The sequence below is a fragment of the Myxococcus sp. CA023 genome, assembly GCF_010998615.1.
In the GTDB taxonomy this organism is placed as follows: Bacteria; Myxococcota; Myxococcia; order Myxococcales; family Myxococcaceae; genus Myxococcus.
Map to the genome: position 1 here is coordinate 54,988 of NZ_JAAEAH010000014.1, position 54,819 is coordinate 109,806.

54 protein-coding genes and 1 pseudogene (2 of these 55 cut by a window edge) are annotated in these 54,819 nt (G+C 69.4%); 32 read left to right on the plus strand and 23 right to left on the minus strand.

Translation table 11 applies throughout. The features are described 5' to 3' along the window. Positions 1–289: the 3' portion of a GreA/GreB family elongation factor gene (locus F8M74_RS08375; RefSeq protein ID WP_141253257.1), read on the plus strand. 215 nt of this gene lie to the left of the window's left edge; 289 of the gene's 504 nt are visible here — the last part of the coding sequence; its start codon lies off the left edge, out of view; the stop codon is at positions 287–289. Positions 290–296: 7 nt separating this feature from the next. On the opposite strand, the gene F8M74_RS08380 is transcribed toward F8M74_RS08375, so the two are convergent. After that, the gene (locus F8M74_RS08380; protein ID WP_141253256.1) at positions 297–1,013 is read right to left on the minus strand and encodes a class I SAM-dependent methyltransferase; all 717 of its coding nucleotides are present in this window, start codon (positions 1,011–1,013) and stop codon (positions 297–299) included. 126 nt (positions 1,014–1,139) lie between these two features. Here F8M74_RS08380 and F8M74_RS08385 point away from each other — a divergent pair, with 126 nt between their 5' ends. The 5 genes from F8M74_RS08385 to F8M74_RS08405 all read left to right on the plus strand — a co-directional run bounded on the left by F8M74_RS08385 (position 1,140) and on the right by F8M74_RS08405 (position 4,854). Next, positions 1,140–1,571: a hypothetical protein gene (locus F8M74_RS08385; RefSeq protein WP_228559186.1), complete on the plus strand. Its 432-nt coding sequence runs from the start codon at positions 1,140–1,142 to the stop codon at positions 1,569–1,571. 121 nt (positions 1,572–1,692) lie between these two features. Then, positions 1,693–2,418, plus strand: a complete 726-nt coding sequence (locus F8M74_RS08390; RefSeq protein ID WP_140795766.1) for an SDR family oxidoreductase — start codon at positions 1,693–1,695, stop codon at positions 2,416–2,418. After that, the gene (locus tag F8M74_RS08395) at positions 2,415–3,254 is read left to right on the plus strand and encodes a dihydroneopterin aldolase (RefSeq protein ID WP_141253254.1); all 840 of its coding nucleotides are present in this window, start codon (positions 2,415–2,417) and stop codon (positions 3,252–3,254) included. Before F8M74_RS08390 ends, F8M74_RS08395 begins: the two co-directional genes overlap by 4 nt. A gap of 30 nt (positions 3,255–3,284) precedes the next feature. Continuing rightward, positions 3,285–4,064 (plus strand): SDR family NAD(P)-dependent oxidoreductase, encoded by a 780-nt coding sequence (locus tag F8M74_RS08400; RefSeq protein ID WP_141253253.1) that lies wholly within the window; start codon positions 3,285–3,287, stop codon positions 4,062–4,064. Positions 4,065–4,104: 40 nt separating this feature from the next. Beyond that, on the plus strand, positions 4,105–4,854 hold the full coding sequence (locus F8M74_RS08405) for a queuosine precursor transporter (RefSeq protein ID WP_163884352.1): 750 nt from the start codon (positions 4,105–4,107) through the stop codon (positions 4,852–4,854). Between the two features lie 19 nt (positions 4,855–4,873). Here F8M74_RS08405 and F8M74_RS08410 read toward each other — a convergent pair whose 3' ends face one another. The 6 genes from F8M74_RS08410 to queD all read right to left on the minus strand — a co-directional run bounded on the left by F8M74_RS08410 (position 4,874) and on the right by queD (position 9,255). Next, positions 4,874–5,782, minus strand: coding sequence for an alpha/beta fold hydrolase (locus F8M74_RS08410; RefSeq protein WP_141253251.1), 909 nt, complete (start codon positions 5,780–5,782; stop codon positions 4,874–4,876). After that, complete coding sequence (locus tag F8M74_RS08415) at positions 5,779–6,903, minus strand: alpha/beta fold hydrolase (RefSeq protein ID WP_141253250.1); 1,125 nt, start codon at positions 6,901–6,903, stop codon at positions 5,779–5,781. The genes F8M74_RS08410 and F8M74_RS08415 overlap by 4 nt, the downstream gene beginning before the upstream one ends. A 1-nt stretch (position 6,904) precedes the next feature. Further along, the gene (locus F8M74_RS08420; protein WP_141253249.1) at positions 6,905–7,348 is read right to left on the minus strand and encodes a hypothetical protein; all 444 of its coding nucleotides are present in this window, start codon (positions 7,346–7,348) and stop codon (positions 6,905–6,907) included. 50 nt (positions 7,349–7,398) lie between these two features. Continuing rightward, positions 7,399–7,962 (minus strand): Uma2 family endonuclease, encoded by a 564-nt coding sequence (locus tag F8M74_RS08425; protein WP_141253248.1) that lies wholly within the window; start codon positions 7,960–7,962, stop codon positions 7,399–7,401. Between the two features lie 138 nt (positions 7,963–8,100). Continuing rightward, positions 8,101–8,850: a bifunctional NADP-dependent 3-hydroxy acid dehydrogenase/3-hydroxypropionate dehydrogenase YdfG gene (ydfG, locus tag F8M74_RS08430; RefSeq protein WP_141253247.1), complete on the minus strand. Its 750-nt coding sequence runs from the start codon at positions 8,848–8,850 to the stop codon at positions 8,101–8,103. A 42-nt stretch (positions 8,851–8,892) separates the two neighbouring features. Continuing rightward, the gene (gene queD / locus F8M74_RS08435) at positions 8,893–9,255 is read right to left on the minus strand and encodes a 6-carboxytetrahydropterin synthase QueD (RefSeq protein WP_011556793.1); all 363 of its coding nucleotides are present in this window, start codon (positions 9,253–9,255) and stop codon (positions 8,893–8,895) included. 401 nt (positions 9,256–9,656) lie between these two features. Here queD and F8M74_RS08440 point away from each other — a divergent pair, with 401 nt between their 5' ends. The 3 genes from F8M74_RS08440 to F8M74_RS08450 are packed head-to-tail and all read left to right on the plus strand — an operon-like array spanning position 9,657 to position 15,272. Then, a complete protein-coding gene (locus F8M74_RS08440) occupies positions 9,657–11,327 on the plus strand; it encodes a nitrous oxide reductase family maturation protein NosD (RefSeq protein WP_228559189.1) in 1,671 nt (556 codons plus the stop codon). A 56-nt stretch (positions 11,328–11,383) separates the two neighbouring features. Further along, positions 11,384–13,366 (plus strand): PAS domain S-box protein, encoded by a 1,983-nt coding sequence (locus F8M74_RS08445; protein ID WP_171410190.1) that lies wholly within the window; start codon positions 11,384–11,386, stop codon positions 13,364–13,366. Next, complete coding sequence (locus tag F8M74_RS08450) at positions 13,356–15,272, plus strand: ATP-binding protein (RefSeq protein WP_163884353.1); 1,917 nt, start codon at positions 13,356–13,358, stop codon at positions 15,270–15,272. The genes F8M74_RS08445 and F8M74_RS08450 overlap by 11 nt, the downstream gene beginning before the upstream one ends. Positions 15,273–15,280: 8 nt before the next feature. On the opposite strand, the pseudogene F8M74_RS08455 reads toward F8M74_RS08450, so the two are convergent. Beyond that, positions 15,281–16,240: pseudogene (locus F8M74_RS08455) on the minus strand (bifunctional methionine sulfoxide reductase B/A protein); the annotation flags it as partial. 341 nt (positions 16,241–16,581) lie between these two features. Next, positions 16,582–17,475 carry a general secretion pathway protein GspE gene (locus tag F8M74_RS08460; protein WP_141253244.1) on the minus strand — a complete coding sequence of 298 codons (894 nt, stop codon included), beginning with the start codon at positions 17,473–17,475 and terminating at the stop codon, positions 16,582–16,584. Positions 17,476–17,800: 325 nt separating this feature from the next. Between F8M74_RS08460 and F8M74_RS08465 the strand changes: the two genes are divergently transcribed. The 6 genes from F8M74_RS08465 to F8M74_RS08490 all read left to right on the plus strand — a co-directional run bounded on the left by F8M74_RS08465 (position 17,801) and on the right by F8M74_RS08490 (position 22,986). Beyond that, positions 17,801–18,538, plus strand: a complete 738-nt coding sequence (locus tag F8M74_RS08465; RefSeq protein ID WP_011556787.1) for a MotA/TolQ/ExbB proton channel family protein — start codon at positions 17,801–17,803, stop codon at positions 18,536–18,538. A gap of 122 nt (positions 18,539–18,660) precedes the next feature. Beyond that, entirely contained in the window at positions 18,661–19,149 is a 489-nt protein-coding gene (locus F8M74_RS08470) for a biopolymer transporter ExbD (protein WP_141253243.1), read from the plus strand. A gap of 25 nt (positions 19,150–19,174) precedes the next feature. Continuing rightward, positions 19,175–19,759 (plus strand): biopolymer transporter ExbD, encoded by a 585-nt coding sequence (locus tag F8M74_RS08475; RefSeq protein WP_141253242.1) that lies wholly within the window; start codon positions 19,175–19,177, stop codon positions 19,757–19,759. An 86-nt stretch (positions 19,760–19,845) separates the two neighbouring features. Continuing rightward, complete coding sequence (locus F8M74_RS08480; protein ID WP_141253241.1) at positions 19,846–20,505, plus strand: HAD family hydrolase; 660 nt, start codon at positions 19,846–19,848, stop codon at positions 20,503–20,505. A gap of 142 nt (positions 20,506–20,647) precedes the next feature. Further along, positions 20,648–21,868 (plus strand): hypothetical protein, encoded by a 1,221-nt coding sequence (locus F8M74_RS08485; protein ID WP_141253240.1) that lies wholly within the window; start codon positions 20,648–20,650, stop codon positions 21,866–21,868. Further along, positions 21,865–22,986: a HupE/UreJ family protein gene (locus tag F8M74_RS08490; RefSeq protein WP_141253239.1), complete on the plus strand. Its 1,122-nt coding sequence runs from the start codon at positions 21,865–21,867 to the stop codon at positions 22,984–22,986. The genes F8M74_RS08485 and F8M74_RS08490 overlap by 4 nt, the downstream gene beginning before the upstream one ends. A 57-nt stretch (positions 22,987–23,043) precedes the next feature. On the opposite strand, the gene F8M74_RS08495 is transcribed toward F8M74_RS08490, so the two are convergent. Further along, on the minus strand, positions 23,044–23,265 hold the full coding sequence (locus F8M74_RS08495; protein ID WP_026114050.1) for a hypothetical protein: 222 nt from the start codon (positions 23,263–23,265) through the stop codon (positions 23,044–23,046). A 131-nt stretch (positions 23,266–23,396) separates the two neighbouring features. Here F8M74_RS08495 and F8M74_RS08500 point away from each other — a divergent pair, with 131 nt between their 5' ends. Then, positions 23,397–25,925, plus strand: coding sequence for an MASE1 domain-containing protein (locus F8M74_RS08500; protein WP_141253238.1), 2,529 nt, complete (start codon positions 23,397–23,399; stop codon positions 25,923–25,925). A gap of 27 nt (positions 25,926–25,952) precedes the next feature. On the opposite strand, the gene F8M74_RS08505 is transcribed toward F8M74_RS08500, so the two are convergent. Beyond that, on the minus strand, positions 25,953–26,942 hold the full coding sequence (locus tag F8M74_RS08505; RefSeq protein WP_141253237.1) for an alpha/beta hydrolase family protein: 990 nt from the start codon (positions 26,940–26,942) through the stop codon (positions 25,953–25,955). Positions 26,943–26,994: 52 nt separating this feature from the next. Here F8M74_RS08505 and F8M74_RS08510 point away from each other — a divergent pair, with 52 nt between their 5' ends. The 7 genes from F8M74_RS08510 (at position 26,995) to F8M74_RS08540 (ending at position 33,916) form a co-directional block, all read left to right on the plus strand. Then, positions 26,995–27,606, plus strand: coding sequence for a hypothetical protein (locus F8M74_RS08510; RefSeq protein ID WP_141253236.1), 612 nt, complete (start codon positions 26,995–26,997; stop codon positions 27,604–27,606). A gap of 46 nt (positions 27,607–27,652) precedes the next feature. Next, a complete protein-coding gene (locus tag F8M74_RS08515) occupies positions 27,653–28,309 on the plus strand; it encodes an LON peptidase substrate-binding domain-containing protein (protein ID WP_141253235.1) in 657 nt (218 codons plus the stop codon). A gap of 78 nt (positions 28,310–28,387) precedes the next feature. Continuing rightward, positions 28,388–30,280: an NAD(+) synthase gene (gene nadE / locus F8M74_RS08520; RefSeq protein WP_141253234.1), complete on the plus strand. Its 1,893-nt coding sequence runs from the start codon at positions 28,388–28,390 to the stop codon at positions 30,278–30,280. Positions 30,281–30,370: 90 nt separating this feature from the next. Then, positions 30,371–31,621 (plus strand): hypothetical protein, encoded by a 1,251-nt coding sequence (locus F8M74_RS08525; RefSeq protein WP_141253233.1) that lies wholly within the window; start codon positions 30,371–30,373, stop codon positions 31,619–31,621. A 150-nt stretch (positions 31,622–31,771) separates the two neighbouring features. Beyond that, entirely contained in the window at positions 31,772–32,095 is a 324-nt protein-coding gene (locus tag F8M74_RS08530; RefSeq protein WP_011556774.1) for an FKBP-type peptidyl-prolyl cis-trans isomerase, read from the plus strand. Positions 32,096–32,108: 13 nt separating this feature from the next. After that, the gene (gene trxA, locus F8M74_RS08535; protein WP_140868686.1) at positions 32,109–32,486 is read left to right on the plus strand and encodes a thioredoxin; all 378 of its coding nucleotides are present in this window, start codon (positions 32,109–32,111) and stop codon (positions 32,484–32,486) included. 194 nt (positions 32,487–32,680) lie between these two features. Beyond that, positions 32,681–33,916 carry a hybrid sensor histidine kinase/response regulator gene (locus tag F8M74_RS08540; protein ID WP_141253232.1) on the plus strand — a complete coding sequence of 412 codons (1,236 nt, stop codon included), beginning with the start codon at positions 32,681–32,683 and terminating at the stop codon, positions 33,914–33,916. A 7-nt stretch (positions 33,917–33,923) separates the two neighbouring features. On the opposite strand, the gene F8M74_RS08545 is transcribed toward F8M74_RS08540, so the two are convergent. Beyond that, entirely contained in the window at positions 33,924–34,811 is an 888-nt protein-coding gene (locus tag F8M74_RS08545; protein WP_141253231.1) for a hypothetical protein, read from the minus strand. Between the two features lie 131 nt (positions 34,812–34,942). Here F8M74_RS08545 and F8M74_RS08550 point away from each other — a divergent pair, with 131 nt between their 5' ends. Both F8M74_RS08550 and F8M74_RS08555 read left to right on the plus strand, forming a co-directional pair. Then, on the plus strand, positions 34,943–37,369 hold the full coding sequence (locus F8M74_RS08550) for a TonB family protein (protein WP_171410191.1): 2,427 nt from the start codon (positions 34,943–34,945) through the stop codon (positions 37,367–37,369). Further along, positions 37,366–38,205, plus strand: a complete 840-nt coding sequence (locus F8M74_RS08555; RefSeq protein WP_141253229.1) for a hypothetical protein — start codon at positions 37,366–37,368, stop codon at positions 38,203–38,205. Before F8M74_RS08550 ends, F8M74_RS08555 begins: the two co-directional genes overlap by 4 nt. Positions 38,206–38,212: 7 nt before the next feature. Here F8M74_RS08555 and F8M74_RS08560 read toward each other — a convergent pair whose 3' ends face one another. Continuing rightward, positions 38,213–39,460 (minus strand): sterol desaturase family protein, encoded by a 1,248-nt coding sequence (locus tag F8M74_RS08560; protein ID WP_141253228.1) that lies wholly within the window; start codon positions 39,458–39,460, stop codon positions 38,213–38,215. Between the two features lie 65 nt (positions 39,461–39,525). Here F8M74_RS08560 and F8M74_RS08565 point away from each other — a divergent pair, with 65 nt between their 5' ends. Together F8M74_RS08565 and F8M74_RS08570 are read left to right on the plus strand one after the other, a co-directional pair. Further along, complete coding sequence (locus F8M74_RS08565) at positions 39,526–40,113, plus strand: Crp/Fnr family transcriptional regulator (protein WP_141253227.1); 588 nt, start codon at positions 39,526–39,528, stop codon at positions 40,111–40,113. A gap of 43 nt (positions 40,114–40,156) precedes the next feature. Further along, positions 40,157–41,476, plus strand: a complete 1,320-nt coding sequence (locus tag F8M74_RS08570; RefSeq protein ID WP_141253226.1) for an MFS transporter — start codon at positions 40,157–40,159, stop codon at positions 41,474–41,476. A 1-nt stretch (position 41,477) separates the two neighbouring features. Here the strand turns inward: F8M74_RS08570 and F8M74_RS08575 are convergent, their stop codons facing one another. The 5 genes from F8M74_RS08575 to F8M74_RS08595 form a co-directional block, all read right to left on the minus strand. Then, positions 41,478–42,461: an Ig-like domain-containing protein gene (locus F8M74_RS08575; protein WP_141253225.1), complete on the minus strand. Its 984-nt coding sequence runs from the start codon at positions 42,459–42,461 to the stop codon at positions 41,478–41,480. A 113-nt stretch (positions 42,462–42,574) separates the two neighbouring features. Then, the gene (locus tag F8M74_RS08580; RefSeq protein ID WP_228559193.1) at positions 42,575–43,276 is read right to left on the minus strand and encodes a hypothetical protein; all 702 of its coding nucleotides are present in this window, start codon (positions 43,274–43,276) and stop codon (positions 42,575–42,577) included. 118 nt (positions 43,277–43,394) lie between these two features. Next, complete coding sequence (locus F8M74_RS08585; protein ID WP_141253224.1) at positions 43,395–44,030, minus strand: hypothetical protein; 636 nt, start codon at positions 44,028–44,030, stop codon at positions 43,395–43,397. A gap of 134 nt (positions 44,031–44,164) precedes the next feature. Beyond that, entirely contained in the window at positions 44,165–44,770 is a 606-nt protein-coding gene (locus tag F8M74_RS08590) for a hypothetical protein (RefSeq protein ID WP_163884354.1), read from the minus strand. A gap of 45 nt (positions 44,771–44,815) precedes the next feature. After that, complete coding sequence (locus tag F8M74_RS08595) at positions 44,816–45,139, minus strand: hypothetical protein (protein WP_228559195.1); 324 nt, start codon at positions 45,137–45,139, stop codon at positions 44,816–44,818. Positions 45,140–45,450: 311 nt separating this feature from the next. On the opposite strand from F8M74_RS08595, the gene F8M74_RS08600 reads away from it, so the two are divergent. Beyond that, on the plus strand, positions 45,451–46,314 hold the full coding sequence (locus tag F8M74_RS08600) for a deoxyribonuclease I (protein ID WP_141253222.1): 864 nt from the start codon (positions 45,451–45,453) through the stop codon (positions 46,312–46,314). A 4-nt stretch (positions 46,315–46,318) separates the two neighbouring features. Next, complete coding sequence (locus F8M74_RS08605; RefSeq protein WP_141253221.1) at positions 46,319–48,031, plus strand: carboxypeptidase regulatory-like domain-containing protein; 1,713 nt, start codon at positions 46,319–46,321, stop codon at positions 48,029–48,031. Between the two features lie 51 nt (positions 48,032–48,082). On the opposite strand, the gene F8M74_RS08610 is transcribed toward F8M74_RS08605, so the two are convergent. The 5 genes from F8M74_RS08610 to F8M74_RS08630 form a co-directional block, all read right to left on the minus strand. Then, on the minus strand, positions 48,083–48,667 hold the full coding sequence (locus F8M74_RS08610; RefSeq protein WP_171410192.1) for a MarR family winged helix-turn-helix transcriptional regulator: 585 nt from the start codon (positions 48,665–48,667) through the stop codon (positions 48,083–48,085). Between the two features lie 159 nt (positions 48,668–48,826). Beyond that, complete coding sequence (locus F8M74_RS08615) at positions 48,827–49,459, minus strand: EcsC family protein (protein ID WP_141253219.1); 633 nt, start codon at positions 49,457–49,459, stop codon at positions 48,827–48,829. Between the two features lie 3 nt (positions 49,460–49,462). Continuing rightward, positions 49,463–49,906, minus strand: coding sequence for a hypothetical protein (locus F8M74_RS08620; protein ID WP_141253218.1), 444 nt, complete (start codon positions 49,904–49,906; stop codon positions 49,463–49,465). Positions 49,907–50,015: 109 nt separating this feature from the next. Next, positions 50,016–50,408, minus strand: a complete 393-nt coding sequence (panD, locus tag F8M74_RS08625; RefSeq protein WP_011556755.1) for an aspartate 1-decarboxylase — start codon at positions 50,406–50,408, stop codon at positions 50,016–50,018. A 105-nt stretch (positions 50,409–50,513) separates the two neighbouring features. Beyond that, positions 50,514–51,356 carry an LEA type 2 family protein gene (locus F8M74_RS08630; RefSeq protein WP_141253217.1) on the minus strand — a complete coding sequence of 281 codons (843 nt, stop codon included), beginning with the start codon at positions 51,354–51,356 and terminating at the stop codon, positions 50,514–50,516. 85 nt (positions 51,357–51,441) lie between these two features. On the opposite strand from F8M74_RS08630, the gene F8M74_RS08635 reads away from it, so the two are divergent. The 3 genes in view from F8M74_RS08635 to F8M74_RS08645 are tightly spaced (at most 13 nt apart) and all read left to right on the plus strand, a layout consistent with a single transcriptional unit that may run on beyond the window. Further along, the gene (locus F8M74_RS08635; RefSeq protein ID WP_141253216.1) at positions 51,442–52,959 is read left to right on the plus strand and encodes an alpha/beta hydrolase; all 1,518 of its coding nucleotides are present in this window, start codon (positions 51,442–51,444) and stop codon (positions 52,957–52,959) included. A 13-nt stretch (positions 52,960–52,972) separates the two neighbouring features. Then, a complete protein-coding gene (locus tag F8M74_RS08640) occupies positions 52,973–53,710 on the plus strand; it encodes an ATP-binding cassette domain-containing protein (RefSeq protein ID WP_141253215.1) in 738 nt (245 codons plus the stop codon). Next, a protein-coding gene (locus F8M74_RS08645) for an ABC transporter permease (protein ID WP_141253214.1) crosses the window boundary here: on the plus strand, positions 53,707–54,819 show its 5' portion. It continues 60 nt past the right edge of the window; only the first 1,113 of its 1,173 coding nucleotides appear in the window; its start codon is at positions 53,707–53,709; its stop codon lies off the right edge, out of view. The genes F8M74_RS08640 and F8M74_RS08645 overlap by 4 nt, the downstream gene beginning before the upstream one ends.

Here is a 54,819-nt window from a genome sequence, read left to right on the forward strand (position 1 = left end):
AGAGCTCGCGGCGGTGCTGGAGGAGGTGCGCGTGGTGGCGCCCGACACCGCGCAGGCCGGCCGCGTCTTCTTCGGTGCCTGGGTGGAGCTGGAGGACGAGGACGGCCGCCCGGTGCGCTACCGCATCGTCGGGCCGGACGAGTCCGACGTGAAGGCGGGGCGGCTGAGCGTGGAGTCGCCCCTGGCCCGGGCCCTGCTGGGCAAGGAAGTGGGCGAGTCCGTGGTGGTGGAGCGCCCCCGCGGCCCCGTGGAGTACACGGTGACGGCCGTGGACTACGCCGCGTCCTGAGCCGGGCTCAGCGCCTGGTGGCGATGACGGTGCTCAGCACGGAGAAGGGCTCCGGCATCAGGCCGTCGCGCACCTCGACGGTGAAGCCTTCCGCTTCGAGCAGCGCGCGGGCCCGGGGCACCAGGAACGTCAGGTAGTACATGACGAAGGGCGGCTTCCACAGCGCGTTGCGCGCGCGCATGGCGGCGTTGAAGCCCTTGGCCATCCAGTAGACCGGGCGGAGCTTCGACGGCGGGTGCGCGGTGACGAAGAGGAAGCGGCCCCCGGGGCGCAGCGCGCGGGCGATGCCTTTCACGAGCTTTGGCTCGTCCTCTTCGAGGATGTGACCGAAGGCGCCGAAGCTGGTGACGACGTCGAACGCGCCGTCGAAGGGGAGCGCCAGTGCGTCGCCCTGGATGAAGTCCAGCGCCGCGGTGCCCGGCGCCTGCGCGAGCTGTTGGCGCGCCTCGTCGAGCATGCCTTGGCTGAGGTCGAAGCCCACCACGCGCTCCCGCGCGAGCGGGCGCAAGAAGCGCATGGCCGCGCCGGTGCCGCAGCACACGTCCAGCGCGCTGCTCACGCTGCCGGGCGCGCCCAACTGGGCAATGGCGGCCTCGAGCACCGCGTCTGGCGTGCGAAAGGGCGTGTACTCGAACTTGGGCGCGAGCAAGTCGTAGCCGTGCTCGACGGACGTGAGGGCCTGCGAGGCCAGCTCCCGGAGGGTGGGGCCCTTGCGGTGGAACATGGTGTCTCGGGGTGTATCGCACCCACACCGGCCCCTCCCTCTGAAAATGCGGCCGGTATTGGGCATTGAATGTTCCGCGGGGTGCCCCGTCAGAAGGTTCAAGCAGGACGATGGAGGAGGACGACAATGGCGCTCAAGACGGGTTTCGCGGTGCTGGCTTTCGGAATGATGTTCCTCGGCTCCACGGCCGCGCATGCGAAGGACGACAACGAGAAGTCGCGGTTCTCCCAGCAGCACCGGCATGACGGCCGCGGCGGCAACTTCGGTGTCCACGTCGACGCCCGCCGCCACCCGGGACCCGCGCCGCTGCCGCCGCCGCACGCTCGGGGCCGCTACGAACTGCAGACGGTGAACCGCTGGGTGCAGGGCCGCTACGAGCAAGTGTGGGTCCCTGAGGTGTGCCGCGAGCGTAACCACCGCCGCTCGCGGGTGACCCGGTGCACCGGGGGCTTCTACGAGCAGCGCTGGGTGCCGGCCCGCTACGAGCCGGTCCAGGAGTGGGTGTGGGTGACCTACGCTCCGGGCCGGGTGCACATGGCCAGCGCCGGCCGCCGCTAGACGATTCGAGTCACGGGGGACCGCGCCGCGGGCGCGCCGGGATACGGGGGTAAACCGGCGCGCCTCGCGGCAGCAGGTCCGCAGTGCCTTTCCCCGCCGGGCCTGTTACTGAATGCGCCGCATGGCGACCGCATTCATCACTGGGGCTGGCATCCGCATCGGCAGCGCGGTGGCTCGGGCGCTCGGGCGCGCGGGTTATGACCTGGCGCTCCATGCGAACCGCTCCCTTGAGCCGCTGGAAGCGCTGGCGGACGAACTCCGAGGCCTCGGCCGCCGCGTCACCCTGCACGCCGCCGACCTGAGCCGCCCGGAGGCAGTGGATTCCCTGGCCGCGCAAGTGCGTGAGGCGTGGCCCGCGCTGGACGTGGTGGTCCACAACGCGGGCCTCTTCGAGCGCACCGACTTCGCCGCCATCTCCCGCGACCAGTACCGCACCATGATGGCGGTGAACCTGGACGCGCCCTTCTTCCTCACCCAGGCCCTGCTCCCCGCGTTGCGCGCCGGCAAGGACCCGTTGGTGGTGCACCTCACCGACGTCGGTGGGGAGCGGCCGGTGAGCCACTACGCGCACTATTCGGTGAGCAAGGCGGGCCTCATCATGCTCACCCGCGCGCTGGCGGTGGAGCTGGCCCCGCACATCCGGGTCAACGCCGTGTCGCCCGGCACGGTGGCCTTCCCCGAGGACTTCGACGCCGAGGCCCGCGACGCGGTGCTGCGCCGCATCCCCATGGGGCGCGAGGGCAACGTCGAGGACATTGCCCGCACCGTCGTCTTCCTCGCCCGCGAGGCGCCGTACATCACCGGGCAGGTCATCGCCGTCGATGGCGGCAGGAGCGCACAGCTATGAGCGCCGAACACGCATTCCTTCCCCCCGTCATCACGACGCCGGACGGCCGCCCGCTGGACGTCATCGAGATTCGGGGCCTCACGGTGGACTGCATCGTGGGCATCTTCAACAGGGAGCGCATCGCGGCCCAGCCGCTGCGACTGGACGTGGCCCTGTTCCTGGACACCCGCGCCGCCGCGGTGGGAGGCAGGCTGGCGCATACGGTGAACTACGGCCGGCTCGCGGGGGAGCTGCGCTTCCTGCTGGAGGCCTGCCGCTTCGAACTGCTGGAGTCCGCCGTCGAGACGGTGTGCCGCTACGTGCTGGCGCCGCCCACCGACGACGTCCCGCGCGCGCAGGTCCACGCGGCCACGGTGCGGGTGACGAAGCCGCTGGCGCTGGGCGGGTTGGCGGTGCCGTCGCTCCAGATTCACCGGACGGCCGCGGAGATGGTGTACGGCCGGGAGGAGAAGGGCTTTGGCCGCGTGGACATCATCCACGAGGGCGCGGGCTATGGCGTCTACCGGCTGCGGGTGAAGCCGGGAGGCTGCATCCCCACGCACGTGCACCAGCAGATGGAGGAGAGCGAGCTGGTGCTGGGCTCGGGGCTGCTGCTGCAGTTCAAGCCGGTGGCCCGGGGCATGGCCTTCCACTGGCCGCGCGGCTTCCTGCACCGCTACGACAACCCTTCATCCACGGAGCAGACGGTGCTCTGTGTGGACAGGCCGGGCTTCATGCCGTCGGACGAGGTGGAGACCGAGCCGCCGCCGGAGGGGCTGCTGCCCGTCACCGGCCACTCCTATTACCCGCTGGATGAGCCCGCGGCGCCGGGCTCTCTCGCGGAGCACCAACCGTGAGCGGGGCGGTGTCTTCAAGGAGCGCCTTCCATGAGTGAGGTGGGCACGCGCAAGGTGCTCGTCACTGGCGGTGGGACGGGCATTGGTCGCGCGGTGGCGGAGGCCCTGCTGCGCGCGGGGGGGCAGGTGGTGGTGTCGGGCCGGCGCGCGGAGGTGCTGGAATCGCTGACGACAGCATGGCCGGGGCAGGCCTTCGCGCTGCCGTGTGACCTGGCCTCGCTGGAAGCCCGCGAGGGTCTGCTTCGCCGTGCCGCGGGGTTGCTGGGAGGGCTGGACGGTTTCGTCCACAGCGCGGGGCAGGTGGTGCACCAGCCGCCGGGCCACATCGGCGAGGACGCGCTTCGCGCGCAGTTCGAGGTCAACCTCATCGCGCCGCTGCGGCTGGGCGAGCAGGCACTGGAGGTGCTGGAGCCGGGTGGGGCGCAGGTGTTCATCGCGTCCACGCTGGCCACGAGGCCCGTCGTCACCAGCGCGGTGTACAGCGCGGCGAAGGCAGGACTCCTTCAGGTGATGAAGGTGCTGGCGTTGGCGGGTGCGGCGCGAGGCGTGCGTGCCAGCGCGGTGCTGCCGGGCGTGGTGGAGACGGACATGGTGCGCGAGGTGCGCCTGGCTCCCGGCGAGGGGCCGCTGTCCGAGCCCGAGTCCACGCGGCGGCAGGAGGCCCAGCTTGCGGGCTTGCGGGCGCTGCATCCGCTTGGACGGTTGGGGCGCCCCGAGGACGTCGCCGAGGCGGTGCGCTACCTGCTGGGCGCGTCGTGGATTTCCGGTTCCGAGCTGGTGCTGGATGGAGGGCTACTGCTGCGGGAGTGAGGCGCGGTATGAGGTGGCCTCGGCTCACGAGAACGACGGGATGCTCCTCGACAGACGGCTTCAGCTCTTCGTGGTGTTGGTGGGGGTGTTCGTCACCTCGCTGGTGGTGGGTGACATCATCAGCGTGAAGCTGTTCGAGGCGAAGGTGGGGCCGGTGGTGGCGGTGATGTCCATCGGCATCCTGCCCTTCCCGGTGACGTTCCTCCTCACGGACATCCTCAACGAGTTCTACGGGAAGAAGGCAGCCCGCTTCGTGACGTGGGTGGGCTTCTTCATGGCCATCTTCGCGGTCGTGGTGATTGCCATGGCCGTGCAGGTGCCGTGGGCGCCGCTGACGCGTGCGCCGGACTTCACGGGTACGGTGGAAGGCTCGTTCAACAACGTCTTCGCCGGCTCACAGCGCTTCCTCGTCGCGTCGATGATGGCGTACCTGGTGGGCCAGTTCTGCGACATCGCCATCTTCAACGGGCTCAAGCGACTGACGCGCAACCGGTTCTTGTGGGTGCGGGCGACGGGCTCCACGCTGGTGTCGCAGCTCCTCGACACGGTGGTGGTGCAGTATGTGGCGTGGACGGGTGTGCTGCCCAACGCCACCATCCTCAGCATCATCTACACGTCCTACGTGGTGAAGTTGCTGGTCGCGGTGGGCCTGACGCCCTTCATCTACCTGGGCCACGCCTTCGTCGAGCGCAAGCTGGGCATCGCCCCCTTGGTGTTGGGGGAGAACGGCGAACCCATTGCCCCGCCCGCGCCGTCCGTCACCCAGGAGGAGCAGCCCCGCGCCGCCTGAGCGCGTGGGGCTCAGCGGCTCAGCTTCCCTGCTGCACCAGCGGCGTGAGGATGTCCGTCCAGTGGGAGAAGATGGAGAAGTGCCCGCCGCCAGGGAAGAAGCGGGGCACCGCGCGCGGAATCCGGTTCGCGAGGTATTGCCCCATCTGCGTCGGGACGATGCTGTCTCCCTCCCAGTACCAGAGGTCCACCTCCGTCCGAATCTCCTCCAGGGGGACGTTCCACGGCTGCGCGAGGATGTGCGCCTCGCGCCGCATGCCCGCCACGCCCTTTCGCGTGGCCTCATACCGCCAGCCCTGCACCTGCGCGGCGATGCGCGGGTCCGCGAGCACCGCGCGGTCATCCGCCGACGCCTGGGAGCGCAGGCCCGCCAGCGCTCGCGCGGGATTGGCGCGCACCTGCCGGTCATGCATGGCCATCAATGGATGCAGTAGCCACTCCGGCCACGCGGCCATTGTGTACGCGTTGCGGTAGTCCCGGTTCACCCCCGCCATGGCGCCCGGCCGGGCCAGGGGCGCCGCGCCGGACACGAGCGCCGCGCGGGTGATGCGCTCGCCCAGCTTCCACGCGGACGCGGCGACGTAGGGGCCACCGGCGGACACACCGAAGAGCGCGAAGCGGTCAACCCTCAGCGCGTTGGCCAGTTGCTCCAAATCATTCGGGAAGTCGAGCAGCGTGCGCCCGGGCTGGTAGTCCGACAGGCCATAGCCTGGCCGGTCCGGAGTGATGAGGCGCACTCCCAACGCGTGAGTGAGCCGGTCATCCGGGTGACGCATGTGGCGCGAGCCCGGGTTGCCGTGAATGAAGAACACGGGCAGGCCGCTCAAGTCTCCAGACTCGACGTACGCGAGCCGCCGGCCATCCCGCAGGTGGACGGTGCCTTCGCGGACCTGCACGCCCATGGCTTCGGTGTCGGACGAGACGTTCATGGTTCCATCGGCTTCGAGCGCGCGCCAATCCACGCGGAAATAGAGGGCCACACCTTCGTCGCGCCCTTGCTGGAGGCGGACAGGCCAATGTGGCCCACGGGGTAGCGCCGCGTCTCACAGTCCTTCGAGCTGACCAGGGAGGGCAGCGGCTCGCTCATCGCCGGCAGCGCGATGGTGTCGTGCTCGGCGATGACGTTGAGGATGGCGCACTGGATGCGGCGCAGGTCCACGCGCTCGCCGCCCACTTCCATGAGGCCCTGGGGGAAGAGGTTCTGCTGGTAGCAGTCCTTGATGTACTGCCGGTACACCTCACCCGGGAAGGGCACGGGGTCCGCGCCCCAGCGCTCCATGGCCAGGAACGTGGTGACGAACTCCGGGTCGTCGATGCGGCGGCACACCTCCAGCCATCGGGTGAGGCGCTGCACCGGCGCGGCCATGAGGAAGCCGCTCTCCAGCACCGGCGTGGGCACGTTGCCGTAGGCGTCCACCAGCGAGTCCACGTCGAAGTGGTTGGCGGACGTCCACAGCGTGTAGAGGCCACCCTTGCTGAAGTCCACCGGCGTGGCCTGGGCCACGAGGTTTCGGACGCCCTCGGGGTAGAGGGACGTGTACGCCAGGGCCATGGTGCCGCCCATGCAGTAGCCGTAGAGCGTCAGCTCCCGGCTCTTGCTCACGCGCAGCGTCCACCGCACCGCCGTCTGGATGAGCCCGCCGAGCAGGTCATCCCACGTGAGCCGCTCCTCGTCCTGTCCCGGTACGCCCCAGTCGATGGCGTAGACGTCATAGCCCTCGCGGGTGAGGTGCTCGATGAGGCTGCGCCCTGGAAGGAAGTCGAGGATGTACCAGCGATTGATGAGCGAATAGACGAAGAGGATGGGCGTGCGGTGGCGCCGGCGCGGGGCCGCGTAGCGCAGCAGCCGCATGCTGCCGCGCGTGTACACGACGGTGTGCGGCGTGGCGCTGATGGGCGGCTCGCGCACGCCCGAGGCCCTTTCGATGAAGGGCTTGAGGTACGGGTACGGATTGAAGGGCCGCGACTTGAGCGCGAGGGCGACGGCGCGGGTCAGCTCGACCTGCCCGGTGACGAAGGAGCGAAGACGCTGGGGCGTGGACGCGGTCATGTCAACGGCGGCGCTTGGAGGGCGCGCGCTCCTTGGGCGTGGGCTCTGGGGACTCAGGCTCGGGCTCCACGCCTTCCTGACGGTGGAGCAGGTCCACCACCAGTTCCAACTGGGTGCCGAGCGCCTCCACCTGGTCATTCATCCGGCGGAGTTGGTCGCGCAGGTTCTCCACCTCGGAGGTGGTGGGCAGGCGCAGGGTGCGCAGCGCGCCTTCCACCAGGCCATTGCGGCGGATGCGGGCGTTGAAGCTCTGGCGCATGAGGGAGCCGCTCACGCGCAGGTACGCGGGGCTCTCGGTGACCTTGGCGGCCGCGCGGGTGAGGCCCTCCTCGGCGCGGGTGAAGACCTTGCCAGTGCGGGTGTCCGGGTGCGTGAGGTGGCCCAGCAGCTTCAGGCCGCGGGCGAGGAGCCCCTGGGACGGCGGCGGTCGTTCCGGATGACTCATGGCCGGCAGGTTATCTCAAGGCGCGGCGCAGGGGACGCCGCAGCCCGGCTCTATCGCTCCCAAAGTGAACCAAGATTCAACTTGCGTGCCTCGAAGGGCTCGGCATGGACATGGGCGCTACCGGTGTACGCGCCCAGGCGCTGCCAGTGGTTGCCTTCCTGACGATAGACCTCGAGCAACTGAATGCGCGGGTCCACGAACCACAGATGGTTCACGCCCTCGCGGGCGTAGAGCGTCATCTTCCTCGAACGGTCCAGGGCTTCGGTGGAAGGGGACAGGACTTCGCAGAGCCAGTCGGGGACGAGTTCCACGCCCGTCACGTCTGGAATCTCCGGCATGCGTTCGCGCCGCCACCCGGCGAGGTCTGGCACGAGCACGTTGCCGCCCAGGTGGAGCTCAGGCTCCGGGAGGGTGACCCAGCCGCCCGGGCCTTCCGCTCCGAGCTCCGGGTCGAACGGCGCCAGTTGCTGGCTGAGCCGGATGGCGGCCCTGCCGTGAAGCATCCTCGGACGGGGGCTGACATGCAGCTCACCCTCGATGATTTCCCCGACGACGTGCGGGGGGAGGCGCTCCAACGCCTCGTACACCTGCTCCGGCGGTGGCTTGTCACCCATGCCCCCAGGATGCGGCCATGCCTGGGGCCTCGCAAGTCGCGCCGCTTCTCGTTCGTGGATGGCTTCGCTCATGTGTCGAGCATGCGCCATACCTCTGACATCCTCCGGGATGTAGGCAATCCCGGGGGTCCTCCTGGCTCAGCCCTGTCGCTTCACCGGCAGGGGCCCGAAGGACTGTGACACCGGCATCAGCGACATGACGTTGATGTTCACGTGCGCGGGCCGCGTGGCCACCCAGTGCACCGCGTCCGCGATGTCCTCGGGCGTCAGCGCCTGGGTGTTGGCGTAGACGGACGCCGCGCGTGTGTCGTCGCCCTTGAAGCGTACGTTGGAGAACTCCGTGCCGCCCACCAGGCCGGGCTCGATGTCCGTCACGCGCACGGCGGTGCCGTGCAGGTCCGCGCGGAGGTTGAGGCTGAACTGGTGCACGAAGGCCTTGGTGGCGCCGTACACGTTGCCGCCCGGGTAGGGCCACTCCGCCGCCACCGAGCCCATGTTGACGACGTGGCCCCGGTTGCGCGCCACCATGCCGGGCAGCACCGCGTGCGTGCAGTACATGAGGCCCTTCACGTTGGTGTCCACCATCGTGTCCCAGTCCTCTACGCGCGCCGACTGCGCCAGGTCCAACCCCAGCGCCAGGCCCGCGTTGTTGACCAGCACGTCCACCTCGGCGAACTCCGCCGGCAGCGAGCGGATGGCCCGCTCCACGGCCTCACGGTCCGTGATGTCGAGCGTCAGGGGGAGCACCCGCTCGCCCAACTCCGCGCGCAGGGCCTCCAGCCGCTCGGTGCGCCGCCCGGAGGCGATGACGCGCGCGCCGTCCTGGATGAAGCGGCGGGCAATGGCCAGACCGAATCCCGCGGTGGCCCCGGTAATCAGAACGTTCATGGCAGTCCCCTCGTGGAGCCAGCCCCGCGAGGGCCCGGCTTGTCAGTCGTCTTCGCCTTGATAGATGCAGCCACTGGTGCACGTCTCGCGGACCACCACCCGGCTGAGCAGGGGCAGGCCCGGACGCAGGCGCTTCCAGATCCACCGCGACAGGTTCTCGCTGGTGGGGTTCTCCAGGCCTTCCACCTCATTGAGGTAGTAGTGGTCCAACTTCAGCCGCAGGGGCTCGAAGGCCTCCTTGATGTCGGAGAAGTCCATCACCCACCCGGACTGTGAGCCCACGGGGCCACGCACGTGGATTTCCACCCGGTAGCTGTGGCCGTGAAGCCGGCTGCACTTGTGCCCAGGCGGCACGTTGGGAAGCCGGTGCGCGGCCTCGAAGGTGAATTCCTTGAAGATGTCCAAGGTGTCTCCTGACAGCGGGTGGAAGGCGGCTCATATCCCGCGCGTTCCTCCTGGCGTCAAGGTACGCCCTGCCTCCCTGAAACTCCGGCATGTCTCGCCCCGCCGCGCGCCCACGCGCCCGGGGACGCCCGGCTCGGCTCTTCGCTCTGTGTGAAAAATCCCCGGGAATATTCCCGCGCGCGTTGCACACATCACGCTTCAGCTCCCCGCGAAGGCCCACCTGTCGGTGAAGCGGAGCATCCGTCCCAACCCCGCGAAACCACGTTTCCTGTCTCCTCCCTCTACGTCCCGGCAGGCAGGGGTTGCCGCGCTCGGAGGGAATGAACAGCGCGGGGCTCGGAATTGGCGGCCGTCCTCGCGAGCGCCCCCCGCGCCGCGACCCACACCAGGAGTCCGCCAGGATGCGCAACCGCTCGCCGTGGTCCACGGCCCTCTGCTCCGCTGCCCTGCTGTCCTTGTTGGCCTGCAATGGGAAGGGGGAGCTCGCCCAGGAAAGTGGCTCACCTCCGGGCTCCAGCGAGACGCCGTCGACGGGCAACCCGTCCGTTCCTGGCACACCTCCCACCAACGATGACGACGACACGACGAACCCTGGAACGTCGGAGCCTCCGCCCGTCATCGTCGACATCCCGGATCCGACCCCTCAGCCCGAGCCCGGGCCCCAACCCCAGCCAGAGCCGGAGCCTCAGCCTGAACCCGAGCCCCAGTACTCGCGCATCCTCTGGGTGGCGTCCAACGGCAGTGACAGTGCTCCCGCCACGGAGTCGGCGCCGCTGCGAACGGTGACGCGCGCGCTGGCGTTGGTGCGGCCGGGCGAGGCCATCTACCTGAAGACGGGCACCTACGCCGAGCGCCTCAAGTTGGAGGAGAAGGGTGGCTCGGCGTCCAACCTGCTCACGCTGCGGGCCGCGCCGGGCGCGAAGCCGGTGCTGAAGCCGTCCGGCAGCGGCTCCGCCATGGTGGACGTGCGCGGTGCGTACTGGAGCATCGAGGGGCTCACCATCGACGCGGCGGGCAATGCCTCCTTCGCGGTGCTGTTCCGCGGCGTGGGTTCCCACCACGGCGTGCTGCGCGGCTCCACGCTGAAGAACGGCACCGCGGGCGCGGGCATCAACGTGTGTGAGAGGGCCAGTGATGTCCTCATCGAGGGCAACACCATCTCCCACTTCAACCGCAACGGAGATGACAGCCACGGCGTCATCGTCCAGACGACGGCGCGCAACGTGGTGGTGCGTGGCAACGACATCCACCACAACTCCGGGGACGCGGTGCAGTGCATTGGCCCCGAGGGCGGCGCCACCATCTCCGGCACGCCCTTCGAAAACCTCCTGGTGGAGGACAACGAGCTGCACGAGAACCGGGAGAATGGCGTCGACGTGAAGACGTGCACCCGCGTCACGCTGCGCGGCAACATCATCTGGGGCCACAAGACGTCATCCACTTCGCGCGGCGAGGGCGTGGTGGTGCACCTGTCCGCGAAGGACGTCACCCTGGAGGACAACGTCTTCTACAACAACGGCCGCGCCATCAGCATCGGCGGGGTGCGCCAGGGCTCGCCGCCCACCAACATCGTCATCCGCCGCAACCTGGTGCGGGACGGCCTGGGCGGCGGTGAGGAGGGCAGCGGCATCCGCGTGGACACGACGTCGAACGTGAAGGTTCATCACAACACCGTCTGGAACATGCCCGGGCCGTGCCTCACCTTCGGCCATGGTGACACCGGGGCCAGCGCCAGCCTGGATGTGCGCAACAACGTCTTCTCCGGCTGTGGGGTGGCGGTGCGCGGCGGCCCCGGGCGCTCGGGGGCGGTGGTGGACGCCAACCTCTACTTCCGCAATTCGGGCTCGGCCCTCTTCCGGCTGAACGGCGTGGACATGGGCTTCTCGCAGTGGCGCTCGCAGAGCGGGCTGGACGGCCGCTCCCAGGAGAAGGCCCCTGGCTTCGTCAACATCGACACCGGGGACTTCCGCCTGGGGTCGGGTTCGCCCGCCCTCAACGCGGGGCTGTCGCTGGGGTTGACCTGGTGCGGGCCAGGCCCGGACCAGGGCGCTTTCGAGTCGGACTGCCCCTGAGCCCTCAGGGCGTGTAGAGTGGGGTCCCCCCTTCTGCCCTGGACCCCACTCTCCACGTGCCGTCCTCGCTGGAATTCGTATCAGGCATCTCCCTGGTGCCCTCGGACTCACCCGCGCGGGAGCTGCTGGCCGCGGCCGCCGCGCGTGCGGGTCTACGGGTGGTGGGCGGTCTCGAAGAGGCCTCCCTGGCGCTGGTGGACCTCACCGCGCCGGGAGGGCTCGCCGCGGGGCAGGCCCTGGTGGACGCTGCCCTCGCCGCCCACCTCACGTTGGTGGTGCTGGTGGCACCGGGCGAAAGCCACTTCGCCGCGGCGCAGTCCCTCGAGCCGGCTGACGTCCTCACCGCGCCGGTGGCCATGCACGAGCTGGCCTGGCGGCTCCAGTGCGCCGCCGAGCGCCACGTGGAGCGCGAGGAACAGGCGCGCAGCCAGGAGGACCTGGCGCTCCTGCTGGAACTTACGGCGGACTACGCGGAGACGTCGGACGTGGAGGCGCTGATGCACGGCGTCACCCGGCGGCTGGCGGAGAAGCTGGACATCGCGCGCGCCACGCTGGTGATGCTGGGGCGCAGCGCGGATGAGGGCATCATCGTCGCCGCCAGCGACGACCCCACGCTCAAGGACCTGCGCATCGACCTGTCGCGCTACCCGGAGATTCGCGAGGTGATGCGAACGGGCAAGCCGGTGGTGATGCAGGAGGCCTCCACCCACCCGCTGCTGGGGGACGTGGAGCGGCGCGCGGTGGCCGCCCGGGGCATCCACGCCATCGCCGCGCTGCCGCTGCCCATCCGCGGGCAGGTGCGCGGCGTGCTGCTGCTGCGCGCGGCGGGACGGCGGCGCACCTTCACGCCACGGGAAATCGACTTCCTCACCACCGTGGCGCACGCCACCGCGGTGGCCCTGCGCAACGCGTCCGTGCTCCAGTCCGTGCGCGGGCAGACGGAGGCTGAGAAGACGGCCCGCCTGGCCGCGGAGGAGCAGGCGGCCTCGTTCAAGCCGTACCAGCTCTTCTTCGCGCACGTCAGTGAAGGCGTGGCCATCCTCGACGACAAGGCCTGCGTGCTGTCGCTGAATCCGTCCGGCGCGGCCATGCTGGATGTGGATGCGCCGGACGCGCGGGGCCGCCACCTGCACCAGGTGACTCAGCCGGTGGATGAGAATGTGCTGATGGAGTTGGTGACCACCGCCGCGCGCGGCGAGGCCCGCTCCGGCGCGGACGTGCAGGTGTGCACCCGCACGGGTCGCCGCCTGACGCTGTCCATGTCCGCGGCGCCGCTACGCGACGAGGAGGCGGCCACCATCCTCTCCTTCCGCGACGTCACGGACGCGCGAAGGCTGGAGGACGAGCTGCTCCAGACGAAGGACTTCCTGGAGCGGCTCATCGACTCGTCGGTGGACGCCATCATCGCGACCGACCTGAAGGGGCGCATCATCCTCTTCAACAAAGGCGCGGAGGCGCTGTGCGGCTACACCGCGCAGGAGGCCCTGGGCGGCGGCCTCACCGTGCACCAGCTCTATCCGCCGGGCGTGGCGAAGCGGGTGATGGCCATGATTCGGGCACCCGAGCACGGCGGCAAGGGCCGACTGTCCCTCATCCGGGAGGAGCTGGTGCACCGCTCCGGTGAGAGGGTGCCGGTGAACATGACGGCCTCCATCGTCTACGAAGGGGGCCGTGAGGTGTTCAGCGTGGGCATCTTCACGGACATGCGCGCGCGCATGCAGTTGGAGCGCAAGCTGTCCGACGTGGAGACGCGGCTGGAGGAGAGCGAGAAGAGCGCGGTCATCGTCGCGCTCGCTGGCACCGCCGCGCACGAGCTGAACCAGCCGCTCACCTCGGTGATGGGCTACGCCGAGCTGCTGAAGCGGAAGCTGAAGGAAGACGACTTCGCCTGGAAGCCGGTGGACATCATCTACCGCGAGGCGGAGCGCATGGCGGAAATCGTCCGGAAGATTGGCAAGATTACCCGCTACGAGACGAAGTCCTACATGGGGGCGCAACAGATTCTCGACCTGGACAAGGCCACCTCCCATGAAGACTGAGACCCGAGCCGTGCGCATCGCCGGCGGCCCTGCCCCCGAGTCCTTCCAGGCCCTGTTCGAGGCGCTCGACGCCCCCGCGGCCATGTGTGACCCGGCCCTGCGCCTGGTCGCCGTCAACGACGCCTTCCGCCGCTTCTGCGCCGACCACCACGTGTCCGTGGAGGAAGTGGCGCGCACCCTGTCCGGCGCCCGCGTGCCGGCGGATGGCGCCAGCTGCGACGTGGAGCTCTTGCCCGACCTGCCCGGCGTGGTGCTGACGCTGTCCCGCCGGGGCGACGTGGTGGCCGTCCGCGCGCGCAACGAGCCGGAGCTGTCTCGCAACCGGCTGGTGGTGGCGGAGCGGGCCCTTCTGGAGCAGGCGCGCACCGAAGGCGTGCTGTTGGACCTGGGCCGCAGCGTGGCCGAGGCCGGCGGCGAGGAGGAGCTAGTCGCCGCGGTGGCTCGTGGCGTGAAGGAGCTATTCCCCGGGCGTTCGTTCTGCATCCGCATCACCGATTCGCGGACGGGCGGCCTCACGTCGCTCTACGCGGAGGGGCGGCTGAAGGAAGGCGCGCACGAGCCGCTGGTGCTGATGGAGCGCGCGGTGGAGAAGACGAGCCTGGACCGCGCGTCCCTGCCCGTGGACCGCGTGGTGGTGCTGGGCGAAGTCCCGCTGCTGTTCCAGGACAGCACCCATGGCGTGAGCGCGCCGCTGGTTGCCAGCGGGCAACTCTTCGGCGCCATCAACATGGAGTACCCGGCGGACTTCGTCTCCGACGTGCCGCATGACGAGCGCGTGCTGCTCCAGCTGGCCAACCAGGTGGCGGTGGCGGTGAAGAACGCGAAGCTCATCGATGAGCTGACGTTCGTCCGCAAGTACCTGGAGGACCTGCTGGAGAAGGCCAACGCCCTCATCCTGGTGGCGAACCGGGACAAGCAGGTCGTCGTCTTCAACCAGGCGCTCAGCGCGCTCACCGGCTTCGGCAAGGAAGAGGTGCTGGGCCGGGACTTCTTCTCGCTCATCCCGGAGAGCGAGCACCTGCGGCTCAACCAGCTCATCGCCGCGGCGATTCGCGGCGAGCCGGTGAACAGCTTCGAGACGCAGCTGCTGACGAGCAGCGGCGCGGAGGTGCGGGTCTCCTTCGCGACCTCCTCCAAGCTTTCCCAGCACGGGGAAGTGGAAGGCGTCATCGCCATCGGTCAGGACATCACGGTGGTGAAGGAGCTGGAGAAGCGCATCATCCACGCGGAGAAGCTGGCCTCCATCGGTCAGCTCGCCGCCAGCGTGGTGCACGAAATCAACAACCCGATGACGGCGGTGGCCACGTACGCGGACGCGCTGCTTCAGCGCTCGCGGATGACGCCGGGGGCCAATCCGGCGGACCAGGAGAAGCTGCGCAAAATCCTGGAGAGCAGCCACCGCATCCTCCGCTTCACGCGAGATTTGGTCAGCTACGCGCGCCCGGCGCAGGACCGGCCGGAGCGGGTGCAACTCAACGCCGTCGTGGACATGGCGGTGGGCTTCTGCGAGCACGTGGTGGCCCAGGCGCGCGTCAGCATCCAGCGCGAGTACATCGAACTGCCACCCCTGTCCGCCGTGCGCGCCAACCTGGTGCAGGTGTTCGTCAACCTCATCACCAACGCGTGCCACGCGATGCCGCCGGGAGGCTCCGTCATCCTGGCCACGGGCCGTGACGGGCAGGACGCGGTGGTGAAGGTGCGCGACACGGGCACGGGCATTGAGCCCAAGCACCTGCAGCGCATCTTCGAGCCCTTCTTCACCACCAAGCCGGAAGGGAGGGGCACCGGCTTGGGGCTCTCCATCTGCCAGGGCATCGTGGAGAACCACGGTGGCCGGCTGACGGTGGAGAGCACCATGGGCGAGGGCACCACCTTCATCGTGCGCCTGCCGCTCCAGCAGGGCTGAGCCCGCGCTCAGTCCCGCATGTAGTGGCAGGTGTAGCCGCCCGGGTTCTTCACCAGGTAGTCCTGGTGGTAGTCCTCGGCGGGGGTGAAGGCGCCCGCGGGCACAATCTGCGTGACGACGGGCCGGGGCCACTTCTTGGCGGCATCCACCCGCGCCTTCACTTCCTCGGCGACGCGCTTCTGGGCGTCGGACAGGTAGAAGATGGCGGAGCGGTACTGCGTGCCCACGTCATTGCCCTGACGGTTGAGCGTCGTCGGGTCGTGCATGCGGAAGAACCACCGCTCCAGCAGCGTCTCGTACGTCAGCCGGGTGGGGTCGAACACGACGCGCACGGATTCGGCGTGCCCCGTCTTGCCCGAGCTCACGTCGAGATACGTGGGATTGCGGAAGGCGCTGGAGCCGCCCGTGTAGCCCACCTCCGTCTGGACGACGCCGGGAATCTTGCGCAGCAGGTCCTCCATGCCCCAGAAGCACCCGCCCGCCAGCAGCGCCGTCTCCGTGAAGGGCGAGGCGTCCTGGCGCTTCGTGGCGGCGGCCGGAGCGGGGCGGCCGAAGAGTGGCAGCCAGGCTCCATAACCCTCCTTCGCCAGGTCATTCACCGCGACGAAGCGCAGGGCCGCGGAGTTGATGCAGTAGCGCGTCTTCGCGGGCGCGGGCCCGTCCCCGAAGACGTGGCCCAGGTGTGAGCCCGCGGCCTTCGAGCGCACCTCCACGCGCTCCGTGCCCTGTGTGCTGTCCCGCTTCTCGACGACGCGAGCGCTGTCCACCGGGCGAGTGAAACTGGGCCAGCCGGTGCCGGAGTCGAACTTGTCGCGCGAGGAGAAGAGGGGCTCGCCGCTCACCACGTCGACGTAGAGGCCCTCTTCGTGGTGGTTCCACAGGGGATTGCGGAAGGCGGGCTCCGTGGCTCCCTTCTGCGTCACCTCGTAGGCCAGCGGGGACAAAGTGCGCCGCAGCTCGGCGTCCGAGGGCTTCTCGTAGCGGCGGGTGTCCTGGATGGTGGGGCCTGGCGCGGTGGGCGCGGCCCCGCGGGCCTCGGTGCACGCGGACAGCACGGCGAGCGCGGCAAGGGCCAGGGGCATGAGCCGACGGGCCAGGGACGAGGAGGTGGAGGCGGTGGGCATGGACGCGGTCTCCGGAAGTTCCCGCGAGTGCGGGTGCTTCTGTGTGTACGCGCGAGGCCCCGAGGTGGTTTCCGAGGCGGTGTCACCGGACTGCGGCTCGCCGGGCATGCAGGCGGGCGCCCCGCGGAGATACCCCGTGCCATACGAACCGCCACGAGCCGATTCCTTCCGGCCCCGGCGCATCGTCACGACTCGCCGCTGGCCTTGTCCTCGTCGTCCAGCTCGCGGGTGAACTCCTCGTTCGTGAGCAGGCCCTTGCGCGCCATGATGCGCATCAGCGCCCAGAACTTCCGCTCCAGCTCCTCGACGCGGTCCGGGTCTTCCCGCGCTTGTCCGAAGAGGTAGTCCAGATCGTCCAGCACGCCGCCCGCGTTCGCCACGGCGGCCTTGGGCTTCGCGGCGGCGCCGCCCTGTCCGCGCTTCTGCTTGCTCTGCTCCTCGCGGGCGCGAATCAGCTCCGCCAGGGACGTGCGCTGCGTCGCCTCGCCGGGCGGCAGCTCCTCGCCGATGATGACCTCCTCGTCGTCATCCTCTGCGGACGGCGGCGCCGTGGGGCGTGTCACCGGCGGCGCGGCCTTCACCGGCTTCGCTGCGGGCCTCGCGGGCGCGGGGCGGCTGGCGGAGGGCGAGGCCACCGGCACCTTGTGGTAGTAGCGGAGGATGGCGCCGCGCACGGTGGACAGCGGCGCCACGCGCGGGCTGACCTTGAGGCCGGTGGTGAACTCAATCTCCTCCACCGCCGTCACGTTGAGCGGATCACTCATCGCCACCACGAGCTGTTTGCGCCCGCCCGTGCTCTCCAGTGCGACGGGGAACAAGTCGTGTTGTTCGCAGAAGCGCGCGCGCAGCATGTGCACCGCCGCCCACTCCGGCGTGGTGGCCGCGAGGTCCACTCGCGGCAACCCCAGGGCCTGGCTCAGCGCGTCCGCGAGCGTGGCCTCCGTGATGGCACCCTGCGCGATGAGGGTGGCCCCCAGCCGTTGTCCTGATTTCCGGTGAGCCGCGAGCCCCGCCTCGAGCTGGGCGACGCTGATCGCCCGCTGCTCCAACAGGAGCTCGCCAATGCGCTTCCTCGCCATGAATCCGGCCTTAACACGCGCGACGAAACCCAGGAAGCAAGCGCGGTGTCACATCCGGAGGCACTTGGGAATACCCCCGAAAATGCCCGCGCTGCTGCATGGAGGACGGGCTGGCAAGAGGGGGCTCAGCGCAAAATTCCTGTGAGATTTCAGCACTTAACGGCACTGCCCCTACCTTGACACCCCACACGCCCATTCCTAAAGTCGGCACACCGTTTTCAACATCCATTCCTGCCGCCCAACCGGGTGGACCGTCCGCTCGGGGGGACGTCAGGTCTGGAAGGTCCGCTGGAGCGGGCCAAGCTGCCTGTGGAGGCAACACTCGATGGACCTGGCGTCTGTGACGAACCTGACCGTGCTGGCGAATGTCGGCGGCCCTCAGCGGGGCTTCTTCGAAGAAATCGCCATGCGCTGGGAGGCCGGCCAGTGGGGTATGTACCCCATTGCCGCCTGCCTCATCGTGGCACTCGCCATCATGGTCGAGCGAAGCATCATCCTTTTCGGCAAGGCCTCCATCAACAAGGAGGCCTTCCTGCGTGGCCTGAAGAAGCACATCTACGCGGGTGACCTGGACAAGGCCATCAACTACGTGGCCGGCCAGAAGTCCACGCCGCTGACGAACGTCATCAAGGCCGGTCTGATGAACGTTCCGAAGGGCAACGACGAGGTCCAGGCCGCGCTCGACGAGGCCAGCCTCCGCGAGACGCCGAAGATCGAGGCCCGCACCGGTTACCTCGCCATGCTCGGCAACGCGGCGATGCTCGCCGGTCTGCTCGGAACGGTGTCCGGTCTCATCGCCTGCTTCGAGGCCGTGGCCAACGTGAACCCGGCCGACAAGGCGGCGATTCTCGCCATCGGTATTTCTGAAGCCATGAACTGCACCGGCTTCGGTCTGCTCACGGCCATCCCGGCGCTGATCTCCTTCTCCGTGCTGACGGGCCGCACGCAGAGCCTCATCAACGACATCAACGAGACCAGCGTCTCCGTCCTCAACCTCATCGTGGCCAACAAGGACAAGTTCAAGAACCTGAACGTCCCCACGGCGGCTCGCGACGAGGAGTAGGAAGTCCTTCGGGAACCCGGAGTCCGGGCGCGCTGTCCTGTCCCCACGGATGTGGGGACGCGCGGCGCGCTCCCATCAGTCTCACCGACGCTCACTGAGCGCGGCCGAAGGAGAAGAACGCCATGGCCGGCGGAATGGACACAGGTGGAGGCAAAGGCGGCAAAAAGTCGCTCGACACCTCTATCAACCTCACGGCATTCATCGACCTGATGGCGGTGACCATCAGCTTCCTCATCCTGACGGCGGTCTGGACCCAGATTGGCCGGCTCCAGGTTTCGCAGGCGGGTGGCCCCTCCACGGAGGAGGAGCAGCAGCAGGAAGAGCAGACCAAGACGGTCCAGCTCAACCTGCTCATCACGCCCACGGAGCTGCGGCTGACCGCGGACCAGAGCGCCTTCGATCCGATTCCCCTCACCAAGGATGCGAAGGGCAAGACGGACCTGTCCAAGCTGGTGGCGCGCTTCAAGGAACTGAAGGCGCAGCTGCCGGACCAGTCCGCCATCACCCTGCAACCTGAAGACAAGGTCCGCTACGAGGACCTGGTCCGCATCATTGACGAGTGCATCGGCGCTGGGCTGCCCCAGGTGTCGGTGTCCGCGGCGATGGGCTAGCCGCCCAAGGAGCTCACGACACGTCATGGCCATTCAGGTTCCAGGCAAGCGATACGGCAAGCGGCTCCAGCACTCCAAGGTGTTCGGGCACGGCGGGACCGCGAAGAAGAGCGGTTACTCCGACCTCCTCATCACCCCGCTGGTCGACATGTTCATCATCATCGTGCTCTTCCTCATCGCGAACTTCTCCGCGACGGGTGAGGTGCTGATGATGACCAAGGACATCGAGCTTCCCGAGGCGGTCAACGTCAAGGAAGTGGAGATGCACCCGGTGGTGATGGTCTCCGGTGACCAGATCAGCGTCTCCGGCACCATCATTGGCCGCGTGGAGGACTTCACCAAGGACGAGTACCTCAACATCCCGTCGTTGGAGGAGAAGCTCCGCGACATGAAGAAGCAGTACGAGGACCTCCACTCCATGGCGCAGGACACGGCCAACACCTTCAAGGGCGACATCAACATCCAGGCCCACAAGGACGTGGAGTACTCCATCATCAAGCGGGTGATGTTCAGCTGCGCCACGGCGGGCTACAACAACATCAACTTCGCGGTGATTACGGCGGGCGATGCTGAGGCGGTGAAGGCCGCCAGCGCCAAGGCCACCCCGTAGCTTTCAGGTGATTGGGCCTTGGGGCCCCGCGACGCCCTGGTCCTCGTGGCCAGGGCGTTTTCGTTTGTGAAGAAGGACTCGTCTTCATGCTGCTTCGTGCCGTCATCTTCGACCTGGATGGAACCCTGGTGGACTCGCTGGGGGACATCGCCAATGCGACGAACCACGCGCTGGCCCACCACGGCCTGCCCACCCATCCGGAGTCCGCGTACCTGCGCTTCGTGGGCAGCGGTGTCCGGGAGTTGATTCGCCGGGCGGTGCCTTCAGGGCAGGACGCGCTCATCGAGCCGGTGCTGGCCTCCTACAAGGCCTACTACGACGACCACCTCTTCGACCGGACCGCGCACTACCCGGGCATCCCGGAGATGCTGACCGCGCTGGCCGCGCAGGGCACGAAGCTGGCGGTGCTCAGCAACAAGTCAGACGACTTCGTGAAGCGCCTGGTCGCGCGCCTGCTGCCGCAAGCCTCCTTCGCCGCCGTGTACGGTGAGCGGCCGGAGCTGCCGCGCAAGCCGGACCCGACGGCGGCGCTGGCGGTGGCCTCGGAGCTGGGCGTACCGCCCGCGGCCTGCGGCTTCGTGGGGGACACGTCCATCGACATGGACACGGCGCGCGCGGCGGGAATGTACGGCGTGGGCGTGGCCTGGGGCTTCCGCGAGGTGGACGAGCTGAAGGCCCACGGCGCGCGCGCGGTGGCCGCCACCGCGGCGGAGTTGCTGGCGGCGCTGCGGGACGCCAGGCCTTGAACAGGAGGAAGACCCGCGGGCGCACTCCAGTCCCGCTTCGCTGTTGAGTAGAGGGCGGCGACCCTGAGCGGTGTGTTGCTCCGGCGACCCATGTCCCCGGGCGGCCGCCATTCGAAAAATGGCTGCGTACAGTGCGGAGCCCATGCGAGCTCCGATGTTCCGCCGCCCTTCCGCCGCGAGACGCGCCGTGGTCCTGGCCACGGCGTGGGTACTGGGTTGTGGGCGCTCGCCTTCCTTCGGGGAGCGCGAGCCCTTCATTCCCCGGGACACCGAGGAGGTCCTGGCGCGCGTGCCGGCCGTCGGTGTGGATGCGCGCGCCCGCGAGCGTGCCGCGCTTCGCAAGGCGCTGGCCGGGCACGCCGGACAGTTGGACATGGCGCTGCGCCTGGCGCGGTTGGAAATCGAGGCGAGCCGCGTGCTGGGAGAGCCTCGCTACCTGGGGCGCGCACAGGCGGCGCTGCGTCCGTGGTGGGACCTGGCCACGCCGCCGCCTGGCGTGCGGCTGGTACGCGCCACCTTCCACCACGCGCGGCGCGACTTTCCGGCGGCCTTGGAGGACCTGGACGCGGTGGTGAAGGAGGACCCCGGCAACGTCGACGCGTGGTTGCTGCGCGCGGAGGTGTTGGGGATTCGAGGCGAGCATGCCGAGGCGGCCCGCAGCTGCGCGAGGCTCACCGCGTTGACCTCTTCGTTGACGGTCGCGGTGTGCGAGGCCCGGGTACGAAGCCTCGCGGGCCATTCGCGCAAGGCGCACGCGCTCCTGTCGGAGGCGCTGCGGCGCAGCGAGCGCAGTCAGGAGTCACGCACGCGCGCACTGGCCACGCTGGCGGAGGCCGCCGCGCTGGCGGGGGATGCCGGTCTGGCGGAGCGTTACTTCCTCCGGGCGATCTCGCTGGATTCGAAGGACTACGCCGCACGCGCGGCCTACGCGGACCTGCTGCTGGACGCGGGCCGCGCGCGGGAGGCGGCCGTCGTGGTGATGGACCACACGCAGGACGACCGGTTGCTCCTGCGCCACGCGTTGGCGGAGAATGCGCTCGGGTCGTCACGCGCGCCCGAAGTCGCCCACGCCTTGTCCCGCCGGTTCGAGGAGAGCCGCCTGCGGGGGGACAGTCTCCTCGCGCGCGAGGAGGCCCGCTTCGCGCTCCAGGTGGAGAATGCGCCGGAGAAGGCACTCCGGCTGGCGCAGGCCGTGTGGGTGTCACAGCGTGAGCCATGGGACGTGCGGCTGTTGATTGAAGCCGCGCTGGCCGCTGGCAGACCGGAGGCGGCCCGGCCCGCGCTGGACTTCCTTCAAGCTTCGGGCTGCGAGGACCCGGGGCTCGTCTTCCTGGCCGAGCGCGTGCGGAGTCTGCTGCCATGAGCCGTGTTGCCCTGCTGTCGCTCCTACTGGCCTCCCTGTCCGCCCAGGCGCAAAAGCCGAGCGACAGCTACCTGCGACTGACCGAGGCGGACGGCCAAGGCATCTCCGGCCGGTGGGATGTGTCGCTCCAGGACCTGGACGACGTCCTCGGGTTGGACGCGGGCGGAGACGGCGCCATCACCTGGGGCGAGGTGCTGGCGCGCGAGGCCGACATCCGGCGCTATGTGCTCGGCCGGCTGGTGCTCGGGGCGGAAGGTGCACCCTGTGCGCTCGTTTCCCAGGGCGGGCTGCACATCCGGCGGCACTCGGACGGGGCCTATGCGGTGCTGGACTTCGACGCGCGCTGCACTGGCTCCGCCGCGCGGCTGGACGTGGACTACACGCTGCTGTTCGACAGCGACCCGCTTCACCGGGGCATCGTGCGCGTGGGCGCGCGCGAGCCGCTCATCTTCTCCGCGTCCCAGCACTTCGCGCGGGTGCGCCTGCGGGACGAGTCTCCCTGGCGCACCGCGGAGCGCATGACGGTGGAGGGGGCGCTGCACATCGTGACTCGGGCCGACCACCTGCTCTTTCTCTTCGCGCTGCTGCTGCCGTCAGTCCTGCGCCGTGGCGCGGACGGGCGGTGGGTGGCCGTCTCGGATTTCGGCACGGCGCTGTGGGACGTGGTGAAGGTGGTGTCCGCCTTCACCGTGGCGCACGCGCTGACGTTGGTCGCCGCCACGCTGGGCTGGGCATCCCTGCCGCCGCGCTTCGTGTCGGTCGCCATCGCGCTGGGCATCCTGGTGGCGGCGCTCGACAACGTCCGCCCGTTGGGGTGGGGGACTCGCTGGACGGTGGCCTTCGTGCTGGGACTGCTGCACGGCTTCGGCTTCGCGTCGGTGCTGGCGGGAATGGGGCTGTCCACGGGAAGCCTCGCGCTGGCGCTGCTGGGCTTCAACCTGGGCGTGGAGCTGGGACAGGTGGCCTTCGTGGCCGCGTTGCTGCCCCTGGCTTTCGCCTTGCGCGAGGCGCCGCTCTACCGCCGCGCGGTCGTCGTGGGCGGCTCGGTGGCCATCGCGCTGCTGGCGTGCCTCTGGTTGGCGGAGCGCGCCCTGGGCCTGGGCGTGTCGGTTACCTGACACGCGGGAGCGCCGTGTGCTCCGCCCGCGTGTCAGCGTTGGGGCCACATGGCCGCGTCAGACGACTGTGACTCTGTACTTGTCCTTGTCCTCCGCCCGGTTGTGGGCGGTGACAGCGGCGACGATGTGGCACACCCAGCCCAGGCACCCACCCGTGCCAATCCAGAAGCCTGGGGTGATGATGAGCCAGAACAGGCCCCGGAGCAGGTCCCCGTTGTAGATCTGCCCCACGCCAGGGATGAGAAAAGACAGCAGGGCTGCGATTGCGGGACGCGACATGGTTCGGGTGACCTCCTTGTCTTCCCCTACGGGTGAGTTCCGAAGCCATTGCACTTCGCCTATCGGTTCCTGGACGGTTGCCTTCCAGTCAACCGGGGGGCAGGTGCAATACCGGCGGTGCCCCGGCTAGCATGGCCTTCATGGATACCCGCCGGGTCGGCGGGCGGGTGTCGGGGGGATGGGTCATCTTCGGGCTGCTCCAAGCCAGTGTACGTGGAGTCCAGGGCCGGCATCTGCTGGAGATGCTGGGCCTGGTCGTCGTGTACCTCCTCGCGGGGGCCCTGGGGCAGCAGGTGGCCATCGTGGGCAACATCAGCCCGGCCTGGCCTCCGGCGGGGGTGTCCCTGGCGGCGCTGGTCGTGCTGGGGGTGTCACGCTGGCCCGGTGTCTTCGTGGGCGCGTCGGTCATGTCGGTCCTGGGGGATGTGCCTGTCGTGGCCTCGCTCGGCGTGGGCGTGGGCAACACGCTGGCGGCCGTGCTCGGCGTAGGCCTTCTGCGGTGGGTGGGTTTCGACAAGGGACTGGAGCGGATCCGCGATGTCGTCGCGCTGTGCGCAGGAGCGGGCGCGCTGTGCCTGGGCGTGAGCGCATCGGTGGGCGTGGCGAGCCTCGTGCTGGGCGGGCGGCTTCCCTGGACGTCCCTGGCCGCGGGCCTGCGCGTGTGGTGGGTGGGGGACTTGATGGGCGTGCTCGTGGTGGCGCCGCCGTTGATGCTGTTCAAGCGGTGGTCCTGGCCGCGGCGAGGCGGCGAGGCGGTGGTGCTCGCGGGGCTCACCACGGTGCTGGGCGGCGCCATCTTCTTCGTGCCGGATCTGCCGCACAGCGCGGCGCATGCGGCCGCCTTCCTCCTCTTCCCCATGTCCGCCTGGGCCGCGCTTCGCTTCGGCCCTCGGGGCGCGGCGGCGGCCACGTTGTGCATCGCCGCCGCTTCCATCGTGGGCACCGCGCGGGGGCAGGGGCCCTTCGCCACCGATGACCTGCCGCAGGACCTGCTGGTGCTGCAGCTCTTCATCGCCGCCAACGCCGTCACTGGGTTGCTGCTGGCGGCGGCGAGCACCGAGCGTCAGCGCGCCATCGGCCAGCTCCAACTGCTGGGCACCACCGTGCGGAGCGTGCACGAAGGCGTCCTCATCGTGGAGGTCCGCGCGGGCGGCGCGCTGCGCACCGTGTTCGCCAACCAGGCCCTGTGCTCGCTCCTGGGATACCGGCTGGAGGAACTGGTGGGCCAGGACCCGTGCTCGCTCTACGGCGCGCAGGAGCCGGAGTTCCGTCAGCGCACGCGGCAGTCACTGCTCGCGGGCGAGCCGGTGTTCGCGGAGGTGAAGCTGGCGCACAAGCAGGGCGACCTCGTGTGGAGCGAGGTGCTGCTGTCTCCGGTGCGCGCCACGGGCGAGGACATCACCCACTTCGTGGCCACCCACCGCGACATCTCCGCGACCAAGGAGCTCCAGGCCCGCCTGGTGGCGGCCGAGCGTGTGGCCGCGGTGGGGACGCTCGCGGCCGGTGTGGGGCACGAAATCAACAACCCGCTGGCCTACCTGGTGCTGAACCTGGAGGCCGCCGAGCGCGGATTGAGCCAGGGCGGCATGTCGGGCATGCGCGACGCGATGGGCAGCGTGCGGGGCGCGTTGGAAGGCGCCGAGCGCATCCGCCTCATCGTCCGGGACCTCCAGGTGTTCAGCCGCCAGGGGAACCAGGACTCGGGGCTGGTGGACCTCAACGCGCTGGTGCCGCCCGCGGTGCGCATCATCAGCCACGCGCTGCGCCACCGCGCCCGGTTGGTGGAGGAGTTCGGTCCGGTGCCGCGCGTGGCGGGCAGCGAGGCCCGCTTGGGACAGGTGCTGCTCAACCTGTTGGTGAACGCGATGCAGGCCATCCCGGAGGGCAACCCGTCCATGAACGAGGTGCGCGTGCGCACCAGCACGGATGTCTCCGGCCGGGCCCGCGTGGACGTGGTGGACAGCGGCGCGGGGATTCCCGCGCACGTGCTGCCGCGCATCTTCGAGGCCTTCTACACCACCAAGTCCAGCGGCGAGGGCACGGGGCTGGGGCTCGCCATCTGCCAGCAGATTGTCCGCGCGCACGGGGGCGAGCTGGAGGTCCGCAGCGAGCTGGGCCGGGGCTCCGTCTTCAGTGTGCTGTTGCCGCCCGCGCGCGTGCAGGCATCCACGCCGCCGCGGCCGTTGCCACGCGTCAGTCTGCCTCAGCCATCCGTGGCCCGGCGGGGCCGGGTGCTGGTGGTGGATGATGAGCCGCGCCTCGCGCAGTCCATGCGGCTGCTGCTGGAGCCGTTCCACGACGTCGTCACCACCACGCGGGGCAGCGAGGCGCTGGCACTGGTGGACGCGGGCCACCGCTTCGACGTCATCCTGTGTGACTTGCAGATGCCGGAGACGGACGGCGCCGCCGTCTACCAGCACCTGTGCGCCCACGCGCCGGACCAGGCCGCGCGGGTGGTGTTCATCTCCGGCGGTGCCTATACGCCGGAGTCCCGCGCGTTCATCGACACCGTGCCCACCCGCGTCTTGGAGAAGCCCGTGCGGCCGGACCTGCTCATGGCCACGGTGGCCACGGCCCTGACGGCAGTGGACGCAATGGGGTCGGAGCCGCGCGTGGATGAGGCGTCACCCGTGGCGGCCGTTGGCGGCGTGCGGCACTGAGGCATGCGCGCGCTCCGGGCCGCGTGCTCACGTCGTGGCATCCACCCGCGATAGCGCGTCCCGGATGGCGGCGCACAGCGCGGCCCGCTCCGTGAAGAGCGCGGTGACGTGTCCGGCGTCCACCCAGCGCAGCTCGCTTCGGGGCCAGTGCGCGTGCAGCGCGAGCGTTTCATCACCGGGCACGAACCCGTCACGTCGGCAGGCCACCAGGACGGCCGCTTCGGGCTGCCGCGGAGGCGGGAAGCGCGCGACGTTCGCCAGGTCGAAAATCCGTCCCAGCCGACTCCGGGCCTGCTCCGCGTCGCGCCGGGGGCCATCCAGCAATGCAAAGGCAATGGACCAGGACAGCAGCCCCTGCGTGAAGACGGGGACGGGAGACGCTCCAGCCGCGAGCGCCGCCACGGCGAGCGGCTCCGGGACGACGGCCGCCGTCAGCGCCGCCATGTAGCCGCCCATGCTGTAGCCCGCCACGCCCAGGCGCGCATGGCCCTCACTCCGCAGCCACGCGAGCAGCGCGCGGGCCTCGTCGACCATGCCCAGGTTCATCAAGACGTGGTCGCTGACGGTGCGCAGCGCGCCACCCTTCTGCCCCAGGGGACGGCGCAGGCCGTAATAGGGGTTCTCCAGCAGGAACAGGTCGATGCCTTCTCTCGCGAGCGGCGCGTACATGCGCTCTCTCAGGGAGAAGCCCTCCTCACGGGACGCAGCGAGCACGACGCAGGCGCCGCGTGAGGGCCCTTGCCCCGCGCTCAGCCACCGGACATGGGCCGTGCGCGCCGCCGCGTCGAGCCGGGCCAGCGGAGACGGAAAGGTGCCATCCCGGACCTGGAGACCGCGATGGAGCCGGGGCGCGCTCCACTCGGGCGCGATGGGCGGAGGCCGCTGTTGGAACGGCGCGGCCGCCGCGACCTCTTCGAGGAACTGCTCATCACCCCAGCCCTGGGAGAAGAGCCGGGCGCGGCGGGACAGGCCCGCGAAGAGGACGTCCACCGGATGGGTTCGCAGCACCCGCGCCATCCTATGCCCCCGCCCTTGACGCCGCGACCAGTTTAATCAAATGATTGAATCAATGGATTCATTCAAGGGGTTGTTCCAGTCGCTGCCCCGGGTGGGAGTCTGGTTCCGCCAGGGGGACATCCAGCCCGAGGAAGTCCAGGTGTTCTGGCGGCACATGCAACGGTGCTTCCCCACGGACGCGGTGTGCGCTCACTCGAGCCCCGCGCGGTTCTTCCCGCGCGCTGGCGTGGCCTCGGGGCATTGTCTCCACCTGCCTTTCGAGGTGGGCGTGCCCCGGGCCGGGTGGGACTTGTGGCGTCAGGTGGTCGCGTGCACGCACGCGGTCCAGCACGCGCTCCAGTTCGAAGAGGACGGCCTGGAGGTGTCCCTCGCTTCTTCCGCCGCGCGTGCCCGGGGTGAGACGGAAGCGCTGCGGTGCGACCTGGAGTTGCACTTCTGGCGCCACGGCACCACGCCGCCGCTTGGGAGTCTGGCCTGGCGGCTGCGCGCGCAGGGCTGTCACGCGGAGGACATCGCGGGGGCGGGGCATGTCCTCGCTTTGTCCGCCGCATCCATCCGGCAGGGGGCCGTGGAGAACGAGGCCTCGCACGTGGCCCTCCAGTGGTTGGAAGCGCACGTGCCCCATTTGCGGTGGGACCGGGCGTATCATTCCCGGGCTCGTTAGGAATGCGGCTGGGGGGAGCCGGGCTTATCACTGCAAGGTGCCCCCCATGACCGCTCAAGAACGCATCGAGCGTGCCGCCAGCGCGCTGAAGGTCTTCCCCCTCCCGTCGGCGGTGCTGTTCCCGCACACCGTCATTCCGCTGCACATCTTCGAGCCGCGCTACCGGGCCCTTGTCCGGGACGCGCTCGCGGGCGACCGCGTCCTGGCGCTGTCCCAGCTCGAGCCCGGTTGGGAAGGCAACTATGGGGGCCGTCCGCCCATGCTACCCATGATGTGCGCGGGCGTCATCGTCTGGGACGAACAGGTGGAGGAGGGTCGCTACAACATCCTCCTCCAAGGCGTGAGCCGCGTCCGCATGACGTCCGAGCTGACGACGGAAAAGGCCTACCGGGAGGTGCTCGCGGAGGTGCTGCCGGACATGCCCTACGAGGGCCCTGAGGAGGAGCAGTTGCGGCAGGCCGTCTTCGAGCTGGCCGGCCGCGTCCCGCCGTCCTTCGCGGAGAACCTGCTGCCGGTGGCCGCGCGGGCCCAGGGTGGCATGCTCGCGGATGTGGTGGCCTCCGCCGTCATCCCGGAGCCGGAGCGGCGGCAGGAGCTGCTGGCGGAGCTGGACGTGCGCAAGCGCCTGGAAGGCGTGCTGGAGGACGTGGGGGCGCTCATCGGCAGGCTCCAGCCCCTGCGGCCCACCGGCCCCTTGAACTGAGCGGGTTGCGCTTGCCTTGTCCGGCGGGCCGCGCATTGCTGCGCGCCAGACGCGTCATCGAAAGGGACGGGAGCAACCATGCGGCTCGTGAAGCTCGGGCTTGCCAGTGTGAACACCACCGTGGGGTCCTTCACCCGGAACACGGACAAGGCGCTGGCGTTGGCGGGGAAGATGGCGGCGGAGGGCGTCACGCTGGGCGTCTTCCAGGAGCAGCTCATCGCCGGCTACCCGGCCGAGGACATGGTGCAGTGGCAGGGCTTCATGGACCGCCAGTGGCCGGAGCTGGAGCGCTTCGCGCGTGAGACGGCGCCCTTGCCCACCGTCTTCGTGGTGGGCGTGGGCGTGGCCCACCAGGGACTGCGCCTCAACTGCGCGGCGGTGGTGGCCGGTGGTCGCATCCTGGGTCTGGTCCCCAAGGAGAAGCTGCCCACCTACAGCGTCTTCTACGAGGCGCGCACCTTCGGCCGCGGTCAGCCGGGCATGGCGGAGGTCCACCGGGGCGTGCCGCTGGGGGACTACTTGTTCCGCTTCGACTTCGGCGTGGTGTCCCCGGAGGTGTGTGAGGACATCTGGAGCGCGGACGGCCCCATGCGGCGGCGCACGTACTCCGGCGCGGAGCTGGTGGTGAACCTGTCCGCGTCGCCCTTCCGGCTGGGCTTCGTGGAGACGCGGCGCGAGCTCATCGCCACCCGCGCGGCGGACCACCAGTGCACCATTGCCTACAGCAACGCGGTGGGCAGCAACGACGGCCTCATCTTCGACGGCGGCGGCTTCCTCAACCAGAACGGCCGCCACGTCATGGAGACGCCGCGCTTCCAGGAAGGCTACGCGGCGGCGGTGGTGGACCTGGACCGCACCCTGCGCCTGCGCGCCGAGGCCACCACCTGGCGCGTGGACCGCGAGTCATGGCTGGCGCAAGGCGGCCAGGCGGTGCCGGTGCTGGACTGCACCCAGGTGGTGCACACGAAGCGCGACGCGCTGACGTATCCGGTGCCTCCCCACCGCAGCTTCTTCCTGCCGTCTCCGGACACGCGCCGCACCGCGCGGGATGCGCTGTGCGAGGACATCCTGGACGCGCTCTCCCTGGGCGTGGGCGACTACTTCGAGAAGACGCGCGCCTTCAAGGTGCTGGGCATCGCGCTGTCGGGTGGACGGGACTCGCTGCTGACGCTGCTCATCGCGCACCGCTACGCGAAGCGCGCGCGGCCGGAGAACCCCGGCTCGCTCATCCAGGCCTTCTACATGCCCAGCCGCTACTCCAGCGACGCCACGCGCGACGCGGCGGAGACGATTGCGCGCGAGCTGGGCGTGGCCTTCCAGGTGGTGTCCATCGACGAGGCCTTCGAGCGCGAGCGCGCCGTCGCGAAGACGATGCTGGGCGGCAAGGACGTTACGCCGATTACCGAGCAGAACATCCAGGCCCGCCTGCGCGCCCAGCGCATGTGGAACTGGAGCAACTCCTGCGGCGGACTCTTCCTGCAGACGGGCAACATGAGCGAGAAGTCCGTGGGCTACACCACCATCGGGGGGGACCTCATGGGCGCGCTGGCCGTCATCGCCAACGTCCCGAAGACGGTGGTGATGTACCTGCTCGACTACCTCCAGGACACGACGGGCTATGAGGGCATCCGCAAGGTGCTCGCCAAGCCCGCGGGGCCGGAGCTGGCGCATGACCAGGTGGGCGAAGAGGAGTTGATGCCCTTCCCCATCCTCGACGCCTGCTTCTACCTGTACGGCAGTGAGAAGCTGACGCCCGCCGAAATCCTCCAGGCGCTCACCGCCATGTTCCCGGAGGTGGCGGCATCCCGGCTGAGCGGCTACGTGGAGAAGTTCGTCCGCCTCTTTCAGCAGTCCATCTACAAGTGGGTGCAGTCACCGCTGTCGCTCCACATCGGCAACCTGGACCTGGACCGGGAGCGCGCGTTGCAACTGCCCGTCGTCACCGGCACGGAGTGGATGCGGCAGGGGTAGCACGCTGCCATCCGCTGCCCGCATCGCGCAGGTGTGGGCAGTCCTCCACGCCCGGTGGCCTGCCCCCCGGGCAATTACCCCCGGGGGTGAGTGCCGTCTCCGCGCCTTGCCGGACGTCGCGCGGGAAACAACCTTCATGTCTGCCACTCGACGACGGAGGCATGGATGAAAGCGAAGATTCTGGCGGGCGCCGTTGCGGCGCTCATGTACGGAGGCGTTGCTGTTGCCGATGACGGCGACTGCCCGCCACCGCAGGCCAGCACCAGCCAGAGCCAGCAGGGCGCGATGGTGGCCCAGGCACAGCAGGAAGACCTGGGCGGTGATGACCTGCTGCAGGAGGACGACACCATCATCCTGGAGACGGAGCCCGTTCCCGACGTCTCCGGTCAGCAGTCGCAGGACAGCATGGGCATCGGCGGCAGTGGCCAGGAGGGCATGGACGACGCAGCCCTCGGCGGCAGCGGCCAGCAGCCCTCGAACGCGCAGGGCGAGGTCTACATGAACGTGCCCGTCCGCTGCGAGCCGGTGGGCCAGCAGGGCACGGGCGGCAGCGGCCAGGAGTCCATGACGCCGCCTCCCGCCGCGCCCCAGGGCACGCATGACAGCGAGCAGCTCGTGGTGCCGCCGGCGCCGCCGTTGGGCACGGGCGGCAGCGGGCAGCCTTCCTCGGAGCCTGTCTACCCGGAGCCGGAGTCCGCGTACCCGCCTCCGGAGTCCGCCACGGGCGGTAGCGGCATCGCCACGACGCCGCCTCCCTCCAACTTCCAGCCGTCGGCCGAGCGCGCCGAGCCGATGGAAGTGAAGAAGCACGAGGACAAGGACAAGATGAAAGGCCTCTCGGTGATGCTGGGCGGTGGTGTGGAGGGATACACCGGCGCGCTGGCTCCGCAGCTCAGCCCCGGTGCCACCGCGGGCGTTCGTGCCGCCATCAAGCCGTCCAAGGTGCTGGGCCTCGAGCTGGGCTACACCGGCGCGCTGAACAACATCCGCCACGCGGAGACGGGCGCGAGCGGACCGGACCTCGTGCGTAACGGTGGTCAGGCTGTCCTGACGCTGGGCATCGCGCCCACGGCGTGGCAGCCGTACCTGCTGGGCGGCATCGGTATCAACGACTACAACTTCCGAGGCGGTGAGTCCCTGGGGTACCGCGATGACACCGTGGGCAACGTGCCCGCGGGCTTGGGGCTGCGAGGCCACGTGGGCCACTTCGTCGTGGACGCGCGCGCCAACTACAACTTCCTCTTCGACAAGGACTTCGCCCCGGGCATCGATCGCGGCGGCGGTGACTTCGAGGGAGGCGGCAGCTACCAGGGCACGGTCAGCGTCGGCGGTACCTTCTGACGCGAAGACGAAGCCCCAGGTGGTTTGAGCAGGAATCGGTGGCGCGGTGCCCGGTAGCCAACGGGCCCGCGCCGCTGTGTTTTCCAGGGGGGCACGGGCGCCGAGGTCGCGCTAAGGTGCCGTCCTTTCACGCGGTCAGAGGAGCGTTGGATGGGTTTGAATGTGGAAGACGTGAAGGTGGGCACCGGCACGGAGGCGACGGCCGGCAAGTCCGTCACCGTGCACTACGTGGGGACGCTGACCAGCGGCTCCAAGTTCGATAGCAGCCGGGACCGGGGCCAGGGCTTCACGTTCCGCCTGGGCGCCGGGCAGGTCATCGAGGGTTGGGACAAGGGCGTGGCCGGTATGAAGGTGGGCGGCGTGCGCAAGCTCACCATCCCGCCGGAGATGGGATATGGCGCGCGAGGGTTCCCGCCCGTTATTCCCCCCAACTCCACCCTGCTTTTCGAGGTGGAGCTCCTGGACGTTCGTTGAAAGCGAGGACCTGATGGCGGCGGTCGAAATCACCAAGGACAACTTCAAGGAGACGGTGTCCAAGGAGGGCATCGTCATCCTGGACTGGTGGGCGTCGTGGTGCGGCCCCTGCCGTGCCTTCGCACCCATCTTCGAGCAGACCTCGAACAAACATCCGGACATTGTCTTCGGGAAGATTGATACGGATGCCCAGCAGGAGCTGTCCGGGGCGTTCGAGATTCGCTCCATTCCCACGCTCATGGTGTTTCGTGACGGGATTCTCCTGTTCGAGCAGCCCGGAGCGCTGCCGGCCGCCGCGCTGGAGGACCTGCTCAAGCAGGTGAAGGCCCTGGACATGGAGCAGGTCCGCAAGGAAGTCGCCGCCAAGCGCGGTGAGCCGTCGCAGGCCTGACGGCTGTTACCAGGTGCTGGGTGGGGGGCCGGTGGCATGTTCGCCGCCGGCCACCCGCTGCGTTTCAGGCCCGTGCACCTGGGGTCCTGGAACGTGAGGGCCCCGGGGTGTGTTGTCGGAGCGTGGCTCGCATCGGTCAGGCCCGGATGGGTCGGCCAGTGGGGCCGCGTATTCCCGCCTCGCACCTGGATTCGATGCCGCATTCCGTTATTCGAGACGCCCCGGGTGAGGACGCGCCGCGCGCGCGCATCCTCCTGGTGGACGACACGCCCGCCAACCTGCTGTCCCTGGAAGCCATCCTGGAGCCGCTTCGCCAGGAGCTGGTGCTGGCCCGCTCCGGCGAGGAGGCGCTGCGCGAGCTGCTGCGAGGAGAGTTCGCCTGCATCCTCATGGACGTGCAGATGCCAGGGCTGGATGGGCTGGAGACGGCGCGCCTCATCCGGGCGCGTGAGCGCACGCGCTACCTGCCCATCCTCTTCATCACCGCGTTGAGCCGCGAGGCGGCCTTCGTCACCCGGGGCTACGCCCAGGGCGCGGTGGACTACCTGCTCAAGCCCGTGGACCCGGACATCCTGCGCTCCAAGGTGCGGGTCTTCGTGGCGCTGTATCTTCGCGGCGAGCAGGTGAAGCGGCAGGCGGTGGAGCTCGCGGAGCGGCGCCAGGCCGAGGAAGCGGCGCAGCGCGCCTCCGAGCTGGAGCAGCAGCTCATGGGCATCGTCGGCCACGACATCCGCACGCCCCTCTCTGTCGTGCTGACGACGGCGAAGAGTCAGCTCGCCAGTGGCGCGTTGGAGCCGGCGCAGCAGAAGGCGTTCGAGCGGGTGGCGCGCAGCGGCGAGCGCATCCAGCACATCGTGGACCTGCTCATGGACTTCACCCGCTCGCGGCTGGGGGGCGGCATCCCCGTCGTGCCTCGGGCGGGCGACCTCAACGAGCTGTGCCGCGAGGTGGCGGACGAAATGCAGGTGGCCCGGCCGGGCCGCATCATCCGGTGCGACTTCTCACGCGACAGCCTGCACGGCGTCTGGGACCTGGAGCGCATGGAGCAGGTGGTGGCCAACCTGCTGGACAACGCCTTGAAGTACAGCCCGGAGCCGTCCGCCGTCCGCCTCTCCACCTGGGAGAAGCCGGACGCCGTCTTCCTGGAGGTCCACAACGAGGGCGCGCCGATTCCTCGCTCGCTGCTGCCGCACCTGTTCGAGCCCTTCCAACGGGGCGAGGACTCGCGGGAGCGGGCCCGCTCCAGCCTGGGCCTGGGGCTCTACATCGCCCGGGCCGTCGTGGAAGCGCACCGGGGGCGGCTGACGGTCCGTTCCTCGGAAGCCGAGGGCACCACCTTCCGGCTCTGCCTGCCCCGGCGGGCGGACGCGCGGTTGCCTGCCGGCAGTGCGAGCGACGCGGGGACCTCCCCCGCGCCCATGACGGCGTGACGCGCCGTCACTTCACCACGGTGCAGACGCCGCCGCCGTTGAGGTGGGCCTGATCCACCACGCTCTGGGTGATGAACTCCTGGAGCGTGCGCACGTCGAACGCGCCAGGCTGATAGATGACGGGCTGGCCCTGGGCGTCGCGCAGCTCGTTGCCGTCGCGGCCCCGGAGGTCGGTGAGCTCCTGCGTGGCGAGCCCCTCGGGGGTGATGACGTAGTCCTCGCCCGCGGTGGCGGCGATGGCTTCGAAGCGCAACTGCACGCCCCGGTGCGTGCCCAGCCTGTCATAGAACATGTGCTCGGCGTGGATGGTGACCTCGGGCCGGGCCACGGAGCCCTCGGGGACGATGATGCCCTGCGTTCCGTCCGCGCCGTTGATGCAGTTGTTCATCAGCGCGTTGACGGGGAAGCCCATGCGGAAGCGCAGCACGGGCTCGTTCTGCTTCGTCGCGTGGCCTTCCACGAAGTAGCTGAAGCCGCGCTCGCGCATCATCGCGAGGTCCTCCGCGGAGACCTGCCCGTCCGCCAGCTCGGTGCGCGCTTCGGGCGGGCTCACCCGGAAGCCCACGTCCCAGCGGCCCGCCGGAACGCCCGTCAATTCCACCAGGGGGATGTCGCCCTTCTGCACGTCCACCAGCACGTGGCGGCTGCTGCTGTGGGTTTCGCCAGAAGCGGAGGTGAGGGTGATGTCGCCCAGCGACACCAGGTAGCGGGTGAACTGGATGGACCAGCCATCCTGGAAGAGCGTGTCCGGGAGTCCACGCTGCGTGCCATCACCCCCGCTCATCGTGACCTGGACGTCGCCCGTGGCCACGTTGTCACAGGCCGTGCCCGCCAGGCCCCATGCCACCAGGGCCGCGCACCACCACTTCCGGGACTGCCGCCGCTTCGTGTTCATGCAATAGATGGTTAATTGCAACTTGGTTGCGAGTCAATCGAGGTGTGGTGTATCTGGGGTGTGGATGCAACCCGGATGCATAAAGTCCGCCCCTGGGCGGGCTGCTCCGGAACCGAGAGAGGTCATCACCCGTGTGGATTCCGACTCTGGTGCTCTGCGTGCTGAGCGCCACGGGCGAGTTGCCTGTGACTCCACCCGTTCCGCTGGATGCGCCTGGGCCCGTGCTGCCCACGGAGGTGCCTCCGCCCGAGGTGCCCGTCACCGTCCTGCTGCGGCTCACCATCGACCGCGAGGGCGAGGTGTCCCAGGTGGAGGTGCGGCAGTCCGCTGGCGTGGCGTTTGATCGCGCCGCGATGAGTGCCGCGCTGCGCTGGCGGTTCCAGCCGGCACGGCGCGGCGAAGAAGCCATCGACGTGCGGGTGGATGTGCCCGTCACCTTCGTGCCGCCGGTGCATGGCCACCACATCGAGCCCGTGGCTTACTCCACCACGGTCCGTGGTGCCTCCCAGGCACCGCTGCCGGTCGCCGTGGGCGACTTCCACATTCCGGTGGGACAGCTCGCGGACGTGCCGCGCCGCTCGGCGTCGGACCTGATGTTGCTGGCGCCCGGCGTCATGCTGGCCAACCACGGCGGCGAGGGCCACGCGGAGAGCATCTACATCCGAGGCTTCGACGCGGGGGAGGGCAAGGACGTGGAGTTGCGCCTCAACGGCGTTCCCCTCAACGAGGTGTCCCACGCGCATGGCCACGGCTACGCGGACACGTACTTCATCATCCCGGAGCTGGTGGAGTCCCTGCGCGTCACCGAGGGGCCCTATGACCCATCCCAAGGCGACTTCGGCGTGGCGGGCACGGTGGAGTACCAGCTCGGGCTGGCGCGGCGCGGCCTGACCGCGTCCCTCTCCACGGGCAGCTACGCCGCGCGGCGGCTGTCCCTGCTCTGGGGGCCGCCGGAGGCCAGTGAGGCCACCTTCGTGGGACTGCTGCTGCGTCAGGGCCACGGCTTCGGCCCCAACCGCTCCTACGCCAACGCGGGCATCATGGCGCAGGTGGAGCTGCGCGTCGGCGACGAGTCACGGCTGCGCCTGTTCGGCACCAGCTATGGCTCGCGCTTCGCATCGCCGGGCGTGGTGCGGGAGACGGACGTGGTGGACTCCCGGATGCCGTGCGCTCCAGATTCGGACTCGCAGTTCTTCTGCTCCTACGGCCCCAACCAGGGCGGCGCGGGGCAGCGCCACATCCTCTCCGCTGAACTCCAGTCACGGCTGAAGCGCGGCGGGCGCTTCGTCCAGCAGGGCTACGTCATCCTGCGGCAGACGCGCATCCGCGACAACTTCACGGGCTTCCTGCTGGACACCACCCCGCCGGACGGAGGGAGCCAGCGCGGTGACAACACGGAAGGGTACTACCGCGGCTCCACCATGGGCCTGCGAGGCCGCTACACCCCGGGACTGACGCTGTTGGGACAGCCGCAGCCGCTGGAGCTCGGCTACGTGGCCCGCTACGACGACGTGCGCACGCGCTCGCGCCGGCTGAGGGACAGCGGCGGTGTGCCCTACGCCACCGTCTTCGACAACCAGGTGCGCACCACGAACCTGGGGGCCTACGCCTCGTTGCGAGTCGCCCCCGTGTCGTGGCTCACCCTGCGTGGCGGCGTGCGCCTGGACACCTTCCTCTTCGGTGTGGATGACCACAACCGGCCCACCGAGGACCGCGATGGTCCCCGCCTCCCCGACGAGTCCCTGGAGGCCTACGGCTTCTTCGCCAGTCCGCGTGCCTCCGCCGAGCTTCGCCTGACGCCCCGGCTCACCTGGCTCACCAGCGCGGGCCTGGGCGCGCGCTCCAGCGACGCCGCCGCACTGTCCGACGCGGAACTGGCGCCCTACGCCCGCGTGGCCTCGGGCGAGACGGGACTGGGCTGGCGGCTGGACGGGCCGCTGGCGCTGGAGGCACGCGGCGCCTTCTTCGCCACGCGCGTGTCGCAGGACTTCGTGTTCGACGAGACGGTGGGCCGCAACCAGCCCGTGGGCGCATCGCAGCGGTTGGGCGCCTTCGTCAGCGCGCGCGGGACGCTGCAGGACCGTGTGGACATCCAGGCCTCGCTGGCCTGGGCGCGCGCCACGCTGCCGGTGCCCGGGGCCTCGGCGTGGAAGCTGTGGGACGGGACGGTGATGCCCTACATCCCGGAGCTGCTGGGCCGCGTGGATGCGTCGCTGCGAGGCACCACCCGCGTCGCGGGTCAGCAGGTGGACTGGAACGTGGCCCTGGGACACAGCGCCATCGGCCCCCGGCCCCTGCCGTTGGACCGCTACAGCGCGCCCATCTTCCTGTTCGACGTGGGCACACGGGCCCGGTGGAAGGCGGTGGAGGTGGGCCTGTCCGTGGAGAACCTGCTCGACACGCGCTGGCGCGAGTCGGAGTTCAACTACGTGTCCAACTTCCGCGGCCCGGAGGCGCCCCCGTCGCTGATGGCCACCCGTCACTTCACCGCGGGCGCGCCCCGCACCTTCATGGGCACGCTCACCCTGCACCTGGACCTCCAGGAGGACTCGCCATGACGTCCCCGCTGCACACCACCCGCCGCGCCTTCACGTGGATGTTGGGCACCGCGCTCGTGGGAGGCACGTCTGCGTGTGGCGTCTCCGGCACGGGAGGCCGCGGCGTCACTTTCCGCATGGGCCTACGCACCGCGAAGGCACCCGGGGAGGAATCGCTCGGCGAGTTCACCACCGACACGGGTTGGCGCATCCGCCTTTCGTCCGGGGTGATGGTGCTAGGCCCCATCTACATCTTCGAGAATGCCTCGCCGCTGGAGCCCACGGCCTCGGCGCCGCGCGTCCTGCAACGGCTGGGACAGTGGTTGCTGCCCACCGCGCACGCCCACGACGGGCACTTCTTCTCCGGCGGCACGGTGCTGGGCGAGTGGGACCGAGAGGTGGTGTTCGACCTGCTGGAGGAGGCGGGCGAGGTGCGGGAGCTGGGGCGCTCGCCGGGTATCGCCGGGCTGGCGCGCTCCTTCTCGCTGCTGCTCCAGCCGCCGTCCCGGGCCCTGGGCGCGGAGGGCGCGGCGCTGGGAGGCCGGTCGATGATTCTGGAAGGAACCGCCTCCCGGCAGGAGACGCACGTTCCGTTCCGGGTGGCCCTGGACTTCCCGCCGCCCGTCGAGCTGCAGCGCGTGGACTTCGTGCCCATCGCGGCGGAGCTCGACGAGGGAGGCCGCTTCGTCGTGGAGGTGCAGCCCCACCGCTGGTTCGAGGGCGCGCACTTCGACCGCGTGACGGTGCCCGAGGGCGGCGAGGTGGTGGACCTGACGCCCGACACGCAGGTGTACCGGGCGCTGACGCTCAACGTGCGCCGCTACACGGCCTTCGCCGGGACGTGGGAGCCCGCCTGACGCGCGTTCAGCGCGAGCCCTGCGGCAGGGGCGTGGTGCCCTGACTGGCGCCGCGCACCACTACCAGCCAGACGAGCGACACGCCCATCCATGCCGCGCACAACGCGGTCCAGCTCTGCGGCGCGGAGGCGTGCATCAGCCACCACGTCACCGCCGCCCCCATGGCGAGCACCCGCCCCAACTCCAGCGGAAGGCTCCAGCGCCGTGACTCCAGCAGCCCGCTCCACGCCGTGGCCATGGCCCAGAAGAGCAGGCTGAGCACCAGCTTCTGCCTGCCGGACAGCGGCGAGGCGTGGTGGCTCACCAGCAGCATGAAGGGCATCGCCGCCAGCAACTGGAACACGAGGTAGCCCCGGACGCCGGGCAGCTCGGTGGACTGGAACTTCAACTCCACGCCGTCCTTTTGCCAGCCCACAGAGGGGCGCGGTGGCAGGTCCGCGGGCCGCCAGCCGGTGGGCATCACCCAGATGCGCAGCCGGTCCCAGTGGCGCTTGGTGGCCACCGCGTCGCTGACCAGCTTCCCCCATGCCTGGAAGTTGATGACGGTGGGGTCCCAGGTGTTGGGCGGGGAGGTGAGGCCGTAGGAGCACGCCTCCTTCTCCTCCTCGAAGGTGCCGAACAGCTTGTCCCAGATGATGAGGAAGCCCGCGTAGTTCTTGTCGATGTAGACGTCATTGCGCGCGTGGTGGACGCGGTGGTGCGACGGCGTGTTGAGCCAGGATTCAATCCACCGGGGCATCTTCGGGATGACGCGCGTGTGGGGGATGAACTGGAGCACCAGGTGGAAGGCCACCATGGCCAGCACGGCCTCGGGCGGGAAGCCCACCAGCACCAGCGGCCAGTAGAAGAGGAACGAGAAGAGGCGCTGCGTCACGCTCGCGCGCAGGGCCACCGCGTAGTTGAGTTCCTCGGTGGAGTGGTGCGGCGAATGGGCGGCCCAGCCGATGTTGGTGCGGTGTCCGAAGCGATGGAACCAGTAGAAGAGGAAGTCCACGCCCAGGAAGAGCGCCACCAGCTCCAGCGGCGAGGACGCACCCAGTTGCCAGGGCGCGAACTGCCCCAGTTGGATGAAGAGCGGGAGCACCAGCAGCGCCACCGCCACGTTGACGCACTGGTTGAGCACCGCGGTGCCCATGCTCGCGATGGAGTCCTGGAAGGCGTAGTACCCGTTGCGCCGGATGACGCAGTAGGCGAATTCCCCCAGCGCCAGGACGATGACGAAGGGCGTGGCCACGGCGTAGACGTTGATGCTCATGCCGCCGGTGTATGGCGCCCGGAGGAAGGCCGCCTTAACCTGGGTTAAGCCCAGGTGCCTTCCGCTTGAGATACCCGAAGCTCTTCGAGCACATCGCCGCGCTCGCGCCGCTTCCCGCCAGCGAATGGCTGAAGGCGGAGGCGCTGGCGCGGGAGCAATCGCTGGACAAGCGGGCGCTCTTCCTGCGGCCGGGCGACTCCGCGGACCGCTTCGGCCTGGTGCTCCAAGGCGTCTTCCGCGCGGTGCGTGTCTCCGCTCGGGGCGAGGAGTCCATCAAGGCCTTCCGCGCCGAGGGGGAGTTCATTGGCGCCTACGCGGAGATGCTGCAGGGCCAACCCTCCATGACGGCCATCGAGGCGCTGGAGCCGGGCCGCGTGCTGGCATTCCAGGCGCAGGACCTTCAATCGCTGGAGGCCGGCCATCCCAGCTGGGCCCAGCTCGCCCGGCGGGTGGCGGAGCGTCACTACCTCCTGAAGGAGCGCCGCGAGCAGGAGTTCCTCGACCTGTCCGCGGAGGAGCGCCTGGAGCGCTTCTGGCAGGAACATCCCCACCTGCACGGGCGTGTCCCTCAGCGGGACGTCGCGGCCTACCTCGGCATTACCGAGGTCGCTTTGAGCCGCATCGTGTCACGCCGCCGCAAGCGGGCGGAGTGAGCGCGGCGGCGCGGTCCATGGTTTCATCGAACACCGACCCGCCATGTCCTCCCTCCCAGCCTCGCAGGACCTTCCGCAGCGGCCATTGACCCGTGAAGACGCCCGGACGCTCACGCTGGCGGCGCTGGGTGGTGCGCTGGAGTTCTACGACTTCATCATCTTCGTCTTCTTCACCAAGGTCATCGGCGAGCTCTTCTTCCCGCCCGATACGCCGGAGTGGTTGCGACAGCTGCAGGCCTTCGGACTGTTCGCCGCGGGCTACCTGGCGCGCCCGCTGGGCGGCATCGTCATGGCCCACTTCGGAGACCGGGCGGGCCGCAAGCGCATGTTCACGCTGAGCGTGTTCATGATGTCGGTGCCCACGCTGCTGATTGGACTGCTGCCCACCTATGAGACCGCGGGCTACGCGGCGCCCCTGGCGCTGCTCCTGCTTCGCGCGGTGCAGGGCGCGGCGGTGGGCGGCGAAGTCCCGGGGGCCTGGGTCTTCGTGTCGGAGCACGTGCCCACTCGCAGGGTGGGGCTGGCGTGCGGAACGCTCACCGCGGGCCTCACGTTCGGAATCCTGTTGGGCTCGTTGGTGGCCACGGCGGTGAATTCGCTGCTGGGCCCCGAGCAGGTGAATGCCTACGGCTGGCGAGCGCCCTTCGTCATCGGCGGCGTGTTCGGCTTCCTGGCGGTGTTCCTGCGCCGATGGCTGGCGGAGACGCCCGTCTTCGAGGAGCTGCGGCGGCGCAAGGCGTTGGTGCGGGAGCTGCCGCTCAAGGCCGTGCTGCGAGGCCACGGTGGCACCGTGGTGATGTCCATGCTGCTCACCTGGGTGCTCACCGCCGGCATCGTAGTGGTCATCCTGATGACGCCCACGTTGATGCAGACCCTGCACTCAATCACGGCCACGCAAGCGCTGGTAGCCAGCAGCGTGGCCACGCTGAGCCTCACGTTCGGCTGCGTGGCGTATGGCCTGCTCGCGGACCGGGTGGGCGTGGGGCTGTCGCTGGGGCTGGGCTGCGCGCTGATGCTCTCGGCGACGTATGCGCTGTACCTGGGCGCGGCGTCGTCGCCGGAGGCGCTGGTGCCGCTGTCCGCGCTGGCGGGCTTCTGCGTGGGCGTGGTGGGCGTGGTCCCCACCGCCATCGTGCGCGCCTTCCCCGCTCCGGTGCGCTTCTCGGGGCTCTCCTTCTCATACAACATGGCCTACGCCATCTTCGGCGGGCTCACCCCCCTGGTCGTCACCTTGATGATGAAGGTGTCGCCGCATGCGCCCGCGCACTACGTGGCGGCGGTGAGTGTCATGGGCGTGGGTATCGCGCTGCATCTGCTGCGCGCGGGGCGGGGCTCGGCGCTGCATCCCGCCACCGAGAGCTGACTCAGTAGCGTTCGAAGACGAAGGTGAACGTCTCACGCTCCGTCGGGCCGAAGGTGAGCCGGAGGAAGCGGTCGCCGCCGGGCGCGGTGAACTTCAACGTGTGGGTGATGACGGGCAGGCAGACGGGCCGGGCGGGCTCCAGCGCGGAGGCGACAGCGTCCTCGCCTTCCGTCATGTCATGCACGGCCACCGGGATGGGATGGTTGAGGTACAGGATGACGGGCTCGTCCCGGCTCTCTCCTGACACGACTTCCGTGCAGCCCAGGAAGGACGTGCCGCTGGCGGGGAGCGTCAGGCCGTAGAACTCGTGGGAGGTATCCGTCGCGGGGTAGATGGTGGGGGAGGCGCTCGCGGTGACTGGCACCGGGCTCTCCAGCAGTGCGTGGGCGCAGGCGTGTTCGGTGGTGCCGTCGCGCCGGCCGGTGGTGAAGTCCAGCCGCCCATCACCGAGTCCCGCATGCGACGTGTCCACCGCGTGGCCTTCCGCGCCGCGCAGCGCGCCGAGCTCCAGGGTGTACGCCGTCTCCTCCTCCAGCGGCGGCAGGTCGGATTCGGGCCGGGGGATGGCGACCGAGAGCGTCAGGCCGTCCTCGGACCAGGTGCCCGGCAGCGTGCGAGGGGCATTGGCCGGAGTCGTCCGGTCGACGAGCGTGACTTCCGCCGCCGAGGTGTCCATGGGCGTGTCGAAGGTGAGCGTGACGAGCTTGCGCACTCCGGTGGTCGTCGCATTCGCCTTGAACAGCTCCACGGGCAGGACGTTCGTCTCTCCCTCCGAGGGCGTGGAGCCGATGACCGTGGGGCCCTGGACCGAACCCGCGTCGGGCTGCGTTCCGGCATCGGGCTGCCTGCCCGCATCGGGTTCGGTCCCCGCATCCGGACGGGTGCCCGCGTCCGGCGTCGGACGGACAGGGTCGTCATTGTCACAGCCGGTCAGCGCCAGCAGGGCGCATGTGGCGAGCAAGGTGGTGGTGGCGGCGGTTCGCATCGGAGGGCCTTGGTGAGGTGAGGCGGGGAGAAGGGCCGGAGCGCCCCCGAGGTGAGCGGGGCGCCCCGGTGGAGGGGCTGCGGTGATGCCCAGGTCACCCCGTGGGTGACGGGCTAGCAGTTGAAGATGGCGGGGTTGGTGTCGTCGCAGTCGAAGCGTTGGGTGACGTAGCCCGCGGGCGCCTCACACGCGAAGCGGTAGAGCGGGCTGTTGGCGCCGTAGCCATCTCCGTCCGCGTCCCGGTAGTAGCGGCCGCGGTTGTCATGCAGGTACTCGGGCACCATGCCGACCGATGTGGTGGGCGCGGTGATGTTCAGCTCGTAGGTGTGGCCGACCGTGAGGTCGAACACCCGTGCGTGGTGCAGCGTGCAGGTGCCCTCGGTGATGCCGTTGGTGCTGACCAGCGCGGTCAGCGTGACGTTGGGCGTGACGCTCTTGTCCACGGCGGCGATGGTGACGTTCTGCGTGGCGTAGAACGCGACGGACTCCACGGTGGAGCCCGCCGAGGCCCTGGCCACGGGGATGTACGTCACCTTGCCCGTGCCGCTGCCGGACAGCGTCACGGTGTAGTGCTTGTGCTGGGTGCTGATGTCGGGCGCCCCGGTGACGCCATTCACGTTCACGTTGTCGCCAGGGTTGGACGCATGGGCGCACGCGTGCGTCGTCATGGCCGTGTTGTCCACGCTGGCGCAGGTGGCCTCCAGGGGCTGCTCCTGCTCCGACGTGAAGCCCTGCCTTGTGTCGTCCATGGGGCCGCAGGCGGCCAGCGACAGGCCGAGGAATGCACTGCAAAGGGTCCGCTGGGTCAGCTTCATGATGAGGCTTCCTTTCGTGAGCCGGGCTCCGCAAGTCGCGATCACCGGCAGTCCTTACTTATGATGCAAACGCAACTTGATTGCAATAATGCGGGGGGGTCGGTTCGGCCCGGATGCGTTACTGCACGTGCTCGATGACCATGTGGAGTTCGGGCAGCGACGTGGGGCCGAGCTGGAGCGTGTACTGGACGCGGTCCGTCAGTTCGTAGCCGACCATGTGCTTCAGCCCGTCGCAGAAGCCGCCGGTGGCCTGGGTGCCGGCTTGGGGCACGGTGGTGCTGATGGCCGTCTCGGTGAGGGTGACGGGCACGTCCGGGCTGCTCAGGTAGACGACGAAGTTGCCGGTGGCGAAGGACTTGTAGCTGAACGTCCCCACGTACTGGCTGTTCTCCGGGAGGAGCTTCACCGTGTAGTAGGTGTGAAAGTCGTCCACGCGGGGATGACGGGTAGTGGTGGCGTTGACGGTGACGAAGGGACCGTTCGTCACGTGCCAGCAGGCGTGCTCGCCGTCGTCACCGAAGTCGAAGCCGTCGCCAGGGACGTGGTTCGGGTCCGGCACGCAGGCCAGGCCATCATCGGCGGCCACGTAGCCCTTATTGCAGTGGCACCAGTCGCCCGTGGGCTCCCGGTGGATGTGGCCGTTGGGCTCGCATGGGTCGCCGGGCTCGACGGGGGCGGGGTCTTCGTCACCACCACAGGCGACGGCCGCCGCGGCACACGCGGTCAGGAAGAGGACTCGGAGGGTCGGGCGCATGAGGTGCTTCCTATATGTTTCTTGGATTCAAATGCAATTAAGATACAATTGATGTTCGGGTGCGCACGGGTGAAGGCCCACGGCGGGAGGAGGAAGCTCCCACCGTGGGCCTTCAAGACGCTCCGCGGGTCAGGTCAGTGGTGGTGACCCGCCTCCTCGATGATGAGGGTGAAGGCGGCGTTGGAGGGGAGGATGGAGCGGAACTCCAGGTAGTACTCGGTGTCGGCCTCGAGGTCCGCGAGGTAGGCCGTCTTCAGGCTGGAGCAGACCTCGGTGGGGACGGTGTAGCGGCACTCGCGCGTCACCTCGGTGCCGGTGGCGGCCTCGAAGATGCGCAGGCCTCGCTGACGCGACAGGATGAAGGCGAACTCACCCGACTCGTCCGGGAGGAACGAGACGCGGCCGGCGTAGTTGAACGGCGAGCGCTGCGGCAGGGTGACCTGGTAGGCGGTGTGGGCCTGGCTGACATCCACCAGGACGGGCGCGCCCAGGGCGGCGGCGATGACGGGCTCGAAGGGGCCGTATTCGGCGTGGTAGCAGGCGTGCTCCACGACGTGCTCCAACTCCTCGGGCTCCTCGCAGGCGGGGAGCATGCTGAACAGGGCGTCCTCGCTACTCTCCAGCGCGGCGGCCTCGGGAGCCACGAGGGACTCCTCCTCGACGGAGGTGCCACAGCCAGCGATCAGGACGGCCACGCTGGTGGCGAGCAGGGACTGCTTGAAGGGGAACTCCAGCTTCATGGTGGTTGCTCCTTGGAGGGGTACTGCGGGGTGACAGGGGTGTGTTCAGGGCGTGGCGGGACGCAGGACGAGCCACGCGGCCACGACCTCGCCCGAGGCCCGGCGCTCGGGGGGCAGCTGCATGTGCGTGGTGCCCTCGCCGAGCCGCAGGTCGGCGGTGCGGCGGAAGGACTCCTGGAATGAGTCGCTGTCCGGAAAGGTGACGCGCGCGACGGAGCACGGCCGCGCTGTGGGGGCCTGGGCGAGCGAGGTGGATGCCTTGGGCTCCGCGGTCTGGGACGGAAGCTCCACCGGCCGGTGAAGCCAGGCCGCGACGGCGCAGGCCAGCGCCAGTCCCGCGAATCCCATGCTCCAGATGAGTCGGCTCACGATGACGCGCCCTCCTTCGCGGCAGGACAGAGCGCTGCCGTCCCCGCCAGGTCCCCATTCCAGGAACGCCCGCGACAATGTGACACTGTGATTCACATGCAATCAAGTTTCATTTGATGGGTGGAGCGGTGGCGGGGACGTGCGCGGAGGGTGAATCGCGCCGTGGGGTGGGTCTTGCGAGACCCGTATTTCTTGTGTTTCAGGAAAGTTGGTTGCCGGTCACCAACCTCATCCACTAGGACCGTTGCACGCGCTCGGTCCGCGCGTGCGGCCGCCCCGCATGGCCGCCCCTCTCACGCAGAGGTCACTCCATGGGATTTCCGTCCTTCTTGTTGCGCGTGGTGGTGCTGGTCGTCCTGGCTGTTCCCACATGGGCCCAGGCGGGCTCGTATCTGCGCGTCGTCAGCTGGAACCTGCGTCACGAGGGGTGGACCGCGGAGCAGACGTACCGCGAGGACGCGGAGCAGATCTGGCGGCAGTACGGCGCGAACAGCAATTCCAACAACGGCTGTGACCTGGTGTTCCTGCAAGAGGTGATGAATACCAGCGTGGTTCCGGCCATCGTGGCGGAGCTCAACGCTGTCTCCGGCGTGAAGTGGCGCTATGCGCAGACGCCGCTCATCGGGCGCTCGTCGTACAAGGAAATCTACGCGGTGCTGTATCGGGAGGACGCGGTGTCACTGCTGTCATCCAGTGTTTATGAGGACACCGGCGACACGTTCGAGCGCGAGCCGCAAATCGTCCGCGTTCGGCACACGCCCACGGGCGCGGACTACACGTTCATCAACTGGCACACCGTCTGGGGCAATCCCTCCGACCGCGACGCCGAGGTGAAACAGATTGGCGCGGTGTTCAAGTCAGTGCAGGACGCCAGCCGCACCGACCAGGACGTCATCCTGGTGGGGGACCACAACATGGCGTGCACGACGGCGTCCTGGGCGAACCTGGTGGCGCTGTCTCCCACGGTGACCTGCAAGCTGAACGTGGCAACCACCATCAACCTCAGTGGTGGCTACGTGAATGCCTATGACCACTTCTGGATGCAGCCCGAATACGTGACGGAGTTCTCCGCGGCGGGGCGCGACTACATCGGGGACACGCGGGATTTCGTCACCCGCCTGGCGGACCACGCGCCCATCTACCTGACGCTGTATTCCACCAGCGATACGGATTGAGACCTTGAAACGTCGCGCATGGGGTGTGGGGGGCGCCGCGCTGGTGTTGGCCGCGCTCGTGCTGTGGTGGCTGCGGGCCGCGGACGTCGCCGCGCCGGTGACGCCCGCGCGCGCGCCCGTTGTACGCACGGAAGCCCCAACCCCCGTGAGTCCGCCGCCGCCCGTGGATCCGGAGTCCTCGCACTCAGAGGGACTGGTTCTGCGCGTGGTGCTGCAAGGGGATGTGCCTTTCCAGGGAGAGGCCCGCGTGGGCGAGGCCTCCATCTCCGACGCGGACCAGCACCAGTGGGAAGTGTCGAAGCGCGAGGGGCGCGAGGGCGCCGGGCCTGAGCGGCTGGAGGACCTGGCCAACGTGTTGGAGTGGCGGCCCGTGGAGGTGACGCCGTCCGCGACGGGGGGGACGTTGGGACCGGTGCTCGTTCCAGTGGTACCGCTCTACCGGGTGGTGGCCTGGGCTGCGGATGGAACGTTCTGGCTGGGCGACGTGGTGCTCGAGGAGGGGGTCACCACGGGCGTCGTGGAGGCTGTGCTGTCTGCCCGGGCACCTACCGGTGTGCGGGTGCGGCTCGCGGGAGTGCGACCCGAGCATGGCCCGTTCTCACTTCGTGTGGTGCGTGGCGTATCCCGGGATGTTCGCGACGCGGAGCGCGCGAGCGAACTGTTGCCCGTGATTCGGCATGTCGCGCCGGATATCGCCTCCGCGCTCGCGGACGGTACGGCGCTTCCGCTCCCCGTGGGGAAGTCGCTGGAGTTGCTGCCATTGCCCACGGACCCCGCGGTGGGGTTGGTGCTCCGGAGCGCGGCGGGAAGGGAAAGCGCGTGGGTGGAGGTGTCTCTGCGCGAGGGGCGTGTGGAGCCGGTGGTGCTGGACGTGGGTTCGCTCTTTCCCGAAGGCGTGGGTGAGGCGGTGACGCTGCGGGGGAAGGTGGAGCTGGAAGGAACGTTCCGTCCACCGGAAGGCGCGAGGCTCCTGGGGCCGGGGGACGTGGAAATCCCGCTCGCGCAGGATGGGCACTTTGTCGTGTCGGGGCTGCCGTCCTGGGAGCCGTCCCGCTTCCGCGTCGAGGTGGCATCGCCAGTTTCCAGACGTCCGGTGGCCGCGACGGAACAGGCTTTCGATTTCAGGCCCGAGCCGGGTGTGCGGGACGCCGAGGTGACGTGGCGCGTGAAGGCCTACCGGTGGCTCGTGCTGCGCATGGATGCCGCCATGCGGGCACAGATAGAGGCGCGGACCCAGAAGCCCTATCCCGTGTTCGTTCTCCAGCGGTGGCGCCACGAGAACCAGTGGGAGCTGGCCTCCGCCGGCGCCTACATCCAAGAAGAGGATGGGATGGCCGTGTCCATTCTGGAGCCAGGGCGCTATCGATTGCTGGTGTCCTTCTCTGTTCACGAGGTCTACACCAGCACCGCCGCAGACGTGGGCGAGGACATGGTGGACGGCACCGTCACCTTCCAGGTGGATGTGGAGGGGAACGATTGCGAGGTGCTCGTCACGGATGGGCGCAAGCCGGTGTTCGGCGCGCGAGTCACCGCATCAAGTGACGTGAGCTCACTGCCTCCCGCGTGGGGACTCACGGATGCGCAGGGACGTTGGCGGTTGGGGCGCGTGAGGCCGTTCGGCCTTCACCTGGAGGTGGAGGCGGAGGGATACGCGCCCTGGGCAGGGGAAGTCGCCGAGGCCTGCCGGCGAGGGGGCGAGGTTCGCGTCCAGCTTTAGGGGAGACCCCGCTCGCGGCGATGGCCACGAGCAGGGCCTGGGCCGCGCAGGTCAGGCCGCGTTGGCGGTGATGGCCATCAGCTCCGTGTGAGTACGTCTGGGCGCCGCGGCGGGCTCCAGCTCATCGGCCACTGGGGCGTCCGTCTCGCCCCCTTCGGTGGCCAGCTCCGGCGCGCGGTTCTTGCCGCCCAGGGCTTCCACCCACCCCTCCAGCAGGTCCATCAGCGCGCTGCGCTGCTCGCCTTCCAACGGCATCAGCAGCCGGGCCATGCGCTCCTGGACCACCGAGTCCGCCTGCTCCGCCAGGGCGCGGCCCTGCTCCGTGAGCCTCACTCGAACGCGCCGCCGGTCATGCCGCACGGAGCGCTCGCGCTGGACGAGCTGCGCGGCCTCCAGCCGGTCCAGCAGCCGGCTCAGCCGGGGCGGGGCAATGCCGCCCAGCCGCTCCGCGAGGACGTTGACGGGGAGGAGGCTCTCCGCCTTCAGCCACCAGACGGCCTGGACCTCCATCGGGTCCAGCTCGGTATGGGGTAGGGCACCCAGGGGACTGCCCAACGCACCGCAGCGCGCTACGTCGATGAGCAGATTCCTCAACCGCGCCACCTGCACCCGCACTTCCGCCGAGAGCTCGGACATCCTGGTCGCCTCCGTCTCTCGGGCGTCATCGTCCCTCCGGCCGAGGAATCCCGATGACCGCCCGTCTTCCAACGGGGCAAAGGCCCCGCCTGGGCGATCAACGGTCCGGCGCGGAAGGCATATCGGACCCACCGAAAGAAATGTGCGGGGCGCGGTCCGTCAGGCGCCGCTGGCCTTCTTGCGCTGGGCCTTCGCCTTGGCGTGGGCCTTGTCGAAGCCCTCGTAGAAGCGCACGGCCTGCTCGCCCACCATCTGGATGTGCTGGTTGTTGAAGTAGGCGGTGACGGGCGCGGCCACCAGCGGCATGGCCCGCCCCAGCGTCTGCATGCCGCCCTTCTCCAGCAGCATGGCGGCCAGCTTTCCCAACACCTTGGGACCCGCGCGAGGCAGCGGGCCCAGGCCGTTGGCGTAGCCAAACAAGTCCAGCATCTCCCCGCGCGCCCGCTCCGTCTTGAGGTTCACCTTGTAGACGGTGGCCACGTCCGTGAGCAGGATGATTTGCAGGTACGCCATGAAGAGCAGGTCCGCCGGCAACGCCACCAGCCCGAACACCCCGCTCACCCCGCCCACCATGCTGGCGAGGTTCTTCTTTTCGTCCACGATGCGCTGGGCCAGCTCCCGCGGCGACGCCTGCGGGTAGCGCTTCTCCAGGGTCGCGATGCGCACGCGTGAGCGCGCCACCTCTTGGAGGACGATGTCCGACAGCCGCGCCGAGCCGAGCTTCTTCAGCTCCGCCGGAGTCATCTTCTTCATGAAGGCCAGCCGCTCGGCCACGCTGTCGTAGAGACCCATCCCTCAATAACCCCGCTCGGACAGGTAGAGGTCCACCAGCGCGCCTTCTTCGTACCAGGCGTGCCGCATCTCCACGTTGAACCAGCGCGAGTCCGGCTTCGGACCGCGCACCTCCAACTTCACCTGATTGGGAGAGGTGTCGATGATGGCCGCGCGCGCCCTGCACGCCGAGCCCGGGTCTTCGCCGTAGCCACCCTCGAGGCAGATCTCATCACCCACCGAAAGCCGGCGGGTGTACTCGGTGGCCAGGTAGAGGGCGTCGTCACACGAGCCCCGCGCGGAGGACGTGCCGAGCGCATCGCACCGGTTCTGCGGCGGCGCCTTCACGACGGGGATGACCCCGTAGAGCGGGTCGTCGTTGTTCGGGTCCGGACGGAAGGCCCCCGTGCCCGTACAACCTGTCAGTACCAGCGAGAGCGCGCCAGCGCTCACCCACGACCGCCTCATCGTATCGACTCCTCCGGGGCCCACGACCCCACCCTTTAAGGAAGGGTGGAGCATGGCAAAAGGCGTTCGATGGGGCAAAGCAGCCAGCGGATCGCCGCGGCGCGGGACGTCAGGCCGAGCGGCGCTGCGGGCCCGGAATCTCCTTCGTCTGCCCGGGCACCACGCGGTTGTCCTTGTCCACGAACACCACGGTGGGCTTCCAGTTCGCCACCTCGGCTTCCTCCACTTCCGCGAAGGTGGCCAGGATGACCAGGTCGCCCGGCTTGTTCAGGTGCGCCGCCGCGCCATTGATGCAGATGACGCCGCTGCCGGCCTCACCTTCCAGCGCGTAGGTCTCCAGGCGCGTGCCCTGGGTGATGTTCCAGACCGCGACCTTTTCGTTCTCCACGATGTCGGCGGCGCGAAGCAGGTCGCGGTCGATGGTGACGGACCCTTCGTAATCCAGGTCAGCCTGGGTCACGGTCGCGCGGTGGATTTTCGACTTGAAGAGGATGCGGCGCATGTGTGTCTCGACCTTGGAAAAGCGGCAAGGACGCCCCACCGTAACGTCTGAGGCGCCCTGGGACAACCCTGTGTTCAGTTCCCCTGCCCGCAGTGCAGGCAGGCGTCACTTAACGAAATTGACGAGCTGATTGAGACTCAGGGGCACGCTCTGGGATTCCGAGGTGAGCTTGCCGTCCAGGCGAACCTGCGCATTTCCGCCCGAGCGCAGGGCCAGGGCCGCGTTCGCCGCGCGAGCGAAGCTGATGGTGAGGGGCAGGGTGACCTGCTTCGTCCCGCTGCCGTCCAGCTTGCCCAGGTTACCGGTGGACAGCGTGCCCACATCCGCGCCCGCCACCTTCAGTGCGCCAGTGATGCCGGCCACCGGCAACGGGAAGCTGTTGCGGTTGGTGATCGACAACGGGAATTCCACGGTGGCGCCGGTCAGGGTGATGTCCTTGATGCGCGGCGCCTGGAAGGACACCTGCGGAATCTTGGGGACCTCGAAGGTGCCTTCCTTCGCCAGAGGGAAGCTCAGTACGCCGATGGGCGTCTTCACGCCCAGCGTGCCCTGTGCCTTGAAGGCGGCCTTGTCCTGCTTGAGGAAGGTCTCCAGCACGGGGACGATGTCCGCGAACTTCACGTTGGCCGGGAAGACGAGCTCGCTCTTGCCGTTGGCCTTGAGCGCCAGACCCGAGCGTGGCTTGCCGGCCACCACCTGCTTGCCCTCCACGAAGAAGGCGTAGTCCACCTCGGCCAGGTTCAACCCAAAGCCGTTGGGGTTGTTCAGCTCGTAGACCAGGTTGATGGTGGCGTCGGACAAGGACGCATCCGCGAGCCGGGCCGTCTTGAAGGAGAGGGTGGGCTTCTTGAAAGCCCCCTTCAGCATCTTCTGCAAGGCGGCGCAGCCACTGAGCGTGGTGAGTCCAAGGACGGCCAGGACGAGGAGGGCACGTTTCATGGTGGGCATGGGCGTATCATCGGACGCACCTGCTCCGCGCGGGATTCAATGCAATGCCATGGGAGGTGGTATGTGAGGTGCCTCCCGTACCCAGATGGAGGCACCCTTGTCCGGGGTCCGTGCACACATCTCCTTCCATCGTCCGTCCTGGCGCGCCTTGCTGGCCCTGGGGCTACTGGCTGCGGCATCGGTATCCTGTTCCAAGAGCAGTCAGGACCCCGCGGAGCGGCGAACGCTGTCGTTGAAGCCCTGCCGCCTGGAGGGGCTGGCCACGCAGGCCCAGTGTGGGACCTATGAGGTCTTCGAGGACCGGGCGGCTCGCACGGGCCGCAAGATTCCCCTGCGCGTGGTGGTGGTGCCGGCGCTGGCCGCGCAGCCGCAGCCGGATCCGTTGGTGCTGCTGGCGGGAGGCCCGGGCCAGGCGGCGTCGCGTTCGACGCAGGTGTTGATGGCGGTGGAGCGCATCCGCCGCAAGCGCGACATCGTGCTGGTGGACCAGCGAGGCACGGGGGACTCGAATCCGCTGAACTGCAAGACGGACGCGCCGGAAGAGGGTCTGTCCTCGCGGCTTGAGGAAGGCCAAGCGGCGGAGGAGGTGCGCAAGTGCCGCGAGGGCTGGGACGCGGACGTGCGGCACTACACCACGCCCGTCGCCATGGATGACCTGGACGAGGTCCGCGAGGCGCTGGGCTACGAGAAGCTCAACCTCTGGGGCGTGTCCTACGGCACGCGCGCGGCGCTCGTGTACATGCGGCAGCACCCGGAGCGCGTGCGGACCGCCATCCTGGACGGCGTGGCGCCCATGGGGTTGTACCTGCCGCTGTTCGCGCCCCGCGACGCGCAGCAGGCGCTGGACCGGCTGCTGGCGAACTGCGAGGCGGACGCGGCGTGTACCCAGGCGTATCCGAACCTTCGGTCCAGGACGGAGACGTTGCTGACGACGCTGGAGACCACGCCCGCGCGCACCCAGGTGGCGCACCCGCGCACCGGTGTGTTGGAGGAGGTCGTCCTGTCGCGCCGCGCCTTCCTGGCGCAGCTCTTCGCGCAGCTCTACAGCCCGGAGATGTCCTCCCTGGTGCCGTTGATGCTGGACCGGGCCACGCAGGGAGACTGGTCCCCTTTCGTCGCGCTCAGCGTGGGCCTGACGGAGAACCTGGGACGCACGGTGAGCCATGGCCTCTACTTCGCCGTCGTGTGCGCGGAGGACGCGCCCTTCTACGACGAGGCGGCGTTGGTGCGCGAGTCGCAGGGCACCTGGTTCGGTCCGACCATGGGCCGGGAAGTGCTCTCCGTCTGCGCGGACTGGCCGCGTGGGAGCCTGCCCCAGGGCTACCGCGAGCCGGTGGTGTCGTCGGTGCCCACGCTGCTCTTGTCGGGGGAGCTGGACCCGGTGACGCCGCCCGCGTGGGCCGAGGAGGCAAAGCGCACGCTCTCCAACAGCCTGCACGTGGTGGTGCCCGGCGTGGGCCACAACACGATTGGCGCGGACTGCGCGCGCACGCTGATGCTGGACCTGCTGACCCAAGGGAGCGTGGAGGGGCTGTCGTCCGCGTGCGGCACCCACCTCACCCGTCCTCCCTTCTTCACCTCCTTCGCCGGCCCGGTGCCTTGAGGACGCGCGCGCCATGATTGAAGCCAGGAACCTGCACAAGCGCTTTGGCAAGAAGGTGACGGCGGTGGAGGACGTGTCCTTCACGGCGGAGGATGGCGTCATCACGGGCCTGTTGGGCCCCAACGGCGCTGGCAAGACGACGACGATGCGCATGCTCTACACGCTGGTGCGGCCGGACCGCGGCACCGCGCTGGTGGACGGCGTGGACGTGGTGCAGCGGCCGCAGGAGGCCCGGCGGGCGCTGGGCGTGCTGCCGGACGCGCGTGGCCTCTATCCGCGCCTCACCGCCCGCGAGCACGCGCGCTACTACGGCGAGTTGCACGGTCTGTCCGGCGCCACGCTGGACAAGCGCGTGGACGAACTGCTGGACCTGTTGGACATGCGGGACATCGCGGACCGCCGCACGGAGGGCTTCAGCCAGGGCCAGCGCGTGAAGGTGGCCATGGCGCGGGCGCTGGTGCACGGGCCTCGCAACGTGCTCTTGGACGAGCCCACCAATGGGCTGGACGTCATGAGCACGCGCTCGGTGCGCACGCTGCTGCGGCGGCTGAAGGATGAAGGCCGGTGCGTGGTGTTCTCCAGTCACGTGATGCAGGAAGTGGCCGCGCTGTGTGACCGCATCGTGGTGGTGGCGCACGGACGGGTGGTGGCGGACGGGACGCCGGACGCGCTGCGCGCGAGCACCGGCAAGGACAGCCTGGAGGAGGCCTTCGTGGCCACCATCGGCACGGACCAGGGGTTGATGCAATGAGCGGGCTGTCCTTCTCCGTCTTCCGCAAGGAGCTGAAGGACCACCTGCGCGACCGGCGCTCGGTGCTCACCTCGTTGATGTGGCCGCTGATTGGCCCCGTCGTGTTCATGGTGATGTTCAACCTGCTGGCCTCCTGGTACCGGCAGGACCGGCCGCTGGCGCTGCCGGTGGTGGGGCGGGAGCACGCCCCCAGCCTGATGGCCTTCCTGGAGCGCTACGGCGCGCAGTTGGAAGCGGCGCCGGAGGACTACGAGTCGCGCATCCGGGCGGGCTCGCTGGACGCGGTGCTGGTGGTGCCGGACGACTACGCCGAATCGTACTCCGCCGGGCGCACCGCCGAGGTTCAGCTCGTGGTGGACAGCTCGCGCCAGTCCGCGCGCCAGTCGGTGCTGCGCGCGCGGCGGCTGCTGGAGGCGTATGCCCAGATGCTGGGCAACCAGCGCCTCTATGCGCGTGGCGTCTCGCCGGACCTGGCCATTCCCGTGCGGGTGCAGGAGGCGGACCTGTCCACGCCGGAGCGCACCGCGGCGGGGCTGCTCAACATGGTGCCGCTCTTCCTGGTCATCGCCGCCTTCGCGGGCGGCATGCAGGTGGCCAGCGACGTCATGGCGGGTGAGCGCGAGCGCGGCTCGCTGGAGCCCTTGCTGCTCAACCCGGCGCCTCGGAGCGCGGTGGTGACGGGCAAGTGGCTGGCCACCGTGGTCATGGCCATCGCGGCGGTGCTGATAACGCTGGTGGCCTACATGCTAGTGGTGCGGCGCGTGCCCTTGGAGGACCTGGGGGTGAAGGCCCGCTTCGACGCGCCCGCCGCCCTGGGCATGGCCGCCGCCGTGCTGCCGCTGGCCCTGGCCGCCTCCGCCGTGCAGGTGTGGGTGTCCACCTATGCACGCTCCTTCAAGGAGGCGCAGACGTACCTGTCCCTCCTGATGGTGGTGCCCATGCTGCCGGGCATGGTGCTGGCCCTGTCGCCGCTCCAGCCGAAGATGTGGATGTTCGCGGTGCCGGTGCTGGGCCAGGAGGTGCTCGCGGGCGAGGTGATGCGCGGTGAGCCGCTGGGCGCGCTGCCGTTCCTCATCGCGGGCGCGTCCAGCATCCTGCTCACGGTGTTG

Bases quoted from the DNA above. Each gene is read 5' to 3' on its own strand.
- F8M74_RS08380 (WP_141253256.1), bottom strand. From the start codon at position 1,013: ATGTTCCACCGCAAGGGCCCCACCCTCCGGGAGCTGGCCTCGCAGGCC.
- F8M74_RS08385 (WP_228559186.1), top strand. From the start codon at position 1,140: ATGGCGCTCAAGACGGGTTTCGCGGTGCTGGCTTTCGGAATGATGTTC.
- F8M74_RS08390 (WP_140795766.1), top strand. From the start codon at position 1,693: ATGGCGACCGCATTCATCACTGGGGCTGGCATCCGCATCGGCAGCGCG.
- F8M74_RS08395 (WP_141253254.1), top strand. From the start codon at position 2,415: ATGAGCGCCGAACACGCATTCCTTCCCCCCGTCATCACGACGCCGGAC.
- F8M74_RS08400 (WP_141253253.1), top strand. From the start codon at position 3,285: ATGAGTGAGGTGGGCACGCGCAAGGTGCTCGTCACTGGCGGTGGGACG.
- F8M74_RS08405 (WP_163884352.1), top strand. From the start codon at position 4,105: ATGCTCCTCGACAGACGGCTTCAGCTCTTCGTGGTGTTGGTGGGGGTG.
- F8M74_RS08410 (WP_141253251.1), bottom strand. From the start codon at position 5,782: ATGAACGTCTCGTCCGACACCGAAGCCATGGGCGTGCAGGTCCGCGAA.
- F8M74_RS08415 (WP_141253250.1), bottom strand. From the start codon at position 6,903: ATGACCGCGTCCACGCCCCAGCGTCTTCGCTCCTTCGTCACCGGGCAG.
- F8M74_RS08420 (WP_141253249.1), bottom strand. From the start codon at position 7,348: ATGAGTCATCCGGAACGACCGCCGCCGTCCCAGGGGCTCCTCGCCCGC.
- F8M74_RS08425 (WP_141253248.1), bottom strand. From the start codon at position 7,962: ATGGGTGACAAGCCACCGCCGGAGCAGGTGTACGAGGCGTTGGAGCGC.
- ydfG (WP_141253247.1), bottom strand. From the start codon at position 8,850: ATGAACGTTCTGATTACCGGGGCCACCGCGGGATTCGGTCTGGCCATT.
- F8M74_RS08440 (WP_228559189.1), top strand. From the start codon at position 9,657: ATGCGCAACCGCTCGCCGTGGTCCACGGCCCTCTGCTCCGCTGCCCTG.
- F8M74_RS08450 (WP_163884353.1), top strand. From the start codon at position 13,356: ATGAAGACTGAGACCCGAGCCGTGCGCATCGCCGGCGGCCCTGCCCCC.
- F8M74_RS08460 (WP_141253244.1), bottom strand. From the start codon at position 17,475: ATGGCGAGGAAGCGCATTGGCGAGCTCCTGTTGGAGCAGCGGGCGATC.
- F8M74_RS08465 (WP_011556787.1), top strand. From the start codon at position 17,801: ATGGACCTGGCGTCTGTGACGAACCTGACCGTGCTGGCGAATGTCGGC.
- F8M74_RS08470 (WP_141253243.1), top strand. From the start codon at position 18,661: ATGGCCGGCGGAATGGACACAGGTGGAGGCAAAGGCGGCAAAAAGTCG.
- F8M74_RS08475 (WP_141253242.1), top strand. From the start codon at position 19,175: ATGGCCATTCAGGTTCCAGGCAAGCGATACGGCAAGCGGCTCCAGCAC.
- F8M74_RS08480 (WP_141253241.1), top strand. From the start codon at position 19,846: ATGCTGCTTCGTGCCGTCATCTTCGACCTGGATGGAACCCTGGTGGAC.
- F8M74_RS08485 (WP_141253240.1), top strand. From the start codon at position 20,648: ATGCGAGCTCCGATGTTCCGCCGCCCTTCCGCCGCGAGACGCGCCGTG.
- F8M74_RS08490 (WP_141253239.1), top strand. From the start codon at position 21,865: ATGAGCCGTGTTGCCCTGCTGTCGCTCCTACTGGCCTCCCTGTCCGCC.
- F8M74_RS08495 (WP_026114050.1), bottom strand. From the start codon at position 23,265: ATGTCGCGTCCCGCAATCGCAGCCCTGCTGTCTTTTCTCATCCCTGGC.
- F8M74_RS08500 (WP_141253238.1), top strand. From the start codon at position 23,397: ATGGCCTTCATGGATACCCGCCGGGTCGGCGGGCGGGTGTCGGGGGGA.
- F8M74_RS08505 (WP_141253237.1), bottom strand. From the start codon at position 26,942: ATGGCGCGGGTGCTGCGAACCCATCCGGTGGACGTCCTCTTCGCGGGC.
- F8M74_RS08510 (WP_141253236.1), top strand. From the start codon at position 26,995: ATGGATTCATTCAAGGGGTTGTTCCAGTCGCTGCCCCGGGTGGGAGTC.
- F8M74_RS08515 (WP_141253235.1), top strand. From the start codon at position 27,653: ATGACCGCTCAAGAACGCATCGAGCGTGCCGCCAGCGCGCTGAAGGTC.
- nadE (WP_141253234.1), top strand. From the start codon at position 28,388: ATGCGGCTCGTGAAGCTCGGGCTTGCCAGTGTGAACACCACCGTGGGG.
- F8M74_RS08530 (WP_011556774.1), top strand. From the start codon at position 31,772: ATGGGTTTGAATGTGGAAGACGTGAAGGTGGGCACCGGCACGGAGGCG.
- trxA (WP_140868686.1), top strand. From the start codon at position 32,109: ATGGCGGCGGTCGAAATCACCAAGGACAACTTCAAGGAGACGGTGTCC.
- F8M74_RS08540 (WP_141253232.1), top strand. From the start codon at position 32,681: ATGCCGCATTCCGTTATTCGAGACGCCCCGGGTGAGGACGCGCCGCGC.
- F8M74_RS08545 (WP_141253231.1), bottom strand. From the start codon at position 34,811: ATGAACACGAAGCGGCGGCAGTCCCGGAAGTGGTGGTGCGCGGCCCTG.
- F8M74_RS08555 (WP_141253229.1), top strand. From the start codon at position 37,366: ATGACGTCCCCGCTGCACACCACCCGCCGCGCCTTCACGTGGATGTTG.
- F8M74_RS08560 (WP_141253228.1), bottom strand. From the start codon at position 39,460: ATGAGCATCAACGTCTACGCCGTGGCCACGCCCTTCGTCATCGTCCTG.
- F8M74_RS08570 (WP_141253226.1), top strand. From the start codon at position 40,157: ATGTCCTCCCTCCCAGCCTCGCAGGACCTTCCGCAGCGGCCATTGACC.
- F8M74_RS08575 (WP_141253225.1), bottom strand. From the start codon at position 42,461: ATGCGAACCGCCGCCACCACCACCTTGCTCGCCACATGCGCCCTGCTG.
- F8M74_RS08580 (WP_228559193.1), bottom strand. From the start codon at position 43,276: ATGAAGCTGACCCAGCGGACCCTTTGCAGTGCATTCCTCGGCCTGTCG.
- F8M74_RS08585 (WP_141253224.1), bottom strand. From the start codon at position 44,030: ATGCGCCCGACCCTCCGAGTCCTCTTCCTGACCGCGTGTGCCGCGGCG.
- F8M74_RS08590 (WP_163884354.1), bottom strand. From the start codon at position 44,770: ATGAAGCTGGAGTTCCCCTTCAAGCAGTCCCTGCTCGCCACCAGCGTG.
- F8M74_RS08600 (WP_141253222.1), top strand. From the start codon at position 45,451: ATGGGATTTCCGTCCTTCTTGTTGCGCGTGGTGGTGCTGGTCGTCCTG.
- F8M74_RS08610 (WP_171410192.1), bottom strand. From the start codon at position 48,667: ATGTCCGAGCTCTCGGCGGAAGTGCGGGTGCAGGTGGCGCGGTTGAGG.
- F8M74_RS08615 (WP_141253219.1), bottom strand. From the start codon at position 49,459: ATGGGTCTCTACGACAGCGTGGCCGAGCGGCTGGCCTTCATGAAGAAG.
- F8M74_RS08620 (WP_141253218.1), bottom strand. From the start codon at position 49,906: ATGAGGCGGTCGTGGGTGAGCGCTGGCGCGCTCTCGCTGGTACTGACA.
- panD (WP_011556755.1), bottom strand. From the start codon at position 50,408: ATGCGCCGCATCCTCTTCAAGTCGAAAATCCACCGCGCGACCGTGACC.
- F8M74_RS08630 (WP_141253217.1), bottom strand. From the start codon at position 51,356: ATGCCCACCATGAAACGTGCCCTCCTCGTCCTGGCCGTCCTTGGACTC.
- F8M74_RS08635 (WP_141253216.1), top strand. From the start codon at position 51,442: ATGGAGGCACCCTTGTCCGGGGTCCGTGCACACATCTCCTTCCATCGT.
- F8M74_RS08640 (WP_141253215.1), top strand. From the start codon at position 52,973: ATGATTGAAGCCAGGAACCTGCACAAGCGCTTTGGCAAGAAGGTGACG.